The organism is Microbacterium sp. NPDC055903, from assembly GCF_053615555.1.
In genome coordinates, this window is sequence record NZ_JBSHCA010000003.1 from 282,262 (window position 1) to 331,793 (window position 49,532).

The 49,532-nt window shown below is 69.1% G+C and carries 47 protein-coding genes, 1 tRNA gene and 1 riboswitch (1 of these 49 running past the window's edge); of the genes, 28 read left to right on the forward strand and 20 right to left on the reverse strand.

Translation table 11 applies throughout. The features are described 5' to 3' along the window. Together hutU and hutH are read right to left on the reverse strand one after the other, a co-directional pair. Positions 1-768, reverse strand: the beginning of a protein-coding gene (hutU, locus tag ACWGJP_RS15185) for a urocanate hydratase (protein WP_452330637.1). The gene continues 876 nt to the left of window position 1, outside the view; the window shows 768 of its 1,644 coding nt (coding positions 1-768); its start codon is at positions 766-768; its stop codon lies off the left edge, out of view. Next, a complete protein-coding gene (gene hutH / locus ACWGJP_RS15190) occupies positions 765-2,297 on the reverse strand; it encodes a histidine ammonia-lyase (protein WP_452330638.1) in 1,533 nt (510 codons plus the stop codon). Before hutH ends, hutU begins: the two co-directional genes overlap by 4 nt. A gap of 314 nt (positions 2,298-2,611) precedes the next feature. On the opposite strand from hutH, the gene ACWGJP_RS15195 reads away from it, so the two are divergent. The 7 genes from ACWGJP_RS15195 to ACWGJP_RS15225 all read left to right on the forward strand — a co-directional run bounded on the left by ACWGJP_RS15195 (position 2,612) and on the right by ACWGJP_RS15225 (position 8,594). Beyond that, positions 2,612-3,352 carry an IclR family transcriptional regulator gene (locus tag ACWGJP_RS15195; protein WP_452330639.1) on the forward strand — a complete coding sequence of 247 codons (741 nt, stop codon included), beginning with the start codon at positions 2,612-2,614 and terminating at the stop codon, positions 3,350-3,352. Between the two features lie 63 nt (positions 3,353-3,415). Continuing rightward, a complete protein-coding gene (locus tag ACWGJP_RS15200; protein ID WP_452330640.1) occupies positions 3,416-4,603 on the forward strand; it encodes an OmpA family protein in 1,188 nt (395 codons plus the stop codon). Positions 4,604-4,666: 63 nt separating this feature from the next. Then, positions 4,667-5,194 carry a DUF3060 domain-containing protein gene (locus ACWGJP_RS15205; protein ID WP_452330641.1) on the forward strand — a complete coding sequence of 176 codons (528 nt, stop codon included), beginning with the start codon at positions 4,667-4,669 and terminating at the stop codon, positions 5,192-5,194. A 4-nt stretch (positions 5,195-5,198) separates the two neighbouring features. Continuing rightward, positions 5,199-5,912 (forward strand): response regulator transcription factor, encoded by a 714-nt coding sequence (locus ACWGJP_RS15210; protein ID WP_452330642.1) that lies wholly within the window; start codon positions 5,199-5,201, stop codon positions 5,910-5,912. Next, the gene (locus ACWGJP_RS15215) at positions 5,909-6,823 is read left to right on the forward strand and encodes a sensor histidine kinase (RefSeq protein WP_452330643.1); all 915 of its coding nucleotides are present in this window, start codon (positions 5,909-5,911) and stop codon (positions 6,821-6,823) included. The genes ACWGJP_RS15210 and ACWGJP_RS15215 overlap by 4 nt, the downstream gene beginning before the upstream one ends. Before the next feature lie 21 nt (positions 6,824-6,844). After that, on the forward strand, positions 6,845-7,765 hold the full coding sequence (locus ACWGJP_RS15220) for an AEC family transporter (protein ID WP_452330644.1): 921 nt from the start codon (positions 6,845-6,847) through the stop codon (positions 7,763-7,765). Position 7,766: 1 nt separating this feature from the next. Beyond that, the gene (locus ACWGJP_RS15225; RefSeq protein WP_452330645.1) at positions 7,767-8,594 is read left to right on the forward strand and encodes a hypothetical protein; all 828 of its coding nucleotides are present in this window, start codon (positions 7,767-7,769) and stop codon (positions 8,592-8,594) included. A 27-nt stretch (positions 8,595-8,621) separates the two neighbouring features. On the opposite strand, the gene ACWGJP_RS15230 is transcribed toward ACWGJP_RS15225, so the two are convergent. From ACWGJP_RS15230 to ACWGJP_RS15240, 3 genes are all read right to left on the reverse strand, one after another. After that, a complete protein-coding gene (locus tag ACWGJP_RS15230) occupies positions 8,622-9,857 on the reverse strand; it encodes a DUF222 domain-containing protein (RefSeq protein ID WP_452330646.1) in 1,236 nt (411 codons plus the stop codon). A gap of 61 nt (positions 9,858-9,918) precedes the next feature. Further along, positions 9,919-10,956: a cytochrome d ubiquinol oxidase subunit II gene (gene cydB, locus ACWGJP_RS15235; RefSeq protein ID WP_452330647.1), complete on the reverse strand. Its 1,038-nt coding sequence runs from the start codon at positions 10,954-10,956 to the stop codon at positions 9,919-9,921. A 21-nt stretch (positions 10,957-10,977) separates the two neighbouring features. After that, positions 10,978-12,555: a cytochrome ubiquinol oxidase subunit I gene (locus ACWGJP_RS15240; RefSeq protein ID WP_452330648.1), complete on the reverse strand. Its 1,578-nt coding sequence runs from the start codon at positions 12,553-12,555 to the stop codon at positions 10,978-10,980. 145 nt (positions 12,556-12,700) lie between these two features. Between ACWGJP_RS15240 and ACWGJP_RS15245 the strand changes: the two genes are divergently transcribed. Together ACWGJP_RS15245 and ACWGJP_RS15250 are read left to right on the forward strand one after the other, a co-directional pair. Continuing rightward, on the forward strand, positions 12,701-13,057 hold the full coding sequence (locus ACWGJP_RS15245) for a BlaI/MecI/CopY family transcriptional regulator (protein WP_452330649.1): 357 nt from the start codon (positions 12,701-12,703) through the stop codon (positions 13,055-13,057). 10 nt (positions 13,058-13,067) lie between these two features. Continuing rightward, positions 13,068-13,883 carry a M56 family metallopeptidase gene (locus ACWGJP_RS15250; RefSeq protein WP_452330650.1) on the forward strand — a complete coding sequence of 272 codons (816 nt, stop codon included), beginning with the start codon at positions 13,068-13,070 and terminating at the stop codon, positions 13,881-13,883. A gap of 17 nt (positions 13,884-13,900) precedes the next feature. Here ACWGJP_RS15250 and cydC read toward each other — a convergent pair whose 3' ends face one another. The 5 genes from cydC to galU form a co-directional block, all read right to left on the reverse strand. Next, a complete protein-coding gene (gene cydC, locus ACWGJP_RS15255) occupies positions 13,901-17,236 on the reverse strand; it encodes a thiol reductant ABC exporter subunit CydC (RefSeq protein ID WP_452330651.1) in 3,336 nt (1,111 codons plus the stop codon). 115 nt (positions 17,237-17,351) lie between these two features. After that, a tRNA-Ala gene (locus tag ACWGJP_RS15260) sits at positions 17,352-17,427 on the reverse strand. 161 nt (positions 17,428-17,588) lie between these two features. Further along, positions 17,589-18,446: a hypothetical protein gene (locus ACWGJP_RS15265; RefSeq protein WP_452330652.1), complete on the reverse strand. Its 858-nt coding sequence runs from the start codon at positions 18,444-18,446 to the stop codon at positions 17,589-17,591. A gap of 63 nt (positions 18,447-18,509) precedes the next feature. Continuing rightward, positions 18,510-19,139, reverse strand: a complete 630-nt coding sequence (locus ACWGJP_RS15270) for a GNAT family N-acetyltransferase (protein WP_452330653.1) — start codon at positions 19,137-19,139, stop codon at positions 18,510-18,512. Positions 19,140-19,156: 17 nt separating this feature from the next. After that, positions 19,157-20,041: a UTP--glucose-1-phosphate uridylyltransferase GalU gene (gene galU, locus ACWGJP_RS15275; RefSeq protein ID WP_452330654.1), complete on the reverse strand. Its 885-nt coding sequence runs from the start codon at positions 20,039-20,041 to the stop codon at positions 19,157-19,159. Positions 20,042-20,079: 38 nt separating this feature from the next. On the opposite strand from galU, the gene ACWGJP_RS15280 reads away from it, so the two are divergent. Genes ACWGJP_RS15280 through mscL form a run of 3 tightly spaced genes read left to right on the forward strand, consistent with a single transcriptional unit; the run spans position 20,080 to position 21,397 of the window. Continuing rightward, positions 20,080-20,676 carry a 5-formyltetrahydrofolate cyclo-ligase gene (locus ACWGJP_RS15280; protein WP_452330655.1) on the forward strand — a complete coding sequence of 199 codons (597 nt, stop codon included), beginning with the start codon at positions 20,080-20,082 and terminating at the stop codon, positions 20,674-20,676. A gap of 17 nt (positions 20,677-20,693) precedes the next feature. Then, positions 20,694-20,966 carry an FmdB family zinc ribbon protein gene (locus ACWGJP_RS15285; protein ID WP_452330656.1) on the forward strand — a complete coding sequence of 91 codons (273 nt, stop codon included), beginning with the start codon at positions 20,694-20,696 and terminating at the stop codon, positions 20,964-20,966. Between the two features lie 23 nt (positions 20,967-20,989). Next, positions 20,990-21,397, forward strand: coding sequence for a large conductance mechanosensitive channel protein MscL (mscL, locus tag ACWGJP_RS15290; protein WP_452330657.1), 408 nt, complete (start codon positions 20,990-20,992; stop codon positions 21,395-21,397). Between the two features lie 92 nt (positions 21,398-21,489). Here mscL and ACWGJP_RS15295 read toward each other — a convergent pair whose 3' ends face one another. Together ACWGJP_RS15295 and ACWGJP_RS15300 are read right to left on the reverse strand one after the other, a co-directional pair. After that, the gene (locus ACWGJP_RS15295) at positions 21,490-21,678 is read right to left on the reverse strand and encodes a hypothetical protein (RefSeq protein ID WP_452330658.1); all 189 of its coding nucleotides are present in this window, start codon (positions 21,676-21,678) and stop codon (positions 21,490-21,492) included. Further along, positions 21,671-25,315, reverse strand: a complete 3,645-nt coding sequence (locus tag ACWGJP_RS15300) for an AAA family ATPase (protein WP_452330850.1) — start codon at positions 25,313-25,315, stop codon at positions 21,671-21,673. Before ACWGJP_RS15300 ends, ACWGJP_RS15295 begins: the two co-directional genes overlap by 8 nt. 230 nt (positions 25,316-25,545) lie before the next feature. Between ACWGJP_RS15300 and ACWGJP_RS15305 the strand changes: the two genes are divergently transcribed. Then, entirely contained in the window at positions 25,546-26,106 is a 561-nt protein-coding gene (locus tag ACWGJP_RS15305) for a methylated-DNA--[protein]-cysteine S-methyltransferase (protein ID WP_452330659.1), read from the forward strand. Positions 26,107-26,148: 42 nt separating this feature from the next. Here ACWGJP_RS15305 and ACWGJP_RS15310 read toward each other — a convergent pair whose 3' ends face one another. Next, positions 26,149-27,783, reverse strand: a complete 1,635-nt coding sequence (locus tag ACWGJP_RS15310; RefSeq protein WP_452330660.1) for a solute symporter family protein — start codon at positions 27,781-27,783, stop codon at positions 26,149-26,151. Beyond that, complete coding sequence (locus ACWGJP_RS15315) at positions 27,780-28,124, reverse strand: DUF485 domain-containing protein (protein WP_452330661.1); 345 nt, start codon at positions 28,122-28,124, stop codon at positions 27,780-27,782. Before ACWGJP_RS15315 ends, ACWGJP_RS15310 begins: the two co-directional genes overlap by 4 nt. A 112-nt stretch (positions 28,125-28,236) precedes the next feature. On the opposite strand from ACWGJP_RS15315, the gene ACWGJP_RS15320 reads away from it, so the two are divergent. The 3 genes from ACWGJP_RS15320 to ACWGJP_RS15330 all read left to right on the forward strand — a co-directional run bounded on the left by ACWGJP_RS15320 (position 28,237) and on the right by ACWGJP_RS15330 (position 29,943). Then, positions 28,237-29,094 carry a LuxR C-terminal-related transcriptional regulator gene (locus ACWGJP_RS15320; protein WP_452330662.1) on the forward strand — a complete coding sequence of 286 codons (858 nt, stop codon included), beginning with the start codon at positions 28,237-28,239 and terminating at the stop codon, positions 29,092-29,094. Positions 29,095-29,148: 54 nt separating this feature from the next. Continuing rightward, a riboswitch (guanidine-III (ykkC-III) riboswitch) is annotated at positions 29,149-29,216 on the forward strand. 11 nt (positions 29,217-29,227) lie between these two features. Further along, positions 29,228-29,554, forward strand: a complete 327-nt coding sequence (locus ACWGJP_RS15325; protein WP_452330663.1) for a DMT family transporter — start codon at positions 29,228-29,230, stop codon at positions 29,552-29,554. 41 nt (positions 29,555-29,595) lie between these two features. Beyond that, the gene (locus ACWGJP_RS15330) at positions 29,596-29,943 is read left to right on the forward strand and encodes a histone-like nucleoid-structuring protein Lsr2 (RefSeq protein WP_452330664.1); all 348 of its coding nucleotides are present in this window, start codon (positions 29,596-29,598) and stop codon (positions 29,941-29,943) included. A gap of 30 nt (positions 29,944-29,973) precedes the next feature. Here the strand turns inward: ACWGJP_RS15330 and ACWGJP_RS15335 are convergent, their stop codons facing one another. Then, positions 29,974-30,606 (reverse strand): MarR family winged helix-turn-helix transcriptional regulator, encoded by a 633-nt coding sequence (locus ACWGJP_RS15335; protein WP_452330665.1) that lies wholly within the window; start codon positions 30,604-30,606, stop codon positions 29,974-29,976. A gap of 104 nt (positions 30,607-30,710) precedes the next feature. Between ACWGJP_RS15335 and idi the strand changes: the two genes are divergently transcribed. The 8 genes from idi to ACWGJP_RS15375 are packed head-to-tail and all read left to right on the forward strand — an operon-like array spanning position 30,711 to position 38,576. Then, positions 30,711-31,235, forward strand: a complete 525-nt coding sequence (idi, locus tag ACWGJP_RS15340; protein WP_452330666.1) for an isopentenyl-diphosphate Delta-isomerase — start codon at positions 30,711-30,713, stop codon at positions 31,233-31,235. Then, on the forward strand, positions 31,235-32,329 hold the full coding sequence (locus ACWGJP_RS15345; RefSeq protein ID WP_452330667.1) for a polyprenyl synthetase family protein: 1,095 nt from the start codon (positions 31,235-31,237) through the stop codon (positions 32,327-32,329). Before idi ends, ACWGJP_RS15345 begins: the two co-directional genes overlap by 1 nt. Then, a complete protein-coding gene (locus ACWGJP_RS15350) occupies positions 32,326-33,228 on the forward strand; it encodes a phytoene/squalene synthase family protein (RefSeq protein WP_452330668.1) in 903 nt (300 codons plus the stop codon). Before ACWGJP_RS15345 ends, ACWGJP_RS15350 begins: the two co-directional genes overlap by 4 nt. Continuing rightward, a complete protein-coding gene (gene crtI, locus ACWGJP_RS15355) occupies positions 33,225-34,835 on the forward strand; it encodes a phytoene desaturase family protein (RefSeq protein ID WP_452330669.1) in 1,611 nt (536 codons plus the stop codon). Before ACWGJP_RS15350 ends, crtI begins: the two co-directional genes overlap by 4 nt. Continuing rightward, positions 34,835-35,170: a lycopene cyclase domain-containing protein gene (locus ACWGJP_RS15360; RefSeq protein WP_452330670.1), complete on the forward strand. Its 336-nt coding sequence runs from the start codon at positions 34,835-34,837 to the stop codon at positions 35,168-35,170. Before crtI ends, ACWGJP_RS15360 begins: the two co-directional genes overlap by 1 nt. Then, a complete protein-coding gene (locus ACWGJP_RS15365) occupies positions 35,167-35,496 on the forward strand; it encodes a lycopene cyclase domain-containing protein (protein ID WP_452330671.1) in 330 nt (109 codons plus the stop codon). The genes ACWGJP_RS15360 and ACWGJP_RS15365 overlap by 4 nt, the downstream gene beginning before the upstream one ends. Continuing rightward, the gene (locus ACWGJP_RS15370; protein WP_452330672.1) at positions 35,493-36,359 is read left to right on the forward strand and encodes a prenyltransferase; all 867 of its coding nucleotides are present in this window, start codon (positions 35,493-35,495) and stop codon (positions 36,357-36,359) included. The genes ACWGJP_RS15365 and ACWGJP_RS15370 overlap by 4 nt, the downstream gene beginning before the upstream one ends. A 39-nt stretch (positions 36,360-36,398) precedes the next feature. Beyond that, positions 36,399-38,576 (forward strand): MMPL family transporter, encoded by a 2,178-nt coding sequence (locus ACWGJP_RS15375; RefSeq protein ID WP_452330673.1) that lies wholly within the window; start codon positions 36,399-36,401, stop codon positions 38,574-38,576. A 19-nt stretch (positions 38,577-38,595) separates the two neighbouring features. Here the strand turns inward: ACWGJP_RS15375 and ACWGJP_RS15380 are convergent, their stop codons facing one another. Further along, positions 38,596-39,384: an ABC transporter ATP-binding protein gene (locus ACWGJP_RS15380; protein ID WP_452330674.1), complete on the reverse strand. Its 789-nt coding sequence runs from the start codon at positions 39,382-39,384 to the stop codon at positions 38,596-38,598. Beyond that, on the reverse strand, positions 39,381-40,049 hold the full coding sequence (locus tag ACWGJP_RS15385; protein WP_452330675.1) for a FadR/GntR family transcriptional regulator: 669 nt from the start codon (positions 40,047-40,049) through the stop codon (positions 39,381-39,383). Before ACWGJP_RS15385 ends, ACWGJP_RS15380 begins: the two co-directional genes overlap by 4 nt. Positions 40,050-40,213: 164 nt before the next feature. Between ACWGJP_RS15385 and ACWGJP_RS15390 the strand changes: the two genes are divergently transcribed. Then, the gene (locus ACWGJP_RS15390; RefSeq protein WP_452330676.1) at positions 40,214-41,710 is read left to right on the forward strand and encodes a 2-isopropylmalate synthase; all 1,497 of its coding nucleotides are present in this window, start codon (positions 40,214-40,216) and stop codon (positions 41,708-41,710) included. 44 nt (positions 41,711-41,754) lie between these two features. Next, complete coding sequence (locus ACWGJP_RS15395) at positions 41,755-42,501, forward strand: gamma-glutamyl-gamma-aminobutyrate hydrolase family protein (RefSeq protein WP_452330677.1); 747 nt, start codon at positions 41,755-41,757, stop codon at positions 42,499-42,501. A 7-nt stretch (positions 42,502-42,508) separates the two neighbouring features. On the opposite strand, the gene ACWGJP_RS15400 is transcribed toward ACWGJP_RS15395, so the two are convergent. Genes ACWGJP_RS15400 through ACWGJP_RS15410 form a run of 3 tightly spaced genes read right to left on the reverse strand, consistent with a single transcriptional unit; the run spans position 42,509 to position 47,422 of the window. Beyond that, positions 42,509-44,920 carry a glycoside hydrolase family 2 TIM barrel-domain containing protein gene (locus ACWGJP_RS15400; RefSeq protein WP_452330678.1) on the reverse strand — a complete coding sequence of 804 codons (2,412 nt, stop codon included), beginning with the start codon at positions 44,918-44,920 and terminating at the stop codon, positions 42,509-42,511. Continuing rightward, the gene (locus ACWGJP_RS15405; protein WP_452330679.1) at positions 44,920-45,936 is read right to left on the reverse strand and encodes a Gfo/Idh/MocA family protein; all 1,017 of its coding nucleotides are present in this window, start codon (positions 45,934-45,936) and stop codon (positions 44,920-44,922) included. Before ACWGJP_RS15405 ends, ACWGJP_RS15400 begins: the two co-directional genes overlap by 1 nt. After that, positions 45,926-47,422, reverse strand: coding sequence for an MFS transporter (locus ACWGJP_RS15410; RefSeq protein ID WP_452330680.1), 1,497 nt, complete (start codon positions 47,420-47,422; stop codon positions 45,926-45,928). The genes ACWGJP_RS15405 and ACWGJP_RS15410 overlap by 11 nt, the downstream gene beginning before the upstream one ends. Before the next feature lie 126 nt (positions 47,423-47,548). Between ACWGJP_RS15410 and ACWGJP_RS15415 the strand changes: the two genes are divergently transcribed. Continuing rightward, positions 47,549-48,556, forward strand: a complete 1,008-nt coding sequence (locus ACWGJP_RS15415; RefSeq protein ID WP_452330681.1) for a LacI family DNA-binding transcriptional regulator — start codon at positions 47,549-47,551, stop codon at positions 48,554-48,556. A gap of 378 nt (positions 48,557-48,934) precedes the next feature. Beyond that, positions 48,935-49,117, forward strand: coding sequence for a helix-turn-helix domain-containing protein (locus ACWGJP_RS15420; RefSeq protein ID WP_452330682.1), 183 nt, complete (start codon positions 48,935-48,937; stop codon positions 49,115-49,117). Positions 49,118-49,532 lie beyond the last annotated feature (415 nt).

Below are 49,532 nucleotides of genomic sequence, written 5' to 3' on the forward strand. Positions count from 1 at the left end.
GTCCGTGACGATGTCGATCGGGACGCCTCGGCGCAGCAGATCGGGGAAGACGTCGGCCGCGTTGCCCACAACCCCCATCGATACCGCCTCGCCCGCGTCCTTGGCGACGAGGACGCGGGAGACCGCCGCCTCGAGGTCGGTCGTGTACTGGTCAAGATACCCGTGCTCCACCCGGCGTGCCAGCCGGGACTCGTCGACGTCGACGATGAGCACGGCACCCCCGTTCATCGTCACCGCGAGCGGCTGCGCGCCGCCCATCCCACCCGCACCGGCCGTGAGCGTCAGGGTTCCCGCCAGCGAGTCGCGACCGAGCGAGCGGGCGACCGCGGCGAAGGTCTCGTAGGTGCCCTGGAGGATCCCCTGCGTGCCGATGTAGATCCATGATCCGGCGGTCATCTGGCCGTACATGGTGAGCCCCAGCGCCTCGAGGCGGCGGAACTCCGGCCAGGTCGCCCAGTCGCCGACGAGGTTCGAGTTCGCGATGAGCACGCGCGGCGCCCACTCGTGCGTGCGGAAGACGCCGACGGGCTTTCCGGACTGCACGAGCAGCGTCTCATCCGGCTCCAGTTCGTCGAGGGTGCGCACGATCGCGTCATACGCCTCCCAGCTGCGCGCCGCGCGGCCGGTGCCGCCGTAGACGACGAGGTCCTCCGGATGCTCGGCGACCTCGGCGTCGAGATTGTTCATCAGCATCCGCTTTGCGGCCTCCGCGCCCCAGCTCTTCGCGGTGCGCTCCGCGCCACGTGGCGCTCTGATCTGCCTTTTCATGCGATGACCTCCTGTGCGGTGCGGGCGACGGCGCCCGTTCGGACGAGCTCGGTGACGGCCTCCATCTCTGGCGAGAGGAAGCGGTCGGGGCCGGGCCCTGCGGCCACGGTGCGCACCAGGGTGCGGACGGCTCCGGTCGACGGCCCCGGTTGCAGAGGCGCGCGCAGGTCGAGGGCACGCGTCCCGGTGAGGATCTCGATCGCCAGCACCCTGGCGAGCCCGTCCAGGGCACGCCGGAGCTTGCGCGCCGCCGCCCATCCCATCGAGACGTGGTCCTCCTGCATGGCGGAGGACGGGATGGAGTCGACGGATGCCGGCACGGCGAGCCGCTTGAGCTCTGCGACGATCCCCGCGGCCGCGTACTGCGCGATCATGAGCCCGGAGTCGACTCCGGCCTCGTGGGCCAGGAACGGCGGCAGGTCGCGGTTGCGCGCCGGATCGAGCGCGCGGTCGGTGCGCCGCTCGGAGATGCCGGCGACATCGGCCACCGAGATCGCCAGGAAGTCGAGGACGGCGGCGACCGGGGCTCCGTGGAAGTTGCCGTTGGACTCGATCCGCCCGTCGAGCGTGATCACGGGGTTGTCGATGACGCTGGCCAGTTCTCGCGTCGCGATCGTCGCGGCGTGCTCCATGGTGTCGCGGGCCGCGCCGTGCACCTGGGGCGAGCAGCGCAGCGAATAGGCGTCCTGGACGCGGCCGTCTTCCGGGCCGCGGTGGCTCGCCACGATCGGAGAGCCGGCGAGGAAGGCGCGCAGGTTCGAGGCCGACTCCGTCTGGCCGCGCTGCGGGCGCAGCGCCATGAGGTCGGCGGCGAAGACCGCATCGGTGCCGAGCTGGCTCTCCACGGAGATCGCGGCGGCGAGGTCGGCGGTGACGAGGAGCGTCTCGAGATCGTGCAGGGCGAGCGCGAGCATGGCCAGCATCCCGTCGGTGCCGTTGATGAGCGCGAGCCCCTCCTTCTCCTCCAGGACGAGGGGCGCGATGCCCGCAGCGGCGAGGGCGTCGGATGCTGCGGCGAGCGCACCGTCGGCGGTGCGCACTTCGCCCTCGCCCATCGCCGCGAGCGCGATGTGCGCGAGTGGCGCCAGGTCGCCCGAGCATCCGAGCGAGCCGTACTCCCGCACGATGGGGGTGATCCCCGCGTTCAGCATGGCAGCATACGTCTCGGCGACGACAGGGCGGACCCCGGTGCGACCCGAGACGAGGGTCTGCAGGCGCAGCAGGTGCAGGCCGCGAACGACCTCCCGCTCGACCTCGGTGCCGGTGCCGGCGGCGTGCGAGCGGATGAGACTCGCTTGCAGCTGCCGGCGACGATCCGCGGCGATGAAGGTCGTCGCCAGCGCACCGAATCCGGTCGAGACCCCGTAGTGCGGGTTGGGGTCTGCGGCGAGCGCGTCGACAACGGCCCTCGTCGCCGAGACGCGATCGAGAGCCGAGGAGTCGAGGACGACGGTGGCGCCGTGCCTGGCGACCGCCACCACGTCGTCGATCGTGAGGGGGGCTGCTCCGACGGTCACCTGCGCGTTCATGCTCCCGATTCCACACCGGCGAGCACACCCGCGGCAGGGGGTTGTGCGATCATCTGTCTGTGATCCCAGACGAACACGCGCATGACTTCGCTTCGACAGGCTCAGCGAGCAAGCAAGAACACCCGCACGACTTCGCTTCGACAGGCTCAGCGAGCGAGCAAGAACACTCGCACGACTTCGCTTCGACAGGCTCAGCGAACGAAGAACACACGCACCGCAGCGCTTCGACAGGCTCAGCGAACGAGCAAGAACACCCGCATGACTTCGCTTCGACAGGCTCAGCGAACGAGGAACGCGCGCACCGCTCACCCCAGGTGCCGGCCGCCGATCAGACGCTGCGCATCCTCCGTCACCTCGCCCGGCGGGCGGGCCCCGTCGCGGCATCCGCGCTCGCCCGCGATCTCGGCATCCCCCGCTCCAGCGTCTACCACCTGCTTGCCGCACTCGAGCAGCACGGCTTCGTCGTGCACCTCGCCCAGGAGCGGCGCTGGGGCCTCGGCACCTCGGCGTTCGAGCTGGCCGGCGGCTACGCCAGACAGGAGCCGCTCGCCCGCCTCGGGCGGCCCCTGCTCGCGTCCCTCGCCGACCGCATCGGCGAAAGCGCGCACCTGGCCGTGATGACGGGACGGGACGTGCTCTACATCGTCGAGGAGCGCGCCGCGCGCCGCCCCGCGCTCGTGACGGACGTCGGCGTCCGCCTGCCCGCCCACCTCACCGCCACGGGCAGGGCGATGCTCGCTGCTCTCCCCCGCGAGCAGGTGCGCGCCCTGTATCCGGACGCCTCTGCCTTCACCGAGCGCACGGGCAGCGGACCGACCCGCCCCTCCGAACTGCGCGAGCTGCTCCGGCAGGCCCGCGAGCGCGGTCACGCCCGCGAGGACGGCGAAGTCACGGAGGGGTTCCGCTCGGTCGCGGCAGCGGTGACGGATGCTGCAGGGTGGCCGATCGCGGCCGTCGCGGTGACCTGGTCGGCCGATGCGGGTCCCGCCGAGGAGGATGCCGCCTCCGCCGTGCTCGGCACCGCCGCAGAACTGCAGCGGAGGCTCCATCGATGACATGTCGCTGAACTGCGACACCGTCGCGACGGCGGTGCGACGAGCGGTCGATACGCTCGAATCATGAGCACGAAAGCGCATCCAGGAGCCATCGCCCTCGTCGGCGCCCTGTCCGTGATCCTCCTCGCCGGCTGCGCGGCAGAAGCGGCGACGCCGGTTCCGAGCGCGAGCACGTCCCCGCAGGCGACGGCGGACGCCGCGCCGTCCATGGCCGTCGTGGCGGGCTATGCCGTCGGCGAGTTCCCCGCGGTTCCCCTGTTCACGCTCCCCGACCTCGCCCTCCTCGATGCCTCGGCCGACGGGTTCACGATCGATGTCCGCGACGATTTCGCAGCGATCCCCGGCGTGACGGTGACCGCCGCGCACTGCGACGAGTCCGGCACCGTCGTCGCCGGATCGGGAAGCGCAACGCTCTACGGCGACGGATCGGGCAACTACACGGGCGCCGACGGCGAGATCAGCAACTACGGCGACGGATCGGGCAGCTTCACGCTGAACGGGGTGACGGTCGAGAACTACGGCGATGGATCGGGCAGCTACGACGACGGCACGGTCAGCATCCAGAACTACGGCGACGGATCGGGCAGCTACAGCGACGCGTCCATGGAGGTGCACATCTACGGCGACGGTTCAGGCGATTACACGGCGGGCGCGGTGCAGATCCACAACTACGGCGATGGATCGGGCAGCTACGAGGACGGCACGACAGAGATCAACAACTACGGCGACGGATCCGGCGACTACCTCGACGCCGACGTCGAGATCCACAACTACGGCGATGGAACCGGCACAGTGAACGGCACGGACGTCGAGATGGAGCCGATCGCCGCGGTCGCTCCTCTCGGTGTCTTCCCGCCACTGGCCGCGCTGCAGCCCATCGAGTCGTGCGGCACGGTGATCACCTTCGCCGACGGCGTGCTGTTCGATTTCGACAAGAGCGACATCCGAGCAGACGCCGCCGAGACGCTGAAGACCGTCGCCGAGGCGCTGAACTCCTACGAGGTTCCCGCGGCGGTCGTCTCCGGCCACACCGACGCGATCGGCTCGGATGCGTACAACCAGACCCTGTCCGAGCAGCGCGCGTCCTCGGTGGTGGATGCTCTGCAGAAGGCCGGCGTGACGACGACGCTCACCGCGGAGGGCTACGGCGAGTCGCGCCCGGTCGCGGCCAACGAGATCGACGGCGCGGACAACCCTGCGGGGCGCCAGCTCAATCGCCGCGTCGAGATCTTCATCCCCGCGACGCTCTGAGACCGAACGTCCACGATCAGAACGTCCACGACCTCGACGTCCACGACCCGGAGGAAAGACACCATGCATCGCACCACCGCACTGACGGCGACCGCCGCGCTCCTGCTTGCACTGACGGGCTGCGCCGTCACCGTGACCGAACCGCCCTCGAGCGCGTCCCCCGTGGTCGAGGAGAGCTCGCAGCCGACCACCCAGGAGACCGCTGAGGCCCCGGAGGACGCGCTGGACGACCCCGTCCCCGCCACGGACGACTCGACCTGGAGCGAGGAGGTGGGCAGCGCCCGCGCGGACACGCTCGCCGCGGCGACCAAGACCGTCACGTGCTCCGGCGAGCTCGTGCTCGGCGACACCATGGACGCGCAGTTCGTCGCCGTGGAGGGCGTCTGCGAGCATCTCGTCGTGCAGATGGACGGCGGAGCCGTCGTCGCGGGCGACGTCGTCACGTTGGACGTCTACGGCGACGCCGGTTTCGTGTACGTCGACTCCGTCAGCGCGCTGAACGTCTCCGGTTCGGGGAACGTCGTGTACTGGACGGGGTCGGCTCCGCAGGTGAACGAGACCGGCGCGGGCAACGTCCTCACGGCAGGATGATCCCGTGACCTCGGACCGGCCCCGCGTGCTGCTCGTCGACGACGACAAGGCGATCACCGGCGCGCTGAGCGCATTCCTGGAGCGCAGCGGCTATGCCGTGCGGATCGCCGCCGACGGCAGAGCGGGGCTCGACGAGGTGGCGCGAGAGGTCCCCGACCTCGTCGTCAGCGACGTCCTCATGCCCCACATGGACGGCCGGGAGTTCGTGCGGCGGCTGCGCGAGCGCGACCTCTGGCTCCCCGTCATCCTCCTCACGCAGGTGGGCGAGTCGTGGGAGCGCAGCGCCGCACTCGACGAGGGCGCCGACGACTACCTCAACAAGCCGTTCGATCCGCAGGAGCTGCTCTCCCGCATCCGCGCCGTGCTGCGCCGAGCGTCCGCCGGTCACACGCTGCCGAGCGCGAGCAGGCTGCGCGCAGACGAGCTGGTCCTCGACCGGACGTCCCGCCGGGCCTGGCTGTCCGAGCGCGAGCTCGGGCTGACGCCCAAGGCGCTCACCCTGCTCGAGTTCCTGATGACGCATCCGCAGGAGGTGCACAGCAGGGATCGGCTGCTCGCCGGCCTCTGGGGCTTCGACTTCGCGACATCGAGCCGTGCCGTCGATCACCGGATCCGCGAGCTGCGACAGGCGCTCGGCGACGACGCGGCCGCGCCGAGGTACATCGACACCGCGCAGGGCCTCGGCTATCGGTTCGTCGCGAACGTGGTCTCCGCATGAGCGCCGGGCGCCGGATCGGCATCGGAGCGATGATCGCCGCCCCGCTCGTGCTCGGCGGTCCCATCGCCGGAGCCTTCGCCCTCGCGGGCGAGCGTCGGATGCTGCAGATATCGCTGGCGCTGCCGGCCGTGTTCGTGATCGCCGGACTCGCCGTGAGCGCGGTGCTCGGGGGCATCGTGCTGCGCAGGAGCGCGCGGGCCAGGCGCGCTGCGCGCGACGAGGAGCTGCGCTCCCAGGGCGTCGCCGCCGAGCGCGAGAACCACCGCCGCTTCCTCGCCAGACTCGACCACGAGCTGAAGAACCCGCTCACCGCGATCAGGGCGACGGCCGCGGCGGCGGGCACCGATACTCCGGAGTGGGCGACGGTCGACGACCAGGCTCGACGGCTCAGCATCCTCGTCCGGGATCTGCGCAAGCTCGCCGAGCTCGAGACCCGGCCGCTCGAGCGGGAGCAGGTCGTGCTGGAGTCCCTGCTGCAGGAGGCGATCACGGCGATCGCCCAACAGGATCCGGATGCCGGCCGGCGGATCAGGCTCGATGCCACCCGGGTGCCGTGGCCCGTGCCGCCCGTGCTCGCCGACCTCGATCTGCTCTCCCTCGTCATCGACAACCTGCTCGGCAACGCGGCCAAGTACTCGCAGCACGGCCCCATCGAGGTGCGGCTGCGCGAGGAGTCCGGGTGGGCGGTCATCGAGGTCGCCGACTCGGGGCGCGGCATCCCGGCATCCGATCTGCCCGCCGTCTTCGACGAGCTGGCGCGCGCGGCGAACGCGAGGGACGTCGCGGGGTCCGGGTTGGGGCTGACGCTGGTGGCGACCGTGGTCGCCAGGCACGGCGGCCACGTCTCGCTGCGTTCGGTCGAGGGCTCGGGTAGCGTCGCGACGGTGCGCATCCCGATCCGCAGCGCCTGACCGGAGCGCTACGCTCGAAGGGTGCTCGAGACTCTCACCGGATTCGCCGTGGTGGGGCTCGCGATCGCCGTCGGCTACGTCATCGGCCGCATCGATCTGCTCGGCTCGGGCGCCAGGCACGTCCTCGGCAGGCTCACGTTCTTCGTGCTGTCGCCCTTCCTGCTGTTCACCGTGCTCGCTCAGGCCGATGCGAGGGTGCTGTTCTCCGCGCTGCTGCCCGTCTCGGCGATCGCTGCGGTCGCGGTCATCGTCGGATACGCGCTGATCGCCCGCTTCGCGTGGCGCCGTCCGATCGGCGAGACCGTCATCGGGGCCCTGTCGGCGGGTCAGGTCAACTCGAACAACATCGGCATCCCGCTGTCGCTGTACCTGCTCGGCAGCGCCGCGTACCCCGCGCCGGTGATCCTCATGCAGCTCCTCGTCTTCACACCGATCTCCCTGACGATCCTCGACACGGTGACGCGGGGGCGCACGTCGTTCGGCAAGACGCTGCTGCGGACGATCTCGAACCCGATCATCCTCGGTTCGGTCCTCGGAACCCTCGTATCAGTGCTCGACATCGAGCTGCCGCCGATCGTCATGGAACCCGCCGTTCTGCTCGCGAACGCCTGCGTGCCCGTGCTGCTCATCAGCTACGGCATCTCGCTCTACGGCCAGCGGGTGCTCGGTGCGTCAGGGCATCGCAGGGACGTGCTGCTCGCCTCATGCCTGAAGCTGCTGGCGATGCCGGTGATCGCGTGGGCCGTGGCCCAGTTCGTCTTCGGGCTCTCCGCGCACGAAGTGCTGATCGTCGTGGTGCTGGCGGCGCTGCCGACCGCGCAGAACGTCTTCAACTACTCGCAGCGCTACGACATCGGCGAGACGATCTCGCGGGACACCGTCTTCATCACCACGATCGGATGTGTTCCCGTCCTGCTGGCGGCGACGCTTATCCTGGGGTGACATGATCCGGGAAGACGAGCTCTGGAGGAGCGACCAGCCGGTCTTCTCCGTGCGCGTCACTCGTCGAGACCCGGTCGTCATCCTTCCGGACACGGACGTGGGGAGATTCGACGGCCGGCTGATCGCCGTCACCGCTCTCGCCGTCGTCGCCTGGGGAGCGATCTTCTTCCTGTCCTTGCCGACGGCACTGCTTCCCTCGGTCTGGTTCCCCGCCGCGATCGTCGAGCGGGCGGAGATGCCGTGGCGCCTTCCTGCCCTGATCCTGAGCGTCGTCGTGATGATGTTCGCCGTCTGGCAGACGAACGGACGAGCGCGTGCCGCGTTCCGCGAGAATTCGATCGGGTTCCGTCTCTGCATCGTCGCCGCGGGGCTCGGCCTCATGCTCGGCTCGGTCCTGCTGCTGCCCGCGATGGCAGCGGCGGTGCTGGCGCTGGCTGGCCTCGTCCTCGCCGCGTGCATCGGGCTGTCGATTCCGCTCCGTGTCGCACGGGTTCGCGCCCGCGCGAGGGCCATCGAGAGGCTGATGACCACCGGCGAGCGGTCGCCGGGGGTCATCCAGTTCGTCGATTCCCGATCGGGCACCGAACTGGGCCGCCCTCGATTCCGTCGCGTGGAGATCGAATACCGCAGAGCGGAGGACCCCGCGCCGCGAACTCTTCTTGCGGCGATGGCCGCGACGCCGACCAGGGTGCCGCTGCCCGGGTCAGCGGTTCTCGTCCTGACCGGAGCAGACGGAGCGGCGCACGTGATCCCGGACCCCGATCACCCGATGAGCTTCGACCCCGACGACGATCGCTATCGCGAGGCGAACGACGGCGGAGGAAGCTGAACGCGCCCCGCCGCGACACCCCTGCCCTCAGACGAACCCCACCCGCGGCTCGGGGTGATCGAGGTGCACTCTCCCCGACGGGCTCGTCCATTCGATGACACCGCCGTCGAGCTGTCGGACTCCCCATCGATGTCTGTCCTGCACGTCCGGATGCTTGAGGGTGTGATGCTTCACGCAGAAGCACGCCAGATTCGACGTCTCTGTCTTCCCGCCCTTCGCGTGGTCGAGGTTGTGGTCGATCTGACATCGTCTCGCCGGTCTCACGCATCCGGGGAACCGACAATGCCGATCTCGCGCCCGGAGGAACCTCTTCATCGACTCGGTCGGAGAGTAGGAGTCCACTGCGATGATCATGCCCGCGGGATCGAGGAACAAGCGTGACCACACCGTCTCTTCGGCCGCGAGCTCTCTGACCAGCTCCGGAACCACGGGGCCCGCTCCGTCGATCTCCCCCATCCGGTCGTCCTCCCCTGCGAGAGTGGGCGCCGCGATCGTGACCTGAACGCTCGCACGGATCGCCTCGGCCGGGGTGCCGATCATGTGCTCCGCCCCACCCGCGACGAGCAGGGCGAGCACGACATCCGTGCGCACCTGGTCGAGCGTCCGCTCGTCCTCGTCGCCGGGGTCACGACCCGCGATGATCGTCTTCGCCATCTCCGTGGCGCGGTCGAACGCCGCTCGCACGAGCACCTCGGGACCGGTGACCTCCAGCACGCCGAGACCATCGCTATCGGTGAAGACCCTGACCCGGTGGAAGGCCTTCGCGCGCCGATGCCGCTCGACGACGTCGAACGCCGCGATGTCCGCGGCGAGCATCTTGACCCGGATCTCGGTGCGTCCGGCCGGCTCGGCCAGCGCGATCTCCAGCGCTCGCTCCGCGAACTCCGCCCGATCCGTCTGGGTCGTGTCGACGAGCACAGCACCGGCATTCGCGATGACCTCGGCATGACGCAGAGTGATCCGCCCCTCCTCCAGCGCGACGAGCACGCCGGGGTACACCCTGGCGATCGTGTGAGCCCTGTGCAGCATCCCCTCCGCCACCGCAGGCGAGACGAGACCCGCCGCCGCGACCTCCGCCGCCAGCGAGCGCACGGCCATGTCGTGATAGCGCGAGCCGAAGGGGTCCTCGCGCAGCAGAACGTCGAAGCGGTCGGCCAGAACGCGCACCCTCCGGCCCTCGATCGACGCCAGATGCCGCGACGAGAGCGCGAGCACGCTCAGCGCGTCATCGACCTCTCGAGGCGGTTCGGCGAACGTTGACATGCTTCATTATCGAACAGATGAACAATAGTTGTCAAGAGTTATTTCGTAGTTATATACGAACTCAGCGAGCCCTGAGCACCGCGGGCAGCACGATGTGCGCATCGGGGATCATGCCGGGCGTGACCCGCTTGCGGAAGATCCAATAGCTCCACGCCTGATAGGCGAGGATCACCGGCATCGCGCACACCACCACGACGGTCATCACACCGAGCGTGTATCCGCCGTTCGCGGAGTTCTCGATGGTGAGGTCGTATGCCGCATCCACCGTCGAGGGCAGCAGCGTCGGGAACATCCCCGCGAAGATCGCCGCCGCACCGAAGAGCCCGAACCCGGCGTAGCCCACGAAGGCCACGCCTTCACGGCGGGACCGCGCCGCGACCCAGCCCACCACCGCGGCGACCAGGGCCAGGGCGATGAACGCCCAGGCGAGCACGGTTCCACCGTGCACGACCTGCACCCAGATCGCCCAGATCGCCGCCGGCAGAAGGAGCACCGGCGCCCACCGGGCGGCGAAACGCCCTGCACGCTCTCGCACCTCCCCATCGGCCTTCAGGCCGAGGAAGGTCGCCGAATGCGCGAGCGCGAAGCCGACGACCGCCAGGCCGCCGACCACGGCGGGCAGCGTGAGCCAGACGAACGGTCCACCGACGCGGTCGCCGTTGTCATCGATCGGCAGCCCGGTCGAGGTGAGGGCGAGGGCGGCGCCGATGCAGAAGGCGACGATGAGCGATCCGAGACCGATCATCCACGTCCAGAACGTCCGCCAGCGCTCCGTGTGAATCTTGCCGCGGTATTCGATGCCCACGGCGCGGACGATCAGCCCGACGAGCGCGATGGTCAGCGGAATGTACAGCGTCGAGAACAGCGACGCGTACCAGGCGGGGAAGGCCGCGAACATCGCCGCTCCCGCGGTGATGAGCCAGACCTCGTTCCCGTCCCAGACCGGGCCGATCGTGTTCAGCATCACCCGCCGTCCGCGCTCGGAACGCGTGGAGAAGATCATGTGCATGCCCACACCGAGGTCGAAGCCCTCGAGCAGCAGGTAGCCGATCCAGAGCACGGCGATCGTGATGAACCAGAAGACGGCGAGCGGTTCCATGGTCGTTCCTCTCCAGTCGGTTCAGTAGGCGAAGGCGAGCACGTCGTCGCGCTTGTCCGGGTCATCCGGATCGGTCTCGGGATGATGGACGAGTTCCGGCATGGATGCCGCGACACCGCCGCGCACGTACTTCACCATGAGGAACAGCTCGATGACGAGCATCACCGCGTACACCAGCGTCAGGGTGATCACGGAGAACAGCAGCTCTCCCGCCGTGACTCCCGGCGAGACGGCGGCGGCGGTGTACATGAACACGCCGTCGACGCCCGTGGCATCGGGGTTGGGAGCGACGACGAACGGTTGACGCCCCATCTCGGTGAAGATCCATCCGGCGATGTTGGCGGCGAAGGGCGCGATGATACCCAGCAGCGCCAGCCGCATGATCCACGGCGAACGCGGCACCGTGCCCTTGCGGGTGAGCCAGAGCGCCACCACCGCCCCCGCGGCGACCACGCCGCCCAGGCCGATCATGAGACGGAATCCCCAGTAGGTGACCCACATCACGGGCACGTACTGCACCTCGCTGCCGGCCCGGTCGCCGTACAGCGCGTCATCGGGGATGGTCGCCCCGTACTGGTCGACGTACTGCGGCTCGAGATCGCTGATGCCTGGCATCTCCGCACCCCACTCCCCCGTTCCGAGGAAGCCGAGGACGCCTGGCACCTCGATGAGGGTGATGACGTCTGCGCAGTCCCGCGAGCCTGGGTCTCCGAGCGAGAGCACCGAGAACGCGGAGCCGGTGTGGCACGCGGCCTCGGCCGCCGCCATCTTCATCGGCTGCTGCTCGTACATCAGCTTTCCCTGGATGTCACCGCTGGCGACGGTGCCGGCGAACCCGAGGATGGCGACCACAGCGCCGAAGCGCAGCGACCAGATCCAGACGCCGTGGTCCTTGCGGTCACGGCCGGGCGCAGCATCCGTCTCGCCGACGACGACGCGACCGGACGCATCCACCGTGTCGATGCCGTCGCGGCGGCGCTGCCACAGGTGGTACCAGGAGATGCCGATGAGGAACATGCCGGCGACGACGAGCGCGCCGAAGACGGTGTGGATGTAGGCGGCGATCGCGGTGTTGTTCGTGAGCACGGCCCAGACGTCCGTCATCACCGGTCGTCCGTCCGCGCCGAGCTCGACGCCGACAGGATGCTGCATCCACGAGTTCGCGACGATGATGAAGTACGCCGAGATCCACGAACCGATCACCGCGCACCACAGCGCCGCCAGATGCAGGCCCTTGCGCAGGCGCCCCCAGCCGAAGATCCAGATGCCGAGGAAGGTCGACTCGACGAAGAAGGCGAGCAAGCCTTCGAGCGCGAGCGGTGCACCGAAGACGTCACCGACGAAGCGGGAGTACTCGCTCCAGGCCATCCCGAACTGGAACTCCTGCACGAGACCCGTCGCGACGCCGACGATGAAGTTGATCAGGTAGACCTTGCCCCAGAACTTGGTCATCCGCAGGTACTTCTCATCGCCGGTGCGCACCCAGCGGGACTGCATGATGGCGACGGACATCCCGAGGCCGAGGGTGAGCGGGACCATCAGGAAGTGGTAGACGGTGGTGATGCCGAACTGCCATCTGGCGATGTCGAGGACGTCCACTGGCGGGTCTCCTTCGCGGATCCGTGATCACGGGATGCTCAAATTCTACGACATGTAGAACTACTTCGACAGAGCATAGAACAAATTCGACAAGGGGTAGAATGTCTCAAGGCCGTGAAAATCTGGTGACGGCCGGGAGGTCGAAATGGGAACGCTGGGGGAACTCGAACGCGCCGTGATGGACGCGATCTGGGACGCTGAGACGCCGGTGACCGCCTACGACGTGAAGGACGAGCTCGAGGCGCACGGACGCACCCTCGCCATCACCACTCTCCTCACCGTGCTGTCCCGCCTGGAGAAGAAGGGCTTCGTCGCCCCCGACCGCTCGTCCCGTCCGCACCAGTACTCCGCGGTCGCATCTCGGGCGGATCACACCGCCGAGCTGATGCACTCCGTGCTCGGCGGCGCCGGCGATCGCACCGCCGTGCTCGAGCGCTTCGTCGGCGGCGTGTCCGCCGAGGACGCCGCCGTGCTCCGCCAGCTCCTCGACGGCGCCGCCTGAACCCACGCGGATGCGCACCCTGCCCGCCCTGAGCGACCCGACGCTCGTCGGCGCCGTCGTGATCCCGCACGGCGTCGTCGCCGGGGGCGCGATCGCGCTCGGCCTCATCGCGCTCGCCCTGGCCTGGCCGGTTCCCGTCGCACTGTCGCGCGCGGGCTGGCCCATGCGGATGCCGGTGATCGCGCTCCTCCTCTGGCAGGCGATCGGCCTCGCTGGAGGGCTCTCGATGATCGGCGCGCTGGCGCTCGCCGGCTACGCGATCGCCCCGCAGCATCCCTGGCTCGCCGCCATCCCCGCCGCCGCCTTCACGATCTACCTGCTCTCGCACCTGGCGGTGACGATCGTCCAGGTGACCCGCCAGCGGCACCGTCACCTCGCCCTCCTGGAGATGCTCACCTCCCCGCATCCCACGAGGGCGCGCACCCGGGTGCTCGACGACGCCGTCCCCGTCGCCTACTGCCTGCCGAACGGCGCACGCTCGGTGACCGTGCTGTCGCAGGGGCTGCTCGACCGGCTCGACGCCGATGAGCTCGTCGCCGTGATCGCTCACGAGCGCGCCCACGTCGAGCAGCGGCACGACCTGCTCCAGCTCGCCTTCCGCGCCTGGCGCGCCGCGCTGCCGTGGTTCCCCATCGCGGCCAGGGCAGAGGCGGAGGTCGCCGCCCTCGTCGAGATGCTCGCCGACGACCACGCCCGCCGCGAGGTCCGCGACGAGGTGCTCGCGCGGGCGATCCTCGCCGTCGGCGCGAGCGGGATGCCAGGCGCCGAACGCGTCGTCTCCGGGTCGACGAGGGTCAGCGACCGGTTCCGCCGACTGGCGGCCTGACCCGACGCCGCCCCGGCTCAGGGCCGGAGCGACACGACCGCATCATCAGGCATCCGATCGGCCGCCCTGTGCGAGACGAGCATCACGACGCGCTCGCGCACGGCCGAGCGGACATCGCCCATCATGGCAGCCGCCGTCGGCTCGTCGAGGTGCGCGGTCGGCTCATCGAGGAGGATGACATCCGCCCTCGTCATGAGCGCCCGTGCGACGGCGAGACGCTGACGTTCACCGCCGGAGAGCGCGGATCCGCCGGCCCCGACCTTCGTGTCCAGCCCGTCGGCGAGGGTCGCGAGCAGAGGCCCGAGGCCGGCTCGCCGAAGAGTGTCACGCATGCTCTCGTCGTCGGGGGCGTCCTCCCGCGTACGGGCGAGAAGGAGGTTGCCGCGGAGCGTCGAGTCGAACACGTAGGCGTCCTGCGGACACCACGCGACCCGTCCGCGCCAGCTCGACGCGGTGAACGCGGTGATCGGCGACCCGTCGGCACGGACCTCGCCACGCTCGATCGGCAGCGCGCCCATCACCGCGGAGAGCACGGTGGACTTGCCCGCCCCGGAGGGGCCGTCGAGGACGAGCCAGCGTCCGCGACGCGCAGTTCCGGTCACCCCGTCGACCGCCGGCATGGCGGCTCCTGCGTAGCGCACGGTCACGTCGTCGAGGACGACCTCCGCCACCGCGGCATCCGGCTCGCCGTCTCCCCAGGGGACCGGGGGCGCGGGGCGAAGGACCGGGTCGATGCGGCGCAGCAGCGCGCGCAGCAGGGGAATGCGGTGCACGGCGGACACCAGCCCGGTCAACGGCTCGATCATCGCGAGGGAGAGCAGTGCGACGACGCAGGCGAACTCCGCGGGAAGATCACCCGCGAGCGCGGGGACGACGGCCGCCAGCGCTGCGGCGGCGAGGGTGATGACCGCGCCGCCCAGCCCCGCCGACCACGCAGCCCCGTTCTCGGCCCGCGAGAGTCGGTGGGCGGCGGCGTCCAGCCGGTCGAGCGCGACCTCCTCGACGCCGTTCCCACGGAGATCGTCCGCCGCATCGGCGAGCGCCGCCGTGCCCCGGACGATGTCCGAACGGGCGGCGACGCGCGCCGCGCTGGATCCTCGTTCGGATGCCAGGGCGAGCACCACGGCGAGGGCGACAGCGACGAGGAGCACCGCGGTGACGACCGGCGCGAGGGACGGCGCCACGAGCGCGGTCGTGAGCACGGCTCCGGCCAGGACGAGCACTCCCGCGCCGATCGGTGGGAGCACCCTGGGCAACTGGTCGCGCAGATCGTCGGTCTGGGTGACGAGGTAGTCCACCGGGGCGCCGCCCTCGAGCATCCGCCTCGACCCCGCCCCGCGCTCGGCGATCGATCGCCACAGACGGAGCCGCAGCGCGTCGGCGACGAGGAAGGCGGCGCGGTGGGTGACCAGTCGCTCGGCGTAGCGCCCGACCGCTCGTCCGATGCCGAACGCGCGCACGCCGACGATGGCGACGAGCAGGTACATGATGTGCTCCTCGACGCTCGCGCGCACGATGAGCCAGCCCGAGACCGCCGTGAGCGCGGCGCCCAGGCCCGCAGCGACGGCGGCGAGGAGGACCGCGCCGAGCCAGATCCACCGATGCGGCCGCAGCAGCGCACGGAGGGTGAGCCGGTGCGCCAGGGGCGCACGGGGAGCCTGCCCGCCTTCGCCGCTGGTGGCGCCTGCGTGTCGCTCGGGGACCACCTCATCGGGCTCGGCCGCGGCGGCCTCGGCGGGCGCGCGCCCCGGGCTCCCGACACTCACGCGATGGGTCGCGAGGGCCAGCGTCTCCGGTTCATGGCTCGCCAGCACGACCGTGCACCGTTCGGCGCGGCGCAGGATCGCTGCGCGCACGGCATCGGCGGACACGGCGTCGAGGTGCGCGGTCGGCTCATCCAGCACGAGCAGCGTCGCACCGGCATCCACTCGAGCGAGCGCGCGGGCGACGGCGAGCCTGCGCTGCTCGCCGGGGCTGAGCTCCGCTACGGAGGCGTCCGCGAGCGCGCCGAGCCCGAGCTCGTCGAGCGACGCCTGCCCGCCCCCGTACAGCTCGACCTCCTGCAGCGGCGTCGCGGCGAACGCCCGCGGCGCCTGCGGAGCGAAGGCGACGACACCCCGGCTGATGCCATGGATGCGTCCGGTGATCTCGGCATCCGGAGGGAGCACGCCTGCGAGCGCGGCGAGCAGGGTGGACTTCCCTGCACCGCTGGGCCCCGTGATCGCCGTGATGCCGGTCAGCTCGGCGGACAGCGTCGACACGGGGCTGCCGGTGCGGCTGGCATAGCGGATCGTCACGTCGTCCAGGCGGACCGTCTCGGCATCCGCGACGCCTGCGCTCGTGCTCCTGCCGTCTGCGGCGAGGGGGAGCCGCAGGAGTCGCCGGGCGCGGTCGAGCGCCGAGAGGCCGTCCTGGGATGCATGGAAGGCCGAGCCCACCTCGCGGAGAGCGGCGAAGCACTCCGGCGCCAGGATGAGCGCGAGGAGCGCGGGCTCAAGGGTGATCGTCCCGTTCAGGAGGCGCAGCCCCAGGAAGACGGCGACGATCGCCACCGAGATCGTCGCCGTGAGCTCGAGCACGAGAGCCGAGAGGAAGGCCCAGCGCAGTGTCTCCTCGGTGCGCGCGCGATACCTGCCCTGCACGGCGTCGAGGGCGGCAGCCTGCTCGGTCGCGCGTCCGAGGCCGACGAGCACCGGCAGCCCCCTGGCGAGTTCGGTGAGGTGATCGGCGAGCCGGCTCAGTGCAGAGAGCGCGGCATCCGTGCGCTGCTGGGTGTGCTTGCCGATGAGGATCATGAACAGCGGGACCAGCGGCACGGTCAGCACGATCACGACGGCGCTGAGCCAATCCGCCGCCAGGATCCGCGCACCGACGAGGAGCGGCACCACGGCCGCCGAGATCACGGCAGGAACGGTCTGCACGAAGTAGTCGTCGAGCGCGTCCAGCCCATCCGCCGCCAGCACGGCTGTGCCGCCCTCCGACGATCCACCTCCCACGATCCTGCGCCAGAGCGCTGCGCGCAGCGACAGCTTCACCTCGCCCGCGATGCGGCGGGCGAGCATGGACGATGCCCATTCCGATCCTGCGCGCAGGACGGCGCCGCTCAGCCCGAGGAGCAGGACGATGCGGATGCGGCCGGCATCCGTCTCCCCCGCCGCGAGCAGGCCGATGCCGCGGGCGATGGAGTCGGCGACAAGGACGAGACCGAGCGCCCTGGATGCCGCGAGCACACCGAGCAGGTAGAGGGCCCGGCGAGGGACCGCGGAGAGATCAGGACGACGGAAGCCCGGGGCGTTCGCCACCCGCTCGGCTTCGATCACCCACGGGTCGTTGGCGATGCTCTCTCGGCTCACGAAAAGAATTCTACAGGGCGTAGAAGAAGCCCGAACCCCCACCCTGTTCAAGCACGGCGGTACGATGATGCGCGTTCCGGAAAGCACGAAGCCCCCGACGAATCGGGGGCTTCTCTGGTGGACCTAAGGGGATTCGAACCCCTGACCTCCTCGATGCGAACGAGGCGCGCTACCAACTGCGCCATAGGCCCGTGAACCTCAGCAAGGCTATCACGATCCGGAAGGCTCGATCGCCAGAGCGGGTCCGGGAGCGTCGGGATCGCGCGCTTCGACAGGCTCAGCGAGCGAGAGCGGACCGGCTCAGCGAGCGAGGGGCGGAGGGGCTAAGCGAGAGTGGGCGGGCAGCAGGAGGTCAGCCGGCCGCGCGGCTGGCGAGGAGTCTGCGCACGTGGTCCTCGATCTCCGCGTCGTCGACGAAGCCCATCCGTGCATACGGCGAGTCCGCACGCGCCACGGGCTCGAGCCGGACCGGCTCCTCCGACGCCATGCTCGCCGCACGCTCGCGCAGCTCCGCGAGCCGTTCGGCGCGGCGCAGCTGCTCCGCGGCGTCGATCTCGGCCCGTGCGATCTGGGCTCGCGAACCCGCCACCGTGACCAGCGGCTGCGGAAGCGGACGAGGCGTCCAGGATGCCGGACCCTGATCGTGCAACGGGGGCGAGACGCGCTCGACAGGAGCCTCCATCACGACAACGGCGGGGCGACGAGCGGCCCTGGATGCCACCACAGCCATCCGGGAGAGGACCAGGACACCGGCAACGACGACCGCGGCCCCCGTCCACACCAGCGCCTGAACACCGGCGGACACGAGCTGCCAGACTCCGACCCCGGCGACGGAGAGCCCGATGAGCACGACGGAGAACGCGACGATCCTGACCCGTCGCCTCGCCCTCGCCTGCTTCAGGGCAGGGTCCGCCTGGGCCTGCGCCAGCTCCTGCTTGAGACGGGCGAGTTCTGCGGCCTCCCGCTCGGACTGCACGCGCCTCGCGAGCTTCTGCTGGGCGAGCGCGGTACGGGCGGTGAGCTCCAGTCGCACCTCGTCTGGCGTCTCGCTCGTCTCTGCGAGAACGCGCAGCGCCTGGTTCAGCCGGACGGCATTGCGCTCGGCAGCGTAGAACTGGTGCCGCCCGCGCCAGGTCGGCAGCAGATAGAGCATCCACAGCAGCACGGCGACGAGGACGATCACTCCCCCGCTCAGCACCGGCCCGTTCATAGGGTCAACGGTAAGGGACCGCGTGCCCCCGGCGCCGGAGTCCGGACGCGTGTCGTCCGCGAATCAGAGCGAGAGGCGATCGGACGGCGGAATGGCAGCCGCATGAGCGGGAACTGCGCCATCCACCCAACGAGCCAGCACACCACGCGGGACATCCTCCCTCGTGAGGGCGAAGGCGTAGTGGTCGCGCCAGTCGCCGTCGATGTGGATGTACCGTCGCCGCAGCCCCTCGTACCGGAATCCCAGTTTCTGGACGACCCGCAGGCTCGCCGCGTTCTCCGGACGGATGCAGATCTCCATCCGATGCAGCCCGAACTCGGCGAAGCTCGCGTCCGTGGCCAGTGCGACGGCCGCCGGCGTGATCCCCCGCCCCGCGAACCTCTCACTGACCCAGTAACCGATCGTCGCCGAGCACAGCGAACCGCGAGCGACGCCCCAGATGTTGAGCTGACCGGCGATCTCGCCGTCGTACTCCATCACGAAGGGGTAGCCGGCACCGTCGCGGTACTGCTGCAGCAGCCGCCGGATGCTCATGCGCATGTCGAAGGAGGCGACCCCGTTCGGGATCGTCGCCTCCCACGGCTGCAACCAGGACCGGTTCGTGAGCAGTTCGTGCTGAAGCGGGCGCGCGTCCCTCGACCGGATCAGCCGCAGCTGCACCGGTCCGTGACGATAGTCGTTCAGCAGGTCCATGACGCTCCGGCGCGGTCTCAGAGGCGTGCGGCGAATTCCTTGAGCCAGGGGCGAAGGTCCGGCCCGAGGTCGTCGCGGTCGGATGCGAGCTGCACGATCGCCTTGATGTAGTCGACCCGGTCGCCGGTGTCGTAGCGGCGACCGCCGAAGATGACGCCGACCACGCCGGGGCCGTCACCGACGGCGAGCTCCTGCAGAGCATCCGTGAGCTGGATCTCGCCGCCCTTGCCCGGCTGCGTGCGCTCCAGGATCTCGAAGATGCTCGCCGGCAGCACGTAGCGGCCGATCACGGCGAGGTTCGACGGCGCATCCTCCGCAGCAGGCTTCTCGACGAGGCCGGTCACGGTGACGACGTCGTCGTCCTCGGTCGCCTGCACGGCCGCGGCGCCGTAGAGGTGGATGCTGGACGGCTCGACCTCCATGAGCGCGATCACGGCGGCACCGGTGGCCTCATGCACCTCGATCATCCGGGTGAGCAGCGGGTCGCGCTCGTCGATGAGGTCGTCGCCGAGGAGGACGGCGAAGGAGGCGTCGCCGACGTGAGCCCTGGCGCGCAGCACCGCGTGCCCGAGGCCCTTCGGCTCGCCCTGGCGGACGAAGTGGATGTCGCCGAGGTCGCTGGACTGCACGACGCGCGCGAGGCGCCCCGTGTCGCCCTTCTCCATGAGCTTGACCTCGAGCTCCGGCACGGAGTCGAAGTGGTTGGAGATGGCGTTCTTGTTGCGGCCGATGATGACGAGGATGTCCTCGATGCCCGCGCCGACCGCTTCTTCCACCACGTACTGGATGGCGGGCTTGTCCACCACGGGGAGCATCTCCTTCGGCATCGCCTTGGTGGCGGGGAGGAATCGCGTGCCCAGCCCTGCTGCGGGGATGACGGCCTTGATCTTCTGTGTGCCCATTGGCTCAGCCTAGTGGAGCACCTGCCTAGAATCGGATCATGCCGAACGAGGTGGAGCAGCACAAGCGCGCACTGCGCGCGGAACTCCGCGAGCGACGCGCCCTGCTCTCCGAGGCGCAGCGCGAGGCGGCCGCCGCCGCCATCGGCGAACGATTGGATGCTCTCGTCGACGAGTTGGGCGCCACCTCGATCTCCTGTTACCTCTCCGCGCTCACCGAGCCGGGCACACGAGACTTCGTGACGAGGGCAGTGCGCCGCGGCATCCGCGTGCTCCTGCCTGTCACCCGCGCAGACGGACTGCTCGACTGGGCGGTCGCCGACGACACGGGTGAGGTCGCCGAGGGCCTGTTCGGCCTGCCGGAGCCGACCGGCGAGGTGCTCGGCCCGATCGCCGTGAACGACGTCGACCTGATGATCATCCCCGCCGCCGCCGTCGACCGCACCGGCATGCGGATGGGATGGGGACGCGGCTACTTCGACAAGACCATCGGCTCCATGCAGAAATGCCCTCCGGTGTACGCGGTGATCTATGATTCCGAGGTACTCGATTCGCTTCCCCGCGAGGTGCACGACCAGCCGGTGAACGGCGCGGTCACCCCTGCGAGGACGCTCACCCTGTCGCCTGAGCGGCACTGATCACCACAGGGACGACCATGCCCACCTATGCATACGCCTGCACGCAGTGCGGCCACCAGTTCGACGCCGTGCAGAGCTTCTCCGACGCCGCCCTCACCACCTGCCCGGAGTGCGGCGGTGCGCTGCGCAAGCAGTACGGATCGATCGGCGTGACCTTCAACGGCTCCGGCTTCTATCGCACCGACTCGCGGAGTGGCTCTGGATCGACATCCGGATCGCAGGCATCATCGAAGGCGGGTTCGTCGACGAGCGCCAACCCGGCGCCCGCGTCCAGCCCGGCCTCCGCGTGAGGTCCGAGCCGTAGGGGGTTCCCGTGATCCAGGGATTCAAGGAGTTCATCACCAAGGGCAACGTCATCGACCTCGCGGTCGCCGTCGTCATCGGCGGAGCGTTCACCGCGATCGTCAACGCCGTGGTGTCCAGCATCATCAACCCGCTCGTCGCTCTCGTCTTCGATGCGGACGAGACTGGCAAGGCCGGCATCATCGTGAAGGGCATCTACGGCCAGAGCGTGACGTTCCCGGTCGGCGAGCTCATCTCCGCGGTGATCAGCTTCTTCGCCGTCGCCCTCGTGGTGTACTTCGTCTTCGTCGTCCCGATGAACAAGTACAAGGAGCGCCAGGCCGCCAAGAACCCGGCCGTCGAGGAGGAGACCCTCCCCACCGAGCAGGAGCTGCTCATCGAGATCCGCGACGCGCTGCGCAAGAACAGCGCCGGCTGAGCGCCACCGCCGACGAGCGAGCCGGCACGCGAGCATCGTCCGCACGACGGACACAGTGCTCGTGTGCCGGCTCGCGTCGTTTCGTCGCCGCGTCAGTAGTGCGGCGGGACGTCCTGGCGCAGGCGCGCGTCGTTGGGACCTGTGTCGTTCGAGGAGGCGGGCGCCACGGCATCCGGTCGATCCTTGACCTCCGGAGAGGGGTCGCTGCCTGCGACCGGGGTCAGCCGCGCACGGCGCGCGCCGGCGACACGGACGACGCGCTGGCGCGGTTCGTCAGACATCGCCCCGGTCGATGGGCTGAGTCTCCTGGTCGACCCGTTGCGTGTCAGACGAGATGCCCAGCACCTCCGCGATGCGCGATGCCGCCGTCGCGGGATCGCTGTACAGGTCGAAGGCGTGCACGCGGACGTAGTGCCAGCCGAGCCGCCGGAGCACGTTCGGCCTCAGGCGGAGGGTTTCGCGCAGCGACTCCCCACGCGACTCCGGATCGGACTCGATGACGACAGCGCGCCCGCCGTGCTGGGCGACCAGCGGCAGCAGACCGCGGTAGTCGACATCGACGGATGCTCCGAGGCGACGCAGCTGGGCGGCGAGGGCCAAGGTCAGCGGGTCGGCGAGGTCCTCCAGCCTGGCATCCCTCCCCCGCGCCGCGAGGCCGCCGAGGATGGACATCAGCGTGGCGGCGCCGTGCTCGAGACGTCCGTCGTCGAAGGCGGATGGCCTGATCGACGAGACGATCACCATGGAGCGGCGCGCCCTGGTCATGCCGACCGTGAGAAGGCGTTCGCCGTCCGGCGTCGACAGATCGCCGAAGTCGCTGAGCACCCTGCCGTGCTTGGTCAGGCCGAACCCGAGCGAGAACACCACCCGATCACGGCTCTCCGCCACGGACTCCTCGAGGGTCAGCACGGCGAACGGCTCCGCGGTGTCGCGCGAGACGAACGCCGTGACGTCGCCGCGCGAGGCGAAGGCGCTGGTGACCGCAGCCCTGATGCGCTCGGCATGACGGCGACTGGCCGTCACGACCATGAGCGATTCGGACGGGCGGTGCACCGCGTGCTCGACGACGAGCGTCACGACCCGGGAGACTTCGGCATCCGGGCTCTCGACGGCGCCGGACACCGGATCCGGCGTGCCGACCCCGCCCTCGACGTAGTCGACGGTCAGGCTGCCCCGGCCGAGATACGAGCCCGCCCAGGGCAGGGACTGGATCTCGCCGCCGTAGAAGGCGTCGTTGATGAGCTCGGCGAGATCCTCACCGCCCGCCCGGTAGCTGCGCGTCAGAGTCATGACGGGGAAGAGCTCGGCGAGACGCTCGAAGGCGGAGACGGTGTCGAAGGGCACCTCCGGCTCCCAGTCGCGCTCGGCGTCGACGGCGACCTGGAACGGCGTCGGGCGCTGCGTCACCGGATCACCGAAGGCGACGATCTGACGGGCGCGCCTGATCGCCGGGGCGGCCTCTGCGAGATTGATCGCGGCGGCATCGACGAGGAGCACGGTGTCGAACCGCACACTGTCGGGGATCTCCGGCACCTGGTACGGCGACGAGATCCAGGCGGGAGCGAGCACCGACATCAGGGTCGGCGCGGCGGAAACGATCTCCGCGGTCGTCGGCGTCCCCTGGGTGAGCGCCCGTCGCAGGTGCTGCGATTCGGTCGGCTCATCGACGACGGCGATCCTCCACTGGTTCGCCAGCTGCCATGCCAGCAGCGCTCCGGATGCTCCGGCGTGCGCCTCGTCGACGAGGCGGAAGTCGCGCTCGAGCCGGTCGACGACGGCGGTGTTGGCTCCCAGAAGCGCCCTGTCCTGCTGCAGCGCGAGCTCCAGCAGGGACTGCCACCAGGCGAACTCGAGCTCGTCGGCGACACGGGATTCCGAGACGTGACGCACCGACAGCTCGGCGAGCAGCGGGGCGAGACCGAGCTCGGCCAGCTCATCCCTGATCGTGGCCCGCTCGACGAGGTTGTCGAACACGTCGGATTTCGCGGCGAGCCCGGCGAGCGTGCGCGTAAGCCGCGCGACGGGGAGGGTCGCGAGGGGCTCCCGCCGACCGAGCGCGGTGTCCAGCTCCTCCAGCTCCGCCTCCACGCGCTGCCATGAGGCATGCACGTCGCCGAGGCCGAGCGGGATCTCCGGCGCGACACCGGCATCGACGAAGCGCTGCCACTGCGTGCGCTGCTGCTGGATGCGCAGCAGCGCGTCGTGCATGTCGAGGATGTGCACGCCGGGGCGCACGTACTCCTTCGCGAGCTTGCGGAGTCGGCGCCGGTTGGCGCCGGACATCCCCGGTGCATCCCTGCGCGATCCGTGCGCCTTGATCAGTTCGCCCAACGGGCGCTCGAAGACCGTGGGGCTGAACCGATCGAGCGAGTCCCGCATGCCCTGCAGCAGCTGGAGGTACTCGCCGAGCTCGTCGATGGTGGCGAACGGGCGCATGCGCGTCTGCGCGATCAGCTCGTAGCCGCGCTCCAGGAGCGCGGGAACGCTGGCTGCGTTGAGCCGGCCGGCGAGCTCGTGAGCGGCACGCGCACCCTCCGTGCTCTCGAAGGTGACCCCGTACCAGGGCGAGTCGTCCGGTCCGAAGCGGAACTCCCCGAGCTTCGCGGCCTGCACGAGTTTCGCCGCGGCCTCCGCCCTGCCACCGGCGAGGCGGTCCAGGGTGTCGGCGCTCAGGCGCGCGGTGGTGGACGGCGGATGCTCGAGCGAGGCGAGTCTCGTCAGTTGGCGCGTGGCGTCGAGCACGGACGCGCCGGTCGCCCCCACGGGCGACGTCAACGCGCGACGGTAGTCGCGCAGCACGGCGCGCAGCCGGACGAGGGCGTCGTCGATCTCGCCGATGGCGGGCGCTGCGGCCTTCTCATTGCGGCCGATCGCCCTGACGAGGTCGCGACGGATGCCGGAGGGGCTGATCGCGAGGCCGTCGAGGTCGATGCCTGCGAGGCGGTGCCGCACGCCGTCGAGCGTCGACCGGCGCGCGGAGACGACGAGGACGCGCTTGCCTGCGCGCACGAGCTCGCCGAGGGCGTTGATCACCGTCTGGGTGCCGCCCGTACCGGGCAGGGTGGCGATCGCGAGCGACTGCCCCGCCACGATCCTGGCGAGGACGGCCTCCTGCTCGGCATCCGCGTCCAGCAGCAGCGTGTCGGATGCGGGAGCGCGATCATCGGGGCTCGAGACCGGCGGCTGCGGCTGCGGTGCGGCGACGCGCTCGCGGTCGTCGACGTGGCCGGCCAGCGCGTTGAGCACCGGGTGATCGAGGTCGCGGGAATCCGCGGCCATCGCACTGGCGACATCGGCGAACACCGACACGACCAGCCGTGGCTGCACGGAGAAGGTATCGATCGAGCGCGTCAGCGCGCGCAGCTGATCGATCACAGGCTGGGGCTTGAAGATGCCGCCGTCGTAGGCGAGCGCGGCGAGCCCCTCGGCATCCAAGGTGAGCCCGAAGTGCTCCCTGGCGATGCGCACGAGCTCGGGGTTGACCGTGAAGGCGCCCTGCAGCTTCAGTTCGAAGTCGCTGTGGTGGCGGCGGATCGCGAGCGGTCGCAGCAGCACGGGGGCCGCGAACTGGACGCCGCCGATCCGCCAGCCGGCGAGACCGACGGCCAGGTGGACGGCCTCGATGCCGCGAACCGTGCGCAACTCGGTGTGCTTGGCGGTGATCCGTTCGGCGGCGAGTCGTGCGGTCCGCAGACCGACCTCGTCGCGGAACAGGTTCGACAGCAGCGTCGACCGGCCGGTGATGAACTGCGGCAGGCTGCCGGGGTGCGCCTTGGAGATGTCGATGCCGCCCTCGACGCTGTCGCGGTAGCGCACCAGGGGCGACGGCCCGCCGAGATCGGCGGATTCCGCCCTCAGCCGCTCGCGTTCCGCGTCGGCCGCGTGCGACATGCGGACTCCCGTCGATGCCTCGCCCATCGCGCCGAGGGTCACCGAGGCGTCCGTCGCTGCATCATCCGCAGGCTTGTCGTCTCGTCGCCACACATAGCACAGACTAGGCGCGTCCCACCGGTTCCGCCGGTATCCTCCCCGGGTTTCCCCGGGATTGGTGCGTCCACTCCCCCTGCACATCCGGCCGGGCGCTCATCTTCTCCCGGATCGCGGGTTCTGCGCGCCGCACGACCTCGCCGTACGTCGAGGATGGAGGCATGAACTTCCGATACGACTTCGTCCCGACGCCGCTCGGCGATGCCCTGGTCGTGTTCTCCGACGAGGGCGTGGTGAGCTTCGACCTCTCCGAGGGCGACGATCCGACCGTCCCGTGGTTCCTCGAAGCGACCAGCCGCCTGCTGCACGCCGTCCCCGAGCCGGATCCAGGGGCCGCGGACGAGCTCGCGCATCTCGTCGCCGCGTACTTCGAGGGCGAGCCGGTGCGCTTCGACGATCACGTCGCCTTCGACTGGCGACTGGCCGACGGGTTCCATCGCACCGCCTTGCAGCGCATCTGCGACATCCCGTGGGCAGAGACGGCGAGCTACGGGGAGATCGCGGTGCGCGCCGGGCATCCGGGCGCCGCCCGCGCGGTCGGGACCGCCTGCCGACTGACGCCCTTCTCCGTTATCGTCCCCGTGCACAGGGTGATCCGCTCCGACGGCTCCGTCGGCCAGTACGGCGCTCATCCCGAGCACAAGCGCTTCCTCCTCGACCTCGAGACGCAGAGCGCGACCGCGCGGGATGAGCCGAAGACGGGACGAGGCCCCGGCCGGTAGGCGACCGGGGCCTCGTCCGCGGCGCGGATCAGCGCATCCGCATCAGTGCTCCACGGCTTTCTCCGAACCGAACCCGGTCAGCGAGCGCACCTCCATCTCGGCCGCGAGCGCCCTCGACTCCTCGCCTCTGGCCAGCACCGTGCCCAGCCATCCGAGGAAGAAGCCGAGCGGGATGGAGACGATGCCGGGGTTGTTCAACGGCCAGATCGCGATGTCGATCCCGGGGATCATCGAGGTCTCGGACCCGGAGAACACCGGCGACAGCACGATGAGGATGATCGCCGAGCCCAGCCCGCCGTACATGCTCCACACCGCGCCCTGCGTGTTGAACCTCCGCCAGAACAGCGAGTAGAGGATGGTCGGCAGGTTGGCGGATGCGGCGACGGCGAAGGCCAGCGCCACGAGGAAGGCGATGTTCTGCCCCTGGGCGCCGATGCCGCCGACGATCGCGAGGATGCCGATGACGACCACCGTGCGGCGCGCGACCCGCACCTCGCCGTTCGGATCCGCGGCGACCGCCGACCCGTCCTGGCCCTGCCGGCGCTTCTGGATGACATTGGCGTAGATGTCGTGGGCGAACGAGGCCGCCGCCGTGATCGTGAGACCGGCCACCACCGCGAGGATCGTCGCGAAGGCGACGGCCGAGATGAATCCGAGCAGCAGGGGTCCGCCGAGCTCGGCCGCGAGCAGCGGCGCCGCGGAGTTGACGCCGCCGGGGGCGGCGAGGATCGTCTCCGCTCCGACGAGCGCCCCTGCTCCGTAGCCGAGCACGAGCGTCAGCAGGTAGAAGCCGCCGATCAGCCAGATCGCCCAGACCACCGAGCGACGGGCCTCTTTCGCGGTGGGCACCGTGTAGAAGCGCATGAGCACGTGCGGGAGCCCCGCTGTTCCCAGCACGAGCGCCATGCCCAGCGAGAGGAAGTCCCAGGGGTTCGCCCCGTACTGCAGCCCCGGCGCGAGGATCGCATCGCCCTGCGGGGAGTTCGCCACCGCCGACTCCAGCAGCGTGTTCAGGTTGAAGCCGTTGATGGCCAGCACCCAGATCGTCATCGCGAGTGCTCCGCCGATGAGCAGGAAGGCCTTCACGATCTGCACCCAGGTGGTGCCCTTCATGCCCCCGATGAGCACGTACACGATCATGAGCACGCCGACGACGGCGATGACGATCGACTGCCCCAGCCGTCCGTCGATGCCCAGCAGCAGCGCGACGAGGCCTCCGGCTCCCGCCATCTGCGCGAGCAGATAGAAGAAGCACACCGCGAGCGTCGTGATGGCGGCGGCCATCCGCACCGGCGTCTGCTTGAGCCGGAACGAGAGCACGTCGGCCATCGTGAACTTGCCGGTGTTCCGCATCAGCTCGGCGACCAGCAGCAGCGCCACCAGCCACGCCACGAGGAATCCGATCGAGTAGAGGAAGCCGTCGTACCCGTTCACGGCGATCGCGCCGCAGATGCCGAGGAAGGATGCCGCGGAGAGATAGTCGCCCGCGATCGCGAAGCCGTTCTGGGGCCCGGTGAAGGATCGGCCGGCGGCGTAGTAGTCGGCTGCCGTGCGATTGTTCCGGCTGGCGCGGATGACGATGAACAGGGTGACGGCGACGAATGCCGCGAAGATCGAGATGTTCAGCACGGGATCGTTGTCCGCGGTCGCCTCCGCGGCCATCGGGAAGACGTTCATGCCCTGCTCCTCTGCTCGAGATCCTCACGAATGTGCGACGCCACAGGATCGAGTCGCCGATTCGCGAATGCGACATAGCCCATCGTGATGGCGAACGTGGACACGAATTGTCCGAGCCCGAGAAGCAGGCCGACGGTGATATCGCCTGCGACGCGCTGGCCCATGAATTCCGGAGCGAATGCCGCCAGCAGCACATATCCGAAATACCAGAGCAGGAAGAGCACGGCCAAAGGAAAGACGAACGACCTCTGGCTCCGTTTCAATCCTTGGAATTCGGAGGATTGCTCGACCTGGATGTAGTCGATCGATCCGGCCGATTCGTCGTCGATTCGGTCTGTCATGAGGCCTCCTTGCCGCATGTCGGAATCCAGCCGCGGCGGTGGCCGCCGGGTGGTAGGGTCGACGCTACGAAACGGGGAACAGGGTCGTCACCCCCGGAAGTAGGTAGCAGCTGTGCCCCCCACCCATCCGAGCGAAACGGACGCCGAACTCGTCGCCCAGGCGGTGCGCGAGCTGGCCAGACGCACCCGTTTTCCGGTCGCCTTCGGAGGTCTCCTGGAAGACGGAGAGGTCTCCGTGACCTCCATCGTCGGCTCGCGCACCCACAGCCTCGAGGGCCTGCGCGTGCGCCCCGAACGCGGCCTCGGCGGCAGGGCGATGACGGAGCAGCGCCCGAGGATGACCAGCGACTACCGCACCTCCCAGCAGATCACCCATGACTACGACGGCTTCGTCCTCGGTGAGGGTCTGCGCACGCTGCTGGCGATCCCGATCATCGTGGAGGGGCGCTCACGCGGCGTGCTGTACGCGGGCGCGTGGGAGCAGTCTCCGGTCGGCGGCGTGACCACGGCCCCTGCGATGAGCGTGGCCGAGTCGGTCGCCTCCGAGCTGCGGATCCGCGATGAGGTCGGGCGGAGGGTGCGCGCGATGTCGTCGCCGCCGGAAGCCGTCACGGCCTCGCAGCGCGAAGGGCTGCGCGAGAGCTTCGCGGAGTTGCGCAGCATCTCTGCCTCGGTCGAAGATGAACAGCTCCGCGACCGCCTGACCGCGCTGGAGCAGCGGTTGCTGGCGCTCGCCGGCGATGATGCGGCACCGACGACGGGGCCCATCCCGCAGGTGCATCTCTCCCCGCGGGAGACCGACGTGCTCGCCTGCGCGGCGCTGGGGGCGACGAACGCGGAGATCGGGGCACAGCTGGGGCTGCGGGAGAGCACCATCAAGGCCTACCTCGGAGCAGCGATGTCCAAGCTCGACGCCTCCACACGCCACGCCGCCGTCGCGAAGGCCCGCCGCGTAGGTCTGCTCCCCTGAACCCAGCGGCTTCGACGTGCCCTGCTCCTGCCCAGGGTCCGTTGCTATTGTGAGATCCGGTCGCCGACCGCGGCCCCGGACGAGGCGGACCAGTACCCGGAATGCGAAAAGACTGGCTCCATAGGAGCACGTCATGTCGTGGATCATTCTCATCGTGTCCGGAGTCCTCGAGGCCGTCTGGGCCACCGCGCTCGGAAAATCCGACGGGCTGAGCAAGCTCTGGCCGAGCGTCGTCTTCTTCGGCGGACTCGTCTTGTCGATGCTCGGTCTCGCCTATGCGATGCGGGAGATATCGACCGGCACGGCCTATGCGGTATGGGTCGGAATCGGTGCATCCTTGACCGTCATCTGGGCGATGATCACCGGCGATTCCGATATCTCCTGGGCGCGAATTCTGCTGCTCGTCGGATTGGTCGGCTGCATCGTCGGCCTCAAGCTGATCGACCCAGGACACGAGTGAATTCCTGGCCAATGCGGGATTCCTCTGCCTATGATGAGGAAATGGCCAGGAAAATCGTTCATCAGCTCGTCGATGACATCGACGGGACCGTTCTCGAAGTCGGCGAGGGCGAAACCGTCCACTTCTCTCTCAATGGCATTTCGTACGAGATCGATCTGACGATCGAGCACGCAGACGAATTGCGATCCGCCCTCGAGCCCTTCATCGCCGCCGGTCGGCGTTCTTCGACGGCATCCGCCGCGCGAGCGGGATCCGCGCGCAAGCGTCCTGCCGCACGCAATTCTGACACCGCTGCGATCAGGGAGTGGGCGAATGCGAACGGCCACAAGGTCTCGGAGCGCGGACGGATCCCCGCTCCGGTCCTCGAGGCCTATCGCGAGGCCCACTGACAAGGATGAAGCATGGCGGGCATGCGGAGGTCACCCCTCCGTATGCCCGCTTTCTTGTGCCCAGGCCTCGTCCTTGAGCGTGATCTCCTCGGTCATGTCGCGCAGGAAGCGGATGACCACGTCCCTCTCCTCGGCCGTGAGCCTGGCCGCGGCGTAGAAGCGCTTCGACTGCTGACGGCCCACCGTCTCCATGGCCGCCCGATGCGTCTCCGCGGTGATGGAGATCGCCAGCGCCCGTCGATCGGTGGGGTGCGGCGCTCTCACGATGTGTCCGCCGCGCTCCAGCCTGTCCAGGAGCTTCGTCGTCGAGGCCGAGGAGATGTGCAGATGCTGCGCGATGCCACCCGGCGTCGCGATCATCGAGCGATGCGAGCACACGATGAGGTAGTGCAGCGCGCGCATGTCGGTCTCGTTCAGCTGCATGTAGCGGCGGGAGACCTCGGAAAGGTGCTGCTCCGCCTCCCTGAGATCTCCGAGCGCGGTCATGAGCTCCGTGATCTGGCGGATGTCCTCGGCGGCCATGCCGCTGCGATCGACGAGCGACTGACGAGGGTCGCTGTAGTCGACGTCGTAGATCGCCGCGTCGTCCAGGCCGTCCTGGCTCGTGGACCGCGCCCCGACGGCGCCGCCCGCGCCGGTCTCGGGGTCGTGTTCCTTCCGCATGACGGTTATATTACACCTCCCATTTTTCATGCTAGCTTTATTTCTCACCTGGCTAGCAATACGCTGGGTGTAGATCATGATCCGATGCAACGGAGAGGGCCCGCATGGAACTCGTCATCCTCCTCGATGAGGAAGGGAATCCGACGGGAACGGCGCCGAAGAGCGATGTCCACGGCGTCGACACCCCGCTGCACCTCGCGTTCTCCTGCTATCTCCTCGACGCGGACGGCAGGGTGCTCGTGACCAGGCGGTCCCTCGCGAAGCGGACGTGGCCGGGGGTCTGGACGAACAGCTTCTGCGGGCATCCGGCCCCCGGCGAGAAGAACGAGGACGCCGTCGTCCGCCGCGCAGCGCAGGAGCTCGGCGTTGCCGTCCGCGATCTGCAGCTCGAACTGCCCGACTTCCGCTACCGCGCTGTCGATGCCTCCGGCATCGTCGAATACGAGGTGTGCCCGGTGTACACGGCCCGCATCGACGGCGAGCTCCGACCCGCGCCAGACGAGGTCGCGGAATGGGCGTGGATAGCCCCTGACGCCTTGCGCACCGCCGTGGTGGCTGCGCCCTTCGCCTTCAGCCCCTGGATGCGTGAGCAGCTCGCCCTGCTGGCGACGACGGACGGATTCCGGTGATGCGCGCCGTGACGATCAGAGAAGACCTGCACTCCGCCATCGAGGACCGCCTCCGACACCGACTGGATGCTCGTGCCGCAGCGGCCGAACCCTACGGCGCCGAGTTCATGCGCCTGTGGCGGCTGACCGGTGATCGCGTGCTCGGCGGCAAGCTCCTGCGCCCGCGCCTCGTGGTCGAGCTGCACGCGGCGCTCGCCGCCGAGAGGCTCGAGGAACCGACGTGCCCCTCGACGACCGTGCTCGACCTCGCGGTCGCCGTCGAGCTCCTGCACTACTCCTTCCTGCTGCACGACGACGTCATCGACGGCGACGTACAGCGCAGGCATTCCCCCAACCTCATCGCTGCGCTGCGCGACGAGCATCCGAATGCGGAGCGTCGCGCGGGCGAAGCGCTGCACTGGGGCCGTACCGGTGCCATCCTCATGGGAGACCTCCTCCTCGCCGATGTCCATCAGCGCTTCGCCAGGGCCGACGTGCCCTCCGAGCAGCGCATGCGCATCCTCGACCTCCTCGACCACACCATCACCGAGACGGTCGTCGGTGAGCAGCTCGACGTCGCCCTCGGCGACCACGTCGTCTCCGCCGATCTGCACACCATCCTGTCCATGTCGGAGTACAAGACGGCGACCTACACCTTCGAGTTCCCGCTCCGCCTCGCGGCGATCATCGCCGGGCGCGACAACGCCCTCGAGACGGACCTCGCGGCGATCGCCCGTCACCTCGGCCTGGCGTTCCAGCTGCAGGACGACCTGCTCTCCGTCTTCGGAGAGGGCGAAGAGCACGGCAAGGATCCGTACTCCGACCTGCGAGAGGGCAAGCAGACGGCGCTCGTCGCCTACGCGCGGATGACGAGCACCTGGGTCGGGATCGAGACCCGCTTCGGCGCCGCCGACCTGACCGAGCAGGAGGGAGCGGGGATGCGCGATGCGCTCCGCGCCTGCGGCGCCGAGCGCTTCGTGCAGAGCCTCGTGGACGAGCAGCTCTCGGCCGCGTACGCCCTCATCGCGGATGCGGAGGCGAGCGGCGCGCTGCCGCCGGCCGCGCGGCGCGTGCTGACGGCGCTCACCGATCGACTGGAAGGGCGCCGGGCATGACCCGCGACGAGAACGAAGCACTGCACCGGTTCACGGACACCGCCGAGATCGCGACGACGGATGTCATCCGCGCCTACTCGACCTCCTTCGGCCTGGCGACGCGCCTGCTCGGACGACGCCACCGCCAGCACGTGCGCAACGTCTACGCGCTCGTGCGCATCGCCGACGAGATCGTGGACGGCGTCGCCGCAGAGGCAGGGCTCGACGCGTCTGCGCAGCGCCAGGCCCTCGACGAGTACGAGGCGGCGACGCTCCGAGCCATGCGCACGGGGTACAGCAGCGACATCATCCTGCACGCCTTCGCCCGCACCGCGCGCGAGTGCGGCATCGATGAGCAGCTCACCGGGCCGTTCTTCGCCTCGATGCGCGCCGATCTCACGGCGGCGGATGGTGAGGAGACCGTGCGGGGCCACGACGCGCAGGCGCACGAGCGCTACGTGCACGGCTCGGCGGAGGTCGTCGGCTTGATGTGCCTCCGGATCTTCCTGCGTGGCTCCTCACCCGCTCCGGACCGGCTCGCCGCCCTGGAGCACGGAGCCCGGCGGCTCGGCGCCGCGTTCCAGAACGTCAACTTCCTCCGCGACCTCGCCGACGACACCGACCGGTTGCACCGCGGCTACCTCTCGGAGGGCGGCCGGCTGACGGATGCCGACCGCGATGCCTGGGTCCGCACGGTCCGCGAGGAGCTCGCCGACGCCAGGGCGAGCATCCCGCTCCTCCCGCGCGACGCGAGGGTGGCCGTGCGCAGCGCACTCGGGCTGTTTGCCGCGCTGACTGATCGCGTCGCCCGCACGCCCGTCGAGACGCTGTATCGACGGCGCGTGCGGGTCCCCGATCCGGTCAAGGCGCTCATCGCCGCTCGTGCGGTGATCACCACGGCGCTGGAGCCGCGGCGATGAGCCGGGTCGTCGTCATCGGCGGCGGCGTCGCTGGTCTCGCGACCGCAGGGCTGCTGCGTCGCGACGGGCACGAGGTGACGGTGCTCGAGAAGAACACGCAGCTCGGCGGACGCGCGGGGTCCATCGAGCGCGAGGGGTTCCGCTTCGACACCGGTCCCTCCTGGTACCTCATGCCCGGCGTCTTCGACCACTTCTTCGCGATGATGGGCACATCGACGGCTGAGCAGCTGGAGCTCGCACGACTCGACCCGGCCTATCGCGTCTTCCGCGAGCCGGAGACGGTGGACGGCCGCGCAGACCGGATCACGGTCCCCGCCGACCCCATCGGGGTCTCGGCCCTGTTCCACTGGCACGAGCACGGCGCCGCCGAGGAGCTCGGCCGCTACCTCGACTCGGCGAGGCACGCGAACGAGATGGCTGTCCGCCACTTCCTCTACAACCCGTTCACGCGCGTGCGGGAGCTGCTCAAACCCGAGATCCTGAAGGCGCTCCCCCAGCTCGCACGGCTGCTCCTCACCCGCCTCGACTCCTTCGCCGCACGGCGGTTCCGGCATCCTGCGCTCCGGCAGATCCTCGGCTATCCGGCGGTGTTCCTCGGCACCGACCCGCGGCGAGCGCCAGCGATGTACCACCTCATGAGCGCCCTGGACCTCGACGAGGGCGTGCAGTACCCGCTCGGCGGCTTCGCCGAGGTCGTGGAGCGGATCGGAGCGCTGGCGACGGCATCCGGCGTCGAGATCATCACGGGCGCCGAGGTGACCGGGATCATCGCGGAGGGCGCAGGGCGACCGGCCGCACGCGGGGTGCGGTGGCGCGACGCGGACGGCGTCGAGCACGTGCACGAGGCGGACGTCGTCGTCTCCGCGGCCGATCTCCACCACACCGAGACACGTCTGCTCCCCGCGTCGCAGCGCAGCTACCCCGAGCGCTGGTGGCGACGTCGCACGAGCGGACCCGGTGCGGTCCTCGTGATGCTCGGCGTCCGCGGAAGCCTGCCGCAGCTGCCGCATCACTCGCTGTTCTTCACCCGCGACTGGGATGCGAACTTCGACGCGATCTTCGGCGACGACGCGCACATCCCCGACCCCGCGTCGCTCTACGTGTGCAAGCCATCGGCGTCGGACGACGGTGTGGCGCCGGAAGGCCATGAGAACCTCTTCGTCCTCGTGCCCGTCCCTGCCGACGTCTCGCTGGGCGGCGGAGGCGCAGACGGCGCGGGCGACCAGACGATCGAACGGGCAGCGGATGCCGCGATCGACATGATCGCGCGGTGGGCCGACATCCCCGACCTCCGTGAGCGCATCGTCGTGCGTGAGACCAAGGGGCCCGCCGACTTCGCGGAGGACTACAACTCCTGGCGCGGCGGGATGCTCGGTCCCGCGCACATCCTCTCGCAGAGCGCGATGTTCCGCGCGCAGAACGCCTCGAAGAAGGTCGACGGCCTGTACTACGCCGGTGGCACGACCGCTCCTGGCGTCGGCGTGCCGATGTGCTTGATCAGCGCCGAGATCGTGCTCAAGCGGATCCGCGGCGACCACTCCGGCGGGCCGCTGCCCGTTCCTGCGGCCGAGCGCGCCGAGCATCCGAGTATGGAGCCGACGTCCTGATGGGCATCCTGTATCTGCTCGCCCTCCTCGTATCGCTCGGCTGCATGCTGCTGCTCGACCACCGGTTCCGGCTGTTCTTCTGGCGCGATCCGCTGGCGGCATCCGCGGTGACCGTGGCGGGAACGCTGTTCTTCCTGGTCTGGGATGTCGCGGGCATCGCGCTGGGCATCTTCCTGCGCGGTGACAGCGGCTTTGCGACGGGGATCGTGCTCGCGCCGGAGATGCCCCTGGAGGAGCCGGTCTTCCTCGTGTTCCTCGTGGTGTGCACGATGATCGCCTACACGGGAGCGGAGCGATTGCTCGCGCGCCGCAAGAAGGGAGCGCAGCAGCTGTGACCTACACCGCCCTTGCCCTCGTCTTCCTCGGCGTCGCCACGGTCATAGCCGTCGGCCTTGCCGCCGCACGGCGCCGCCGCCCGTCGATCCCCGCCGTACTCATCGCGGCGGCAGTGCTCGTGATCCTCACCGCGGTCTTCGACTCGATCATGATCGGCGCCGGCTTCTTCCACTACGAATCGGTGCACCTCCTCGGAGTGACGATCGGGCTGGCCCCGCTGGAGGACTTCGCCTATCCGCTGGCGGGCGCCCTGCTGCTGCCCGCGATCTGGACGGCGATGCGCGCGCGCCGCCGCGCCGTGGACGACGAGGAGGACCGGACATGACCGGACGCGCGCTGCCCCTCATGGTGCTGGCCTCGCGGCCGATCAGCTGGATCAACACCGCGTTCCCGTTCGGCGCCGCATACCTGCTCACGACGCGCGAGATCGACGCGGTGTTCGTGATCGGCGTGCTGTACTTCCTCATCCCGTACAACTTCGCGATGTACGGCATCAACGACGTCTTCGACTACGAGTCCGACCTCGCGAATCCCCGCAAGGGTGGCATCGAGGGCGCCCTCCTGCCGCCCCGGCTGCACCGCACGGTGCTGTGGACAGCGCTGCTAACGAACGTGCCGTTCCTCGTGTACCTGTTCGCCGTCGGCACCCCGGCCTCCTGGGCCTGGCTGGCCGTCAGCGTGTTCGCCGTGATCGCCTACTCGGCACCGCGACTGCGGTTCAAGGAGCGGCCGTTCCTCGACTCGATCACCTCCAGCACGCACTTCGTAAGCCCGGCGATCGTGGGACTCGCGATCGCGGATGCTCCGATCACGACGGATCTCGTGGTGATCCTCACCGCGTTCTTCCTCTGGGGCATGGCAGCCCACGCCTTCGGCGCGGTGCAGGACGTCATCCCCGACCGCGAGGCGGGCATCGGCTCTGTCGCGACGGTCATCGGAGCGCGAGCCACGGTGCGGGTCGCCGTCGTGCTGTGGACCGTCGCCGGTGCGGCGATGCTGTTCACCTCATGGCCAGGCCCGCTGGCCGCGCTGCTGGCCGTCCCGTACCTCGTGAACGCGGCGCCCTGGTGGAACGTCACCGATGAGACGTCGCCGGAGACGAACCGCGCCTGGCGACGCTTCATCGTGCTCAACTACATCGCCGGCTTCCTCGCCACCCTCGTGCTCATCTACGCCTGGCTCGGCTGAGCCAGGCCCCTTCATCCTGCAAGAAAGGCTTCATCCGCCATGTCCTCCTCCACACCGCCGACGTCTCGCACGCGTGATCGCAAGGGCGGGTCCTGGGCCCGCATCCTGCTGCCCGCCGTGCTGATCCTCGTCTGGCTCGTCGGCGCCGGTCTCGGCGGCCCGCTGTTCGGCAAGGTCAGCGAGGTGTCGTCGAACGACCAGACGACGTATCTGCCGTCGTCGGCCGAGGCGACCGAGGTGCAGGAGGTGCTCGGCGAGTTCAACGACAGCGAGTCGATCCCCGCTATCGCCGTGTTCGTCGCGGAGTCGGAGCTCAGCGATGCGCAGATCCAGGACATCTCGGATGCCGTCGCCGGCGCTCCCGATATCGAAGGCGTGACCGACGACGTGTCGCCCGCCCTGACCTCGGACGACGGCAAGGCGGTGCAGGCGTTCATCCCGATCTCCAGCGATGCCGACCTCGGCGACACCGTCGAGGCGCTCGAGGCGCAGCTGGAGGACGCGGCGCCCTCCGGCGTCGAGGTCTACGTCACGGGGCCTGCCGGCTTCAGCGCCGACCTCGCGGCGGGCTTCGCCGGCATCGACGGGCTGCTGCTGGGCGTGGCGCTGCTCGCGGTGCTCGTCATCCTCGTCCTGGTGTACCGCTCGCTGCTGCTTCCCGTCGTCGTGCTCTCGACGAGCCTGTTCGCCCTGTGCGTGGCCCTCCTGACGGTGTGGTGGCTGGCGAAGGCGGAGATCCTCCTGCTGAGCGGACAGACGCAGGGCATCCTGTTCATCCTCGTCATCGGCGCGGCGACCGACTACTCGCTGCTCTTCGTCGCCCGGTTCCGCGAGGAGCTGCGCACGACCCAGGACAAGGGCGCCGCGGTGATCGCCGCATGGAAGGGCTCCTTCGAGCCGATCGTGGCCTCGGGCGGGACCGTGATCGCGGGCCTGCTGTGCCTGCTGCTCAGCGACCTCAAGTCCAACAGCACGCTCGGCCCCGTGGCATCCATCGGGATCGTCTTCGCGATGCTCGCCGCACTCACCCTGCTCCCGGCTCTGCTGCTGCTGTTCGGTCGCGCCGCGTTCTGGCCGCGTCGCCCCGTCTTCGAGCCGGAGGTCGTCGCCCGCGAGGACGGCATGCCGTCGAAGGGCGTCTGGGCGAAGGTCGCCGGTCTCGTTCGCCGTCGGCCGCGGGTGATCTGGATCGTCACGACGCTCGTCCTGCTCGTGGGCGCGCTGGGCGTCACCCAGCTGAACGCATCCGGCGTCCCGCAGTCCGACCTCGTCCTCGGCACCTCGCAGGCCCGCGACGGGCAGACCGCGCTCGGCGAACACTTCCCCGGCGGCTCAGGCAGCCCCGCCTACGTGGTGGTCGCGGAGGACAGACTGCAGGATGCTGCGGACGTGCTGCTCGCGCACGACGGTGTGGAGTCGGTGTCGGTGACGGCATCCGACTCGCCGAGCGGATCGGCGCCGGTGACCGAGGACGGCATCCAGGCCGTCGGTGCGCCTGGCACTGCCGCGCCGGACCCGACGGTCGTCGACGGAGACGTGCTGCTGCAGGCGACGCTGTCCGATGCGGCCGACTCCGATGCGGCGGCGGAGACCGTGCGGGATCTGCGCACTCAGGTGCACGATCTCGACGCGCTCGTCGGCGGCGTCACGGCCACGGCCATCGACACCAACGACGCGTCCATCCACGACCGCAACCTCATCATCCCGATCGTGCTCGTCGTGATCATGCTGATCCTGATGCTCCTGCTGCGGTCGATCCTCGCCCCTGTCCTGCTGATCCTCACCACGGTGCTGTCGTTCGGCACGGCGATGGGCGTGTCGGCGCTCGTGTTCAACGGTGTCTTCGACTTCCCCGGGGCCGACCCCGCCGTGCCGCTCTACGGCTTCGTCTTCCTCGTGGCGCTGGGCATCGACTACAACATCTTCCTGATGACGAGGGTGCGCGAGGAGTCGCTGAAGCACGGGACCAGGGACGGCGTCATCCGAGGGCTCTCGATCACGGGCGGGGTCATCACCTCGGCAGGGCTCGTGCTGGCGGCGACGTTCGCCGCACTGTCGGTGATCCCGATCCTGTTCCTCGTGCAGCTCGCCTTCATCGTGGCGTTCGGGGTGCTGCTGGACACGTTCGTGGTGCGCTCGCTGCTCGTCCCCGCCCTGGCGTACGACCTGGGCCGGGTCATCTGGTGGCCGTCCAGGCTCAGCCGCGGCAAGCGCTGAGCGATCGACGACGGGCGCTTCAGCGGCGGCGAGCTCTCGCGCTGTAGCGCCCGTCGTCGTGCGCGACGTCGATGGGGTGCCGGAACGCCTCCGAGATGATGTCGGAGGTGATGGTCTCGTCCACGGCGCCCGCCGCGAGGACCCTGCCCTCGGCGATGACCATGGCGTGCGTGGTGGATTCCGGCAGCTCTTCGAGGTGGTGGGTGACGAGGATCGAGGCGAGCTCCGTGTCGGTGGCGGAGAGATCGTCGATCGTCTCGAGCAGCTGTTCTCGCGCGGCGACGTCGAGCCCCGTGGTCGGCTCGTCCAGCAGCAGCAGCGAGGGGGCGGCGGCGAGGGCGCGGGCGATGAGCGAGCGCCCGCGCTCCCCCTGGGACATCGTCGGCCAGATGGCATCGGGGCGATCATCAAGCCCGACGAGGGCGATGAGCTCAGCGGCGCGAGCGCGCTCGGCATCCGTCGGCGTCCAGCGCATCACCTGCTCGATCGTTCCCGTGAAGCCGGTCAGGACGACATCCGTCGCGCTCAGGGACGAACGGATCGGATGCCGGGGGTTGACGTGTCCGATGTGTCGACGCAGCTCCTGCATGTCGACGCGTCCCAGGCGATGCCCGAGCACCTCGACGGTGCCGCTCGTCGGGTGGGCCTGCGCGCCGCAGAAGCCGAGGATCGTGCTCTTGCCCGCGCCGTTCGGCCCCAGCAGCGCCCAGTGCTCGCCGCGGCGCACGTCGAGGTCGATCCCGTGCAGGATCTCCTTGCCGTTGCGGCGGAAGGTGACGGCGTCGAGCCGGAGGACAGGATCGGTCATCGCAGCGCCTCCTTCAGGTCGACGAGGTGGCTGCGGCTCTCCGCCGCGGCGGCGGAGGGGTTCTTCGCCGCGACGGCGTCGGCGAGAAGCGCGTGCCGATCGTCGTCCGCCTGCCCCCCGTCGTCGCCGCGGAGGCGGAGCATCTCGATCATCGCCTGCCGCAGCCGAGGGGTGAAGCCGTCGAAGAGCTCGAGCAGGATCGGATTGTGCGCGGCGGCGATGATGGCGCGGTGGAACGCGGTGTCCGCGTCGACGTGGGCTTCGACCCCTGGCGCGTGCTCCCTGCGCGCGAGCAGGGCACGTCGGATCGCTCTGACGTCCGACGCCGTCCTCCGCTCGGCGGCGAGCGCGGCGGCCTCGGTCTCGATCGCGATGCGGGCCTCGATGACGGCGACGATGTCTGCACGGCGGAGCACGGCGTCCCAGTCCTCCGCCGCGTCGAGGGCCGTCACGAAGACGCCGGCGCCCTGCCGCGTCGCGAGCACTCCCCGGCCGGCGAGCTGACGGATCGCCTCGCGCATCGTCGATCGTCCGACGCCGAGCTGAGGGGCGAGTGTCGTCTCACCGGGGAGCTTCTGGCCGAGCTGCCACTCGCCGGAGCGGATGCGTGCGAGAAGCAGCTCCGCCGCCTGATCGGCGAGCGGGGTGCGCTGTACCTGAGCCATGCCCAGCAGTCTAACTTGTCAACTTGTCTGAGGAGTTGTACGGTGGCTCCATGCGCATGAGCATCCTCCTCCTTCTCCGCCACGACGGGACATAGCCGGACCGGCTCCCCGTCGTGGGCAGGTGGTGCGGCCGGTCAGACATCCCGATCGACCGAGGAGCCCTCATGACCACCCCCTTCCCCACCCTGTCCACGCCGGCCGGCCCGATCCCCGATCTGGCACCGGCCTGGAACCGGCAGCGCGGCTCGCAGATGCCGTCGCACCGGTACTCCCCCGTATTCGAGCGCGTCAGCGTTCCACTCACCGAGCGGATCTGGCCGACGCGTACACTGACCGCCGCTCCCCTGTGGGTCCCGGTCGATCTGCGCGACGGCAACCAGGCGCTCGCCGAGCCCATGGATCCCGCGCGCAAGCGCCGGTTCTTCGAGATGCTCGTCGCGATGGGCTACAAGGAGATCGAGGTCGGGTACCCCTCGGCCTCCCGCACCGACTACGACTTCGTGCGCCTCATCGCCGAGTCGGATCTCGCACCGGAGGATGTCACGATCGTGGTGTTCACGGCGGCGCGGCGCGACCTCATCGAGCGGACGATCGCCTCGATCGACGGCATCCGCAATCCGGTGGTCGTCCACGTCTACACGGCGACGGCGCCGGCCTGGCGCGAGACGGTGCTCGGGCGGGGAAGGGACGAGCTGAAGCAGTTGATCCTGGATGCGGGACAGGACGTCCTGCAGCTCGCAGGCGACCGCCCCCACGTGCGGTTCCAGTTCTCGCCGGAGGTGTTCAATCTGACGGAGCCCGACTACGTGCTGGACGTCTGCGATGCGATGACGACGCTGTGGGATGCCACGCCGGAGCGCCCGGTCGTGCTGAACCTGCCCGCGACGGTCGAGGTCGCCACACCGAACGTCTACGCCGATCAGATCGAGTACATGGATCGCAACCTGTCCAGGCGCGACGGGGTGATCCTGTCCGTGCATCCGCACAACGACCGAGGCACGGGGGTCGCGTGCGCGGAGCTGGCCGTGCTCGCGGGGGCGCAGCGCGTGGAGGGGTGCGTCTTCGGCAACGGCGAGCGCACGGGCAACGTGGATATCGCCACGCTCGCACTGAACCTGCACGCGCAGGGCGTCGATCCGATGATCGACTTCTCCGACATCGACGAGATCCGCCAGACGGTCGAGCACTGCACGAGGATCGAGCTGCACCCACGGCATCCCTACGTCGGCACACTCGTGCACACCGCGTTCAGCGGGACGCATCAGGATGCGATCCGCAAGGGCTTCGCTGAGCACAGGGCTCGTGCGGCGCGGGACGGCGTCGACGAGCGCGAGCAGTCGTGGCGGGTGCCGTACCTGCCGATCGATCCGGCGGACATCGGACGCAGCTATGAGGCGGTGATCCGGGTCAACTCGCAGTCCGGCAAGGGCGGGATCGGGTTCGTCCTCGAGCAGCACCACGGCATCCTGCTGTCGCGCGAGGAGGAGGTCTCGCTGTCGGCCTACGTGCAGAGCTACACGGATGCGACCGGGACGGAGGTCGACCCGGCGCGCCTGAGGGCGCTCCACGACGAGTGGGCCGCGGGGAAACATTCCGGAAACATCGGCGACTCGGCCGCGCAAAGCTCGTCTTGCAGGATGGAGGCCAGACCTCAGCAGTAACGAGTTCGTGTGGGTGACACGAGCCGAGAACGACCGGAGATGCAATGCCCACCGCCACCCGCCGCGTCGCGATCCTGCATCCGCGCACGAAGCGTCCGCACGCCGCCCTGTACCAGGCCGAACTCGACATGCTGAACGCCTCGACCGCCGAGACGGCCGTGAGCCTGGGCTGGGATCCCCTGCTGGTGCCGACAGCCGAGGTGCCGACGGGTGACACGCTGGCCGCCGCGCGGGCGTCGGACCTCATCATCCTGATGGGTGGGGAAGATGTGGATCCGAGGTTGTATGGCGACAAGGTCGACTATCCGGGTTCCGGCCACCACGAGCCGCGCACGGACAGCACGCACATCGCCGTGGTCCTCGAGGCACTTCAGCAGCGCAAGCCCGTGCTCGGCATCTGCCGCGGCCTGCAGCTGATCAACGTGGCGCTCGGCGGAACGCTCGTGCAGCACCTGCCGACGGTGAACAACCATCGGGGGCCTTCGGCGGCGGATGCCTTCGCCAGGATGCGCGTCCGGCTCGAGCCGGGCACCGGACTCGAGCCGGACGTGAACGAGGCGCTTCCGGTGATGTGCACGCACCATCAGGCGATCGACGCGCTCGGCTCGGGGCTCGTCGTTGCCGCCCGTGCGGCCGACGGGGTGATCGAGGCCGCCGTCCATGAGACGGCCCCGATCACCGGGGTGCAGTGGCATCCGGAGCATCCGGACACCGCGGGGTTTCAGCTGCTGCCGCTGTTGAAGCGGATGGAGCGTCAGCTGAGCCGGGAGCCGGTGCGCGCGGCGAGCTGAGAGGGGATCACAGCACGAGCGCCGTCCCATCCACGGCGGCGTCGTCGGCATCGACGCGGAGCACGACCTCCCCCTCACCCGTGCGTCGGAGAACGGCGAGCGCCCTGCCATCGAACGTGGAGTGCTGCGGGGATCCGTAGCCGCCCCGCGGGGCAGGATTGCCGCTGCCGAGAGCGATCAGCTCCGCTGGTCCATCGAGCGTCACACGGACGATGACATCATGATCGACGGCGACGACACCGGCCGTGTCGCAGAGTTCGATCTCCGCGAAAGCAATGCCGTCATCGGTGAACGCCCCCGCCAACCGGATCCCGATCGCCTCTGCACGACTCTCCAGGACGTAGCTCTCGGCGCGCGCACCGTCTCGGACCGCCCAGGCGACGAGCCGACCGGGGACGTACGGCACCTCGAATCGCGCTCGGAACCGATGATCAGCGCCTGAGTCCTGCATACCGATGGTCTCTCCGTTCAGGACGAGCTCCACGCGCTCGGCATCGCTGTAGACCTCGACGGCCAGTCTGGTGCCTTCTTGACCGGCCCACGACCAACTTCCGACGCTGTCGCTCCACGTCCATGGCCCGGCATAGAGCGTGCGGTCTTCGTTCCCCGGCCGGACCACCGCGATGTAGGGCTCCTGACGCAACCCGAACACGATCTCGCGGTAGAACGAGGCCGGACGTCGTGTCCCGACGATATCGAGATCGCCGCACCACGCGGCGATCCACGGATGGCGTGCGCTCAGCGAAGGCTGCTCGCCGTCGGCGAGATGATTCGGCCGACCGATCCCGACCTCGCCCAGATAGTCGAAGCCGGTCCAGGTGAAGTCTCCGATGACATGCGCGTGCTCCCTGACGAGACCCCAGTTGACGTCGATATTGGTGGGGAAGGTCTCCGTTCCGACGATGATCCGATTCGGGAAGAGCTCCTGGTCCATGACGTAACGGCTGTCCAGGTAGTTCATGCCGGCGACATCAAGAAGGCCGAAGGACTCGGCTGTGCGTTCGGTGACCAGTGGCGATGATCCGATCTGATTCATGAACTCCCCCGGGCCCGCCATGAGCGTGTTGATTCCGGCCCCTTCATCCGTCGCCGCGCCCCGTTCGGCCGCCATCCGACGGATGTCGTCCATCACCGCGAGCATCCCGTTGACGGCATTCGTCACGAAACGAGTCGGATCAAGTCTTCGGAACTGCTCGGCGAGCTCCCTGCCGATCACCCCGCCTTCAGGCGAACCCGTCTCCGGTATCTCGTTCCCGATGGAGTACATGATGACGCTCGGATGATTGATGTCCTTCTCCACGAGCGCTTCCACATCCCGCTCCCACCAGTCCGCGAAATGCAGCGCGTAGTCGTGCGCGGTCTTGCCCGATGTCCATACGTCGAAGGTCTCGTCCATCACGTACATGCCCAGGCGGTCGCACGCATCCAATGCGGCCCGGCTGAGGGGGTTGTGGGATGAGCGGATCGCGTTGAATCCGGCCTCCTTGAGAAGACGGATTCGGCGCTCCTCGGCGGCAGCCAGCGTCGCCGCGCCAAGGATGCCGTTGTCGTGATGGATGCAGGCCCCACGGAGCTTCACCGTCGCACCGTTCACCCTCAGCCCATGGACCGGATCGAGCTGCAGCTGACGGATGCCGAAGAGCGTCTCGTCGGCGTCGAGCTCCTCACCGTCGGCGCTGACGCGCACCGAGGCCGAGTACAACTCGGGAGTCTCCGCGCTCCATCGTCGCGGGGACGCGACGTAGAGGCGCTGCCGACTGACCGAGCGGCCATGGGCCGGAACGGTGACGGGAGCCGTCGCCTCACCAACGATCGCGCCGTCCGGGCTGCGGACAAGTGCGTCGACGTCTACGGTGACAGGTCGGTTGCGAGTGTTGCGTACATCGATCGAGACCTCCACGACAGCGCCGAGGCCGTCGCTGTCGTGGGTCGTCACGCGCAGGCCGGCCGGTGCCACGTGGACATCCCGAGCGGTGAGCAACCACACGTCGCGGTAGATCCCGGCGCCGGTGTACCAGCGCGCATCCTGGCCGTTGCGAGCCTCGACCTCGATGAGGTTCTCCTCGCCAGGGCGGAGGTACTGGTCGGCATCGACGCGGAAGACGGAGTAACCGTATGGACGTTGCCCCGCGAGGGCACCGTTGATGTAGACCATCGCGTCACGGTAGACGCCCTCGAACTCGAGGACCACACGGCGGTCACCGAGGTCCGATGGCGCGTCGAAGGTCCTACGGTACTGATAGGCCCCTGGGGGGAAGTAGGCGGCTCCGGCATCCCCGTTCGGATCGCGTTCGCGTGAGATGAGCGCGTCGTGGGGGATGTTCACGTCTACGTAGGGCGCAGAGGGCCCGCCGATCTCGGCGAAGGGGTTCACCTTCTCTCTGAACTGCCAGCCATCGTTGAGCAGGGTGCGCTTCATCAGATCTTCTCCAAGGGGGTTTCGGTGATGAGACGGCGGATGCCGTCGAGGACGGTGAGACTCGCGACGGAATCATCGAGGGTGCGCCACGGGTGTTGGGTCAGCCCGCGACCGATCGCCTGCTGAACGCCATCGAGCATCGGCACGTAACCGAATCCGGCCACGTCGAACGAACGCGCATGCGCGCCGGCCAGCGCCTCTCCCAACTCGCCTTTGCGGATGCTGAAGGACCGTGCGGCCCAGAACGGCACGTCCAGCGTGAGCCAACCCGATGTGCCGTTGATCGATGCGGTCGGCTCGGAGTACTCGATCATCGACGCGCTCAGCTGGGCGTAGCGGCCGTCGTCGTAGCCGAAGGTCATGTGCGCGGAGAGGTCCACCCCGTCCGGACGCAGTCGTCCGGACGCCTGAACGCGATCGGGACGCCCCAGGACATCGATCGCCAGTGTCACCGCGTACACGGCCTGATCGAGGACGGTGCTGCTGGCCCGCTCCGCCGACCATCGCGGGGAGTCGGGCGAGGCGAACGGGAGCCCGAAGGAGGCCCGGACGCTCCGGACCTCCCCCAGTTCCCCGACATCCGAGGCCTGTAGCGCCGCGCGATAGGCCGGATTGAACCGCATCCACATCGCCTCCATCGCGAAGCGACCCGATCGGGCTGCGGCATCGTGGATACGCGCAGCGTCGACAGCGTCCGTGGCCATGGGCTTCTCGATGAGGACGTGCTTGCCAGCGGCAAGCGCCTCGATCGCCAGTCGGGCATGGGTGCTGTGGGGTGTGGCGATGTAGACGATGTCTACGGCTGAATCCGCGAGCATCCGCCCCCAGTCGCCGTACGACGTATCGGCGCCGGACCACCGCGCGAACTCGGACGCCCGGGACGCGTCCCTCGAGCACACCGCACGCAGGCGGGCTCCCGGGACGAGGCCGAGGTCGGAGGCGACGAACTCCGAGACCATCCCGGTGCCTGCGATCGCCCATCCGAGAGTCCGTGCTCGCGCCGACTCAGCCGGCATCTGCGGCACTCTCCGCTCTCGCGACACGCCGTTCCGCGAGCTCGCGCTGCATCTGCGACAGATGCTTGTCGATATTCAGGAACCAGATGATGACGCCCATCAGCACGGACACGATCAACGGAACCCAGATGTAGAGGAAGATCTCCATGCTGACCGCCGAAGCAGGCTGTGTCGGGGCCAGGCCGTCGTATGCGGCGGCAGCGAGGAGCCACCCGACCAGGGCGACGCCGAGCCCGGCACCGAAGTTCTGCCCCGCCGTGGCAGCGGCATAAGTCATGCCGTCCAGCCGCACACCGCTCTTCCATTCGCCATAATCCACCACGTCCGCGACCAGGGCGAACAGAGCGGCCGCGGCGGGGATCCCGCCGACGGCCTTGATGAGGCCGCCCACGATGAGCAGAGCGACGCTCGACGGGTCGATGAGGATGATCAGAGTGCCGATGACGGTGATGACCACCCCGAGGAGGATGGGCTTGCGCTTGCCGAATCGTCCGATGATGGCCGGCATGAACCACATCCCGATGAGCAGCGGGAGCATCTGGACGAGACCGAGGAAGCTGTACGTGTTCGGGTCGCCGAGAACATCCTTCGCGTAGTAGATGCCAACGCCAGAGGTTCCGGTGAGCAGATAGTTCAGGAAGAAGAACCCGAAAGCGAGGAAGAAGTACGGATTGCGCACGAGGATGCCGAGTGAGGTGCGCAGCGGGAGCTTCTGGCCGTCATCCTGCTTGATCGTGCTCTCGACCCGCTCCTTCGTGCCGAAGAAGACGATCAGGAAGGTGACTGCCGCGATCCCGCCGTAGAACAGGGACATGACCGTCCATCCCGCCTGGCCGCCGCCGCTGCTGGTGACGATCGGGATCGTGATGAAGTTCACCACGAGTGTCGTCGCGAGTGCGAAGAACGTGCGGATCACAGTCAGCGAGACGCGCATCTTCGAATTGCTCGTGATGACGGAGAGCAGCGTGTGATACGCGAGATTGGACCCGACGAACCCAACCCCGAGGCACAGGAAGTACATCAGGAACGCGTACAGCTCCTTGACGCCCGTCGGCAGATCCGCGGGCACGTTGAAGAGCAGGATGAACGACACCACCACGACAGGAGTGCTGAAGAGTATCCACGGGCGAGCCTTGCCCCATCGTGTCGAGGTCCGGTCGATGAACGTCCCGAGGATGAGGTCCATGGTGCCGTCGAGCACCCGCCCGAAAAGCAGCAGCGTCCCCGCGATGGCGGCACCGATGCCGACGGTGTCCGTGAAGTAGAAGAGCAGGAACGCCGAGATCGGCGCGAAGATGAGGTTGCCGCCGATATCACCGACGCCGTAGGCGAGACGCTCTCTGAGCGAGAGCCGCTGTCCGCTGGAGTCCCGGACGTCCTCCCCGACCGCCACGGCGGCGAGAGCGGCCGTCTCCGATTCCTGTGCCTTGATCGCGACCGAGGCCCGCTGCTGCGCAGCTGCCGTCCGCGTCGAATCCTCCACCATGCCGACTCCTTCGTCTCTACAGTTCATCGAGCACTCATCGCTCGGTGTCACGTGTCAGTGACACGCGACACTACCCTAGATCGACCGGGTGTCACGTGTCAACGAGGTTGTGACAGACTGGTGTGCATGAGCACGAGGCCGACGACCAAGCGCGCGACGAGCGCGGATGTCGCCCGGCGCGCCGGGCTGTCACGCTCTACAGTGAGCCAGATCTTGAACGGAGACGAGCGGTTCCCCCTGGAGACCAGGGAACGGGTCCAGGATGCGGCCAAAGCTCTCGGCTATCGCCCCTCACGAGCGGGCCGCGCCCTCGTCACCGGCCTGAGTGACATCGTGGTCGTCGTCGTACCGAACGCCACATTCGGTCCGCATCTGCAGGACTCGGTAGATCGCATCACGCGCGCCTCTGCGCTGAGCGGCATGAGCGTGGTCGTGCGCTTCGGCACCGAGGAGAGCACGCTCACCTCTGTCCTGGACCTCCGTCCGGCGGCGGTGGTCAGTCTCGGCGTCTTCACGGCAGCACAGCGATCTCAGATCGAAGCGCTCGGCACGAGGATCGTGCCAGAGCACGACGAGGCCTCGGAAGGCGGTGATCCTGATCCGTTCGACATCCTGATCGGTCGGCTTCAAGTACAAGAGCTCGTCCGGGCGGGATTCGAGGACATCGTTTATGCCGGCCTCGATGACGGGCGCCTCGATCCTTTCGGTCCGCCGCGCCTTGAGGGAATCGTGCGAGAGTGCGAGGCGCAAGGTCTCGCAGCGCCGCGGGTGGTCCGCGTGCAGCTCGACACCCGGGATGCTGTGCGTGCACTGGATGAGGCGCGGGGAGCGCTCGGTGGCCCGATCGGCATTTGCGCGTACAACGATGACGTCGCGATCGCCGTACTCGCCGGAGCGCGAGAACGGAACATGACCGTACCTCGAGATCTCGCCGTCGTAGGAGTGGACCACACCGCGATCGGCCAGTTGGTCTCGCCACGGTTGACCACGGTGCGGATCGACCTGGCCGCGCTGATGGATGACGTCGCAGAGGACCTCGCCGACTTGCATGCACGACGCACAGCGCCACAAGCGAACCCGGAACGCCGCGATCCGGCAAGGCTTCTCACGCTCGTGCGAGGTGAGACCTCGTGATCTGCCCGAGCGCCCTGGGTCCGCTTGCGAGCAGCGTCCGAGGTGGAACGTCGCGTTGGCGTGAGCCCTGATCGCCTCCTCAGGACCGAGTCGATCGGTGCGAAGATCATGTCGTGAACGGCTCTCGCGACGACGATCGACGCCTTGGGATCGCCACTGAGGCCTTCGACTTCATCCAACGGGAAGTCCGACCGCACCTGGCCTCCGCTGGGCGTCTGTGGTCGAAAGGCTCGGGCGGCTACCCGAGCTTATGGCTACAAATGCTGGCAGCACCTGTCTCCGCCAACGCGCCCCGCCTTCCGCATCCGACACGGACGTGCGCCTCCAATTCATAGAGGGTCAAGCGATGTCACGCATTGCTCACGAGAGGAGAAGGACATGAACAGGACAGACACTTCACTCGCCCTGACGATGAAGGATGCCGCCAAGCTCGTCGGCGTCGACTACCGCACGATCAAGCTCGGCATCGAGAGCGGGACGATCCCGACGATGCAGCTCGGGCCGAGGCGGACGATCCCGCGGGCGCCGCTGCTGCGGGCGTTCGGGGTGGACGTCAAGTAGCCGCGCGCGACAAGGCGCGGTCGTCCGCCCGGTGGCCGACGACACAAAGCTATCGCTGACAGTGGATCCACGCGCCGATGCGATCAGCTCCAGATGATGTCGAGGATTGCTCACGGTGAGATCACTTGGCCACCAATCGCCCACACAATGATCGCCAGGACGATCCCGGCGAGCGGATAGAAAGAACGCGAGTCGACGTCGTGCGAGCGCGATGACGCCGATGATGATTCCGGCGACGAGCAGAATTAGCGGGATAAGCATCATCAGGCCCAGCCCGTCGGCGCGTCCTCCGATGTCCATCATCGACAGCGCCGCGACGTAGAACAGGACGATCCCGACGCCGACCGAAATGACGACGAGCACGATGGGGGGGGGGGGCGGCGCGGCGGGGGGGTGGAGGCGGGCGGGGGGGCGT

Bases quoted from the DNA above. Each gene is read 5' to 3' on its own strand.
- ACWGJP_RS15415 (WP_452330681.1), top strand. From the start codon at position 47,549: ATGAGCACGAGGCCGACGACCAAGCGCGCGACGAGCGCGGATGTCGCC.
- ACWGJP_RS15245 (WP_452330649.1), top strand. From the start codon at position 12,701: ATGGGAACGCTGGGGGAACTCGAACGCGCCGTGATGGACGCGATCTGG.
- ACWGJP_RS15390 (WP_452330676.1), top strand. From the start codon at position 40,214: ATGACCACCCCCTTCCCCACCCTGTCCACGCCGGCCGGCCCGATCCCC.
- cydB (WP_452330647.1), bottom strand. From the start codon at position 10,956: ATGGAACCGCTCGCCGTCTTCTGGTTCATCACGATCGCCGTGCTCTGG.
- ACWGJP_RS15410 (WP_452330680.1), bottom strand. From the start codon at position 47,422: ATGGTGGAGGATTCGACGCGGACGGCAGCTGCGCAGCAGCGGGCCTCG.
- ACWGJP_RS15285 (WP_452330656.1), top strand. From the start codon at position 20,694: ATGCCCACCTATGCATACGCCTGCACGCAGTGCGGCCACCAGTTCGAC.
- ACWGJP_RS15420 (WP_452330682.1), top strand. From the start codon at position 48,935: ATGAACAGGACAGACACTTCACTCGCCCTGACGATGAAGGATGCCGCC.
- galU (WP_452330654.1), bottom strand. From the start codon at position 20,041: ATGGGCACACAGAAGATCAAGGCCGTCATCCCCGCAGCAGGGCTGGGC.
- ACWGJP_RS15370 (WP_452330672.1), top strand. From the start codon at position 35,493: ATGACCGGACGCGCGCTGCCCCTCATGGTGCTGGCCTCGCGGCCGATC.
- ACWGJP_RS15230 (WP_452330646.1), bottom strand. From the start codon at position 9,857: ATGTCAACGTTCGCCGAACCGCCTCGAGAGGTCGATGACGCGCTGAGC.
- ACWGJP_RS15295 (WP_452330658.1), bottom strand. From the start codon at position 21,678: ATGTCTGACGAACCGCGCCAGCGCGTCGTCCGTGTCGCCGGCGCGCGC.
- ACWGJP_RS15265 (WP_452330652.1), bottom strand. From the start codon at position 18,446: ATGAACGGGCCGGTGCTGAGCGGGGGAGTGATCGTCCTCGTCGCCGTG.
- ACWGJP_RS15305 (WP_452330659.1), top strand. From the start codon at position 25,546: ATGAACTTCCGATACGACTTCGTCCCGACGCCGCTCGGCGATGCCCTG.
- ACWGJP_RS15395 (WP_452330677.1), top strand. From the start codon at position 41,755: ATGCCCACCGCCACCCGCCGCGTCGCGATCCTGCATCCGCGCACGAAG.
- ACWGJP_RS15315 (WP_452330661.1), bottom strand. From the start codon at position 28,124: ATGACAGACCGAATCGACGACGAATCGGCCGGATCGATCGACTACATC.
- ACWGJP_RS15270 (WP_452330653.1), bottom strand. From the start codon at position 19,139: ATGGACCTGCTGAACGACTATCGTCACGGACCGGTGCAGCTGCGGCTG.
- ACWGJP_RS15345 (WP_452330667.1), top strand. From the start codon at position 31,235: ATGCGCGCCGTGACGATCAGAGAAGACCTGCACTCCGCCATCGAGGAC.
- ACWGJP_RS15380 (WP_452330674.1), bottom strand. From the start codon at position 39,384: ATGACCGATCCTGTCCTCCGGCTCGACGCCGTCACCTTCCGCCGCAAC.
- ACWGJP_RS15225 (WP_452330645.1), top strand. From the start codon at position 7,767: ATGATCCGGGAAGACGAGCTCTGGAGGAGCGACCAGCCGGTCTTCTCC.
- ACWGJP_RS15350 (WP_452330668.1), top strand. From the start codon at position 32,326: ATGACCCGCGACGAGAACGAAGCACTGCACCGGTTCACGGACACCGCC.
- ACWGJP_RS15250 (WP_452330650.1), top strand. From the start codon at position 13,068: ATGCGCACCCTGCCCGCCCTGAGCGACCCGACGCTCGTCGGCGCCGTC.
- ACWGJP_RS15280 (WP_452330655.1), top strand. From the start codon at position 20,080: ATGCCGAACGAGGTGGAGCAGCACAAGCGCGCACTGCGCGCGGAACTC.
- idi (WP_452330666.1), top strand. From the start codon at position 30,711: ATGGAACTCGTCATCCTCCTCGATGAGGAAGGGAATCCGACGGGAACG.
- ACWGJP_RS15360 (WP_452330670.1), top strand. From the start codon at position 34,835: ATGGGCATCCTGTATCTGCTCGCCCTCCTCGTATCGCTCGGCTGCATG.
- crtI (WP_452330669.1), top strand. From the start codon at position 33,225: ATGAGCCGGGTCGTCGTCATCGGCGGCGGCGTCGCTGGTCTCGCGACC.
- hutH (WP_452330638.1), bottom strand. From the start codon at position 2,297: ATGAACGCGCAGGTGACCGTCGGAGCAGCCCCCCTCACGATCGACGAC.
- ACWGJP_RS15205 (WP_452330641.1), top strand. From the start codon at position 4,667: ATGCATCGCACCACCGCACTGACGGCGACCGCCGCGCTCCTGCTTGCA.
- ACWGJP_RS15330 (WP_452330664.1), top strand. From the start codon at position 29,596: ATGGCCAGGAAAATCGTTCATCAGCTCGTCGATGACATCGACGGGACC.
- ACWGJP_RS15375 (WP_452330673.1), top strand. From the start codon at position 36,399: ATGTCCTCCTCCACACCGCCGACGTCTCGCACGCGTGATCGCAAGGGC.
- ACWGJP_RS15400 (WP_452330678.1), bottom strand. From the start codon at position 44,920: ATGAAGCGCACCCTGCTCAACGATGGCTGGCAGTTCAGAGAGAAGGTG.
- ACWGJP_RS15405 (WP_452330679.1), bottom strand. From the start codon at position 45,936: ATGCCGGCTGAGTCGGCGCGAGCACGGACTCTCGGATGGGCGATCGCA.
- ACWGJP_RS15385 (WP_452330675.1), bottom strand. From the start codon at position 40,049: ATGGCTCAGGTACAGCGCACCCCGCTCGCCGATCAGGCGGCGGAGCTG.
- ACWGJP_RS15200 (WP_452330640.1), top strand. From the start codon at position 3,416: ATGAGCACGAAAGCGCATCCAGGAGCCATCGCCCTCGTCGGCGCCCTG.
- ACWGJP_RS15300 (WP_452330850.1), bottom strand. From the start codon at position 25,315: ATGGGCGAGGCATCGACGGGAGTCCGCATGTCGCACGCGGCCGACGCG.
- ACWGJP_RS15310 (WP_452330660.1), bottom strand. From the start codon at position 27,783: ATGAACGTCTTCCCGATGGCCGCGGAGGCGACCGCGGACAACGATCCC.
- ACWGJP_RS15215 (WP_452330643.1), top strand. From the start codon at position 5,909: ATGAGCGCCGGGCGCCGGATCGGCATCGGAGCGATGATCGCCGCCCCG.
- ACWGJP_RS15325 (WP_452330663.1), top strand. From the start codon at position 29,228: ATGTCGTGGATCATTCTCATCGTGTCCGGAGTCCTCGAGGCCGTCTGG.
- ACWGJP_RS15335 (WP_452330665.1), bottom strand. From the start codon at position 30,606: ATGCGGAAGGAACACGACCCCGAGACCGGCGCGGGCGGCGCCGTCGGG.